The sequence below is a fragment of the Acinetobacter sp. YH12201 genome, from assembly GCF_013418145.1.
In the GTDB taxonomy this organism is placed as follows: Bacteria; Pseudomonadota; Gammaproteobacteria; order Pseudomonadales; family Moraxellaceae; genus Acinetobacter.
Map to the genome: position 1 here is coordinate 1 of NZ_VPCP01000012.1, position 51,283 is coordinate 51,283.

The window sequence follows — 51,283 nt, forward strand, 5'->3', positions numbered from 1 at the left end:
CGCAAGAGATGCGATGGATGTCTGATTATTTGTAGTCATAAATTTAAGTCCCCACTTGTTTCTAAGTGGGGACTAAATTAAGGCTTATAGGATGAATTCAGAAGGTGTGTTCAGCGGACGCTTACAAAAGTATAAGGATTAATAGGATTAGATATATTTAATGTGCTGAAAAAATCATAGAATTTAAAATGCTGCCCATATAGTTTTTTATCTGAAATATCAATCCAAACCCATGGGATGTTATATGCTTGTGCGATTATTAGTCCATGTAGAGATGCGCTAATACATATTTCAGATTGGCATATTTCATCAATCACTTTAATAATATCTTGTTCAACATCGATAATATGAAAGTCTTTATCAAGATTATTAAAAAGTTCACGTTGAGTAGTGTGTGGACAAATTGAAATCTTATACAGTTTTTGCAAACTAGAGGGTATATAAAACTCAGGCATTAAAATAGCTGGATCACCATACACTTGAGGAATTGAAACTTTGAGATGTTTAGATAACTCATGATGCGTGTGCTCACCACGAACAGCATGAATATTCAAATTTTTTAAAGTTTTTAGTGTTTTTAATAGGTTTTTACTATTACTAATAGGCTGGATTAGACCTGAACCCCAAATATGCAAGTTGTTTGAGTTTGTTGGAAGATGCTCTAAGATTGAGCCAACAGTGAAAAAATTATTATTAATCACTGGAAATTGTTTAGTATTAAAGACCGCTTTGGAGGTTAATTGGCTCACCAAATATGGACCAATCCAATCCCCAAAATTTTTACTCTCATCCCACCAAAAAAGTGGTATTAACTCTTTTTCATCTAACTGATGCTCTGATATTTGATAGAATTTGTTTGGTATATTTGTATTTTCTGATTTTTTTTTGAAAAACATATCTATAACCTAATTACGATGAAAGAGCTAATTTAAGAAATTGTTTAGACATTTGATTTAAATGAATTTTTTTATAACAATCTTTGCAGTAGTATGTGTTAACAATAGATATTTTTGCTAGATTTCGGGCCAGCAAATTAATATTCTGCTTTGGAGAAAGTTTTAAAGCATCACAATTTTGGCATGATAAATCCTGAATACCAGAGGAAGAGTTATAGCTAAAAATTGGTAATCCAAGAAAAATTGCTTCAGCTAATGTTACAGGACTACCTTCATACAGAGACGACATAATAAGACATCTACTTTGTAACATCAGTGTATGAGGTTCATCTACCCAACCTAAGAAGTCAACTCTGTCAGAGATGTTAAGTTCTTTGGTGAGCGCTTCAAGTTTTTGGCGCTCAGACCCATCTCCAACAATTGCCATTTTACCACTCAGATTACTCATGGAAAATGCTTTAATTGCATGATCTACTTGTTTAATTGGAACCAAACGTCCTACAAAAATCACATCCCATTTTTTTTCGGTGTATGGAGATTGAGCAATAAGGTCATCTGATATTTGTACCCCATTTGCAATGGTGACTGTTGATTTTGGTTGAGTATAGGTTTGAGCTTTAGATTCTAGGTCACGGTTTACTGTAATCAAATTTCTATTTTTAAATAATTTAGAAAATTTGCGTTTATTCTTGAAAAAACGAATATGTTCTTTAATTTGCTTTAATGGATTATTGAACTTTCTAAATTCTAAAAGATCCCCATGAATCCAATGCCATACATTACCTTTTAGATAAGGTGCTAACCAATGGCCATTGTTATAGCCTGTAATAATTAAGTCAAAATTATTTGTCAGTAAAGTATCGATTTTTGTTTTTTCATCGGGCAATAATACTTTATTTTTCCACATTTTGCCGTATGCAAAAGATTCACATAGCTGTAAATCAGTATAAGCTATATTAGCTGTACAGTGATAATGATTCAATCTGCCATTTAACACTGCTAAATGAATGCTATGCTTATGAGTTGCTAGATATTCAGCTAATTGTAAAGTTATTCTTTCCGCTCCACCACAACCTAAGTGGTCAATAATAAATAAGATTTTTGACATTTTCTCAGTCATTACATACTAATGTGGCAAGTATATCAGGTCAAATTTTTTTGTAAATTCTACTTTTAGATCCTATTATTTTTAGGGGGGGTACCTCAATAAATAAATTGATCATTGTAAATGGTTATCAAGCGAATAGAATAAGCAAAATTTTGATTGATTAGTCATATATGAGCATAAAGTACAATGCTGATATAGATGGTTTAAGGGCAATTGCAGTTCTCTTTGTTATTTTTAACCATCTTCATGTCAGTTTATTTCAGGGTGGGTTTATTGGGGTAGATATTTTCTTTGTAATTTCTGGGTATCTGATTACATCCATAATATATAAAGAAATGCGGGAAGATCACTTTAGTATAGGTCACTTTTACAAAAAAAGGGTGATCCGGCTCGCACCGGCATTTTTTACCATGCTTGCGGTAGTTTCTATTATCAGTTCTTTACTTATGCTTCCACATGAGTTGATGTCTTATTTTGAGAGTGTAATTTATTCAACTTTCTTAATGGCAAACGTATACATGCGTAAAGAGGTTGGTGGATATTTCTCAACAAGTGTAGAGGAGGTTCCTTTACTTCACTTATGGTCATTAGGGGTTGAGGAGCAGTTTTATCTATTTTGGCCCTTACTTTTATTATTTTTGATAAAAAAAATAAATGTAAAATGGCTAATATGGATTGTAATAAGTTTAATTATGCTGTCTATATTTTATGCAGAGCAACAAATACTGAAAAATGCCGGTAAAGCCTACTATAAAATGCCAGTTCGTGCCTGTGAAATGTTTTTAGGGGCTTTGATTTGCTTTTTGCCAAAAATAAAATTAAAAGAAACTCTTATACAAATTGGTATTTACTCAAGTGTTATATGCTTATTCGCAACAGCGATGATGTTTAATCAGCTGACCAAATTTCCAGGTTTGAATGCCTTGATTCCTTGTCTGGCTACAGCGCTTATTATCTATTTAAGTCAGATCTCGGATAAAAAAAGTTTTATCTTAGGTAATTCCTATTCTGTTTGGTTTGGAAAAATTTCTTATCCCATGTATTTGTGGCATTGGCCTCTCATTGTTTTTTGTAATATTTATTTAATAGAAATAGGGTTAATGACTCAAGTTTTGATTTTTGTCACAACAATAAGTTTGGCTTATTTTACCTATAAGTATATTGAAGTCCCAGCAAGGAAGTGGATGATATGGTCCAATAAAAAAGTCATTGTATTAGGCTTTTTATTACCAAGTATGGGGCTTTCTGCTATAGCAGGAGTTGTGAAATATACTCATGGTTTGCCTGAACGGTTTGATGAAAATGTAAATCGTCAAGTGATAGCACTTCAGTCAGCTGCACATGTAGTGAGGAAGGATTGTCATGATGCTCCGAAGGACAAAGCAATTTTGCCTGATATATCGTTATGTATTTTAGGTAATGAAAATAAGAACAATATTGATCTAATATTGCTTGGAGATTCACATGCGAATAGCTTAGCAGGAGCTGTGGATTTTTGGGCAAAAGATTTAGGTTTGAGAGGATATGATCCAACGCAAAGCACAACGTTATATTTACCTCAGATAGAATTGTTTGAAAGACGAGCCAATGATGAATATGTTCTTTTATCTCATTTCAAAACAAGAAATGACAGTTTGACTAAATTATTGCAAGATCATCACTATTCAATAGCTGTAGTGTCAGGTTATTTCTCAACTTATTTAAGTGATAATGTCAAACTGTCAGACGGCACTGGCAGGCCTAATCATGAAGTATTTGAAGATGGAATGCGGCGGGCATTTAAAAACATTTCAAAAGCAAGTGATAGAGTCGTTGTAATTTTAGATGTGCCTGAATTGAAGAAGGTCAAAGCTAATTGTGAAGCACGAGTAAAATCGCTTGGGTTGTCTAAAAAATGCACAACCTCTGCTAAGGAAATAAAATCTCGGGATCGACAGTATTTAGAAATTCTTGAACGCTTAAAGACTCAATTTCCAAAGCTTGAAATTGTTGATCTTAATCCGCTGTTATGTGATCAAACAGAGTGTCAGACTAGTTTGAATGATATTCCTTTATATCGAGATAAAGACAATCATCATTTATCTTATTATGGAGCTTTAGAGTTAGGCAGAGAATATTCGGAACAACAAGAAAATCCTCTTAAAACAAGATAGCTAATAATGCTATTTATTTATCAATAACCCAGGTTTTTCAGGGTTATTGATAAATCTAATAGGATATAAATAACCACTGAACCACTGAACCACTGAACCACTAAAAAATCAGCATGATTGTATGCTTACGAATGGCAAGATAGCATCGCTATTTATATAGTGCTTGATGTATAAAGATTTTTATTCCCTTCAACCTTTCTAAACCGCTTATAAGACCAGACATACTGCTCAGGTGCAACATTAATCATACTTTCAAGGTTTTGATTTAGGCTATCCACTGAAGTTTGTAAATCTTTCGATAAAATCTGATCGGATAGTGGTGAGCAATACACATTAAAACCTGATGTTTCATCACGAATACAACTGAGGCTCACTATATTGCATTGGGTCTTACTGGCCAGTTTTGACACCAGCGTAGTAGATAAGGTCTTTTGCCCAAAAAATTCTGAATAAATACCTCCCGATGCTTTAGGAAGATGATCCGGTAAAATGACCGTTAAACCTCCTTGCTTCAGATGTTTAAAGATGGCACGCACGCCATTTTCATCGGTGGGGACAAGCGTGGCATTCAATCGCTGGCGCGCTTCTAGCATAAAGCGATCCACCGCTTTATGCTTATTGGGCTTGTACATGATCATCGGGGCGGCATGTAAATTCAGCCATGCATTTAAAAGCTCCCAGCAGCCCAAATGTGCAACCACAACTATAACGCCTTTTTTATTGGCTAAGGCTTCTGTAAGATGCTGTTCTCCGTAAATATTTTTGATCTGATTTAAGCTGTATTCAGGTGGCATACCCCAACATTTGATTGATTCTATATAGGTCATGCATTGACTTTTTAAGCTTTTCTTGAGGAGAGCCTGGTAGGCTGTTTCATCCAGTTCTGGATAAGCCAGCTTTAAATTGATGCCAGTAATTCGTTTGAGTGAGGAATTGAAGGAGTACAGCAGAATTGCAATGCAGGATGCCAGAAGCTGTAAAAAAGACAACGGAAATCGGGAAATGACTTTGAGGACAAAATACATAATGGCGTAACTCTTTGAAAACTAGACTGGTTATAAGAAGAAAATTTTGCAAAGAGTTTTATTACAGCAAGGATGCTGCTGCCCCATGTCTAAATCACAGATCAGGAGTTAAATATTTTCAGCACAAAATAAAACAAGATAAAACCACTGAGGAATGTCACCAGTCAGTGGCTAAAGAAGGGAGTTATTCGGCTTTGTCGGCGTTGCCTTTTAAAACCATATAAATTAAGCCGACAAAAATAAGTAAGGCCCCACCTAGGCTGCTTACACAAAAATAAAGAATACGTTGATTAGTATCCATGTTAAATAAGTCATTGGCCAGGATATAACGCATAAATAGCCACTGTACAATAGAAAACACAATGAGCATAATGCCACGATTACGAACAGCGGGACGCATAGCCATAGCTTGTTTAACTCAATAATAAAAAAACAGCATTATTATGCCACTACCCGGAATCAATCTCAATTCAATAAAAAACCCTGCATCAAGCAGGGTTTTTGATCACTGAATCAGGCAAGAATTAAACTTCTTGTTGAGCTTCAGCTTTTGGTTTTTCACGTAAACGAATACCCAAATCACGTAATTGATTGCCTTCAACTGGTGCTGGTGCTTGAGTCAACGGACATTCAGCAGTTTTGGTTTTCGGGAATGCAATCACGTCACGGATTGAAGATGAACCTGTCATCAACATGACAAGACGGTCCAGACCGAATGCCAAACCACCGTGAGGAGGTGCACCGAATTTAAGTGCATTCAGCAAGAAGCTGAATTTCTCTTCTGCTTCTTCTTCAGAAATACCTAGTGCTTCGAAGATCGCTTTTTGCATCTCGAGCGTATAGATACGAAGTGAACCACCACCGATTTCAGTACCGTTCAATACCATATCATAAGCCACAGACAATGCTTGGCCTGGATTGTTCTTCACTTCTTCAACACTTGATTTTGGCAGTGTGAACGGGTGGTGAACAGAAGTCCATTTGCCATCGTCAGTTTCTTCGAACATCGGGAAGTCAACCACCCAAAGCGGAGCCCACTCACAAGTCGCCATGTTCATGTCATGGCCGATCTTGATACGTAAAGCGCCCATTGCATCGTTTACAACTTTAGCTTTATCTGCACCGAAGAATACGATGTCACCATTTTCAGCGCCAACACGTTTCAACAAATCAAGTACGATTGGCTCGATGAATTTAACGATTGGAGATTGAAGGCCTTCGATGCCTTTTTCAAGTTCGTTGACTTTAATGTAAGCCAAACCTTTTGCACCGTAGATACCCACGAATTTAGTGTATTCGTCAATCTGGCTACGTGGAAGAGAACCAGCACCCGGTACGCGAAGCGCAACGATACGACCTTTAGGATCTTTGGCAGGACCTGCGAATACTTTGAACTCAACGTCTTGCATCATGTCTGCAACGTCAACAAGTTTCAAAGGAATACGTAAGTCTGGTTTGTCAGATGCATAGTCACGCATTGCATCTGCATAAGTCATGCGCTGGAATTTGTCGAATTTCACGCCAAGAAGTTCATCGAACATCTTAACAGTTAAACGTTCCATCAAATCCATGATGTCATCGTCACTCATGAACGATGTTTCAACGTCGATTTGGGTGAATTCAGGCTGACGGTCAGCACGTAAGTCTTCATCACGGAAACATTTAGCAATTTGATAGTAACGATCAATACCGCCTACCATCAACAACTGTTTGAACAGCTGTGGCGATTGTGGAAGTGCGTAGAAGCTACCGTTAGAAACACGACTTGGTACTAAATAGTCACGGGCACCTTCTGGAGTAGCACGGGTCAAGATCGGAGTTTCAACGTCTAAGAAACCATTTTCTTCGAAGTAGTTACGAATCAGGTTGGTCAATTTAGAACGGAAACGTAGGCGATCTAACATTTCTGGACGGCGAATATCCAGGAAACGATATTTCAAACGGATTTCTTCAGAAATGTTGGTATTTTCATCATTCAATGGGAATGGAGGCGTTTCAGAAGTAGCAAGAACTTCGATGTCTTTGGCTAAAACTTCGATTTGACCACTCACCATGTTGGCATTTTCTGTGCCTTCATAACGGCGACGTACACGACCTGTGATTTTTAATACGAATTCAGAACGTGCCTTGTCCGCAGTTGAGAATGCTTCTGGTGTATCTGGATCGATAACCACTTGAACAAGACCGTCACGGTCGCGCATGTCAAGGAAGATAACACCACCGTGGTCACGGCGACGGTGTACCCAACCGCATAATGTTACGGTTTGGTCAATTTGGGCTTCAGTTAATGAGCCACAGTAATGAGTTCGCATCATAGCGTAAAAAATCCAACTATATGGGTTAAGGTCAGCGTATACGTAAACAGCGTACCGCTTTTTTCGAATGTTGAATTATGCCTCTTTGGGCATATAGTCACAAGAACTTGAGACAAAAACAGCAACAATTTAAAGTGAATAAGCGGAAAGTGGGCTATTTGATTAGCCCATGCGCCGATTCTGGTCCAGAAATAAAAACAGTAAACAGCCCAGGCTAAATACCATCAAAAAGCCTTGACTGAATTCATTGATGGAACGGCCGGTAAAATAATACAGCTCAGATTGCCACACCTCATCAGGAATATAGTGCATATAGTCCCAGACCGAGAACAGGGCAGTGAGGATCGACAGTCCGAATAAGCCCCAAGCAAAAACTTTGATTTTTTGGCTAAGGGCCAGGGATTGCCGATGGCACCGATAGTAATGCAGGCTCATCCATACAATAAATGGCAGGGCTGCAAAGGAGCTCCCAAGCTGCAAAATGCGGTGCAGGGGATAGCTTTGTCCTAAAATCTGAAACTGCTGACTGAGAAGGTCATGCAAGGCAAAGGTACGAAAATCCACATGGGTCAGACCATCCCAAATCAGATGGGTTGCTGTACCCAGCATCACGGCCAGACAGACTCCTGTAAAAAACTTAAATGCTGCAAAGAGGCTGGTGATATTCAGTTCATGCCGGATACCGAGAAAGCGGTAGATCACCGGCCGGTAAATCAGATACCAGATGGCACAAAAAGCCAGCCCGATCCACAAGTCTGGATGAATCAGGGAGGACCATAAATGAGTGGTATTGGAATGATCCTGGCTAAACAGACGATAAAGGTCTGGCACCATGCAGCCAATCGCCAGTGCGGCAACCGGAAGCCGGTTTCCAGTCAGGTAGGAAATGGGTGGGGCAAGGACAGCATGAGATAGGGTAAAGGGCATAAATAAAATAATGTTTTAATGCGATAAAAAGTATTCAAAAACATTCTAATAAAATATGTAGCTGTTTATCGTAAAAGATTGCAAAAAAAATGCAATGTTATATTATAACATTATTTAGAAATTGCAGCCTTGAGTCCGTTCCATGCTTATTCATAAGAATTTAATTACACTCTCTATTTTTGCCGTCATTGCACCTGCTGTTTTTGCTGATGAGGATACTCAGACTCAACAACTTGCCACCCTCAAATTGCAGGCACATCCCCTGGTACAGTCGGCTGCAGATTTTGCAGTGGCTGATCAGGTCATTGATCATAAAAAGCTTGCCGAAGGCAGTACGACCATTGGTGATGCTTTGGCAGGTGAGCTTGGGGTATCTTCGAACCAGTATGGTTCAGGTTCAAGCCGTCCAGTGATTCGCGGGCAAGATGGTGCGCGTGTTAAAGTTCTGCAACATGCTTCTGAAACTGCGGATGTTTCGACCTTGTCGCCTGACCACGCGGTGACGGTTGATCCAATTCTGGCAAAACAGATTGAGATTATTCGTGGACCATCGACTTTACTGTATAGCGCAGGAACAGTGGGTGGTTTGGTCAATGTCACAGATAATAAAATTCCAACGCAAATGCCTGAAAAGGGTTATGAAGGTCAGCTAGGCTTACGTTACAACACGGGTAGTGATGAAAAACTCGCTAGTGCGGGTGTCACGGTTGCTTTAGCCGATCAGGTTGCGTTACGGGTTGAAGGTTCAAAACGTAAAGCCAATGACTATATTGCACCAGATTATTTCCATGATCATGAAGGCGAATTAGAAAAAGAACGCCGTGTCGGGAATACCTTTGCTGAAGGTGAAACGGTCAATGTTGGATTGTCCTGGATTCATGACCGAGGCTTTAGCGGCATTTCATACAGTAACCGTCAGGACCAGTATGGCTTGCCGGGGCATAGTCATGAATATGAAGATTGTCAGGTGTCCGGTAATGCCTTAATTGGCTGTGGCCAGCAACCCGGGCATACGCATGAAGAGCATGCAGCGGGACCATGGGTCGATTTGAAAACCGAACGTTATGATTTCCGTACCGAACTCAATGATCCTTTTGCCGGGTTTCAAAAGCTTCGTGCCCATGCCAGCTATACCGATTACAAGCATGATGAAATTGAAGAGAATGCTGCGCAAACCACCTTTAAAAGCAAAGGCTATGATGCACGTTTAGAATTGGTCCACAATCCGATTGCAAACTGGGAAGGGATGATCGGTGCTCAATATAATCAGCAAAAGCTGGATATTAGTGGTGAAGAAGCTTTGCTGGATCCGACTAAAACCCGGAAGTGGAGTCTGTTTGCCTTAGAACATAAACAGTTTGATGATGTACATGTTGAACTCGGTGCACGTGTGGATCAGCAAAAAATTGACATCGATTCTGATAAAAAAGACTTTGATGATTATGGTTTTTCCTACTCAGGCGCGCTGAACTGGGAATTTGTACCCAACTATAAATTATCGCTGGTCGGTTCTCATCAAGAACGTCTGCCTTTGGCGCAAGAACTGTATGCCAATGGTAAACATTTCGCGACCAACACTTATGAACGCGGCAATGAAAATCTGGCTGCAGAAAAATCCAATAATCTGGAGCTTGGTCTGCATTATGAAAACGGTCCGCTGGATTATCATGTGCATGCCTATCACAACTGGTTTGATCACTATATTTATGCCCAAACCCTGGATAATTTTAAAGATTTCCGCCTAGTTGAATATACCCAAGACAAAGCCAAGTTCTATGGAGCCGAAGCAGCGGCCTCTTATACTCTAAACGATACCTACAAAGTGGGTGTGTTTGGGGATTATGTGCGTGGCAAAATCGAGAATGAAAATGCACCTCGTGTTCCGGCAGGTCGTCTAGGTACCAAAGTGGACGCAAGCTTTGACGATCACTGGTCGGGTCTGGCTGAGTATTACCATGTGTTTAATCAGGACAAAATTGCCAGCTATGAGGATGAAACTCAGGGCTATAACATGGTTAATCTGGGCTTGAGTTATGCCAATACTCTTGCTGATAAAAATACTTATCGTGTCTACTTTAAAGCCAATAACCTGCTGGATGATCAAGTTTATTCACATGCTTCATTCCTGTCGAATATTCCGCAAGTGGGACGTAACTTTACTGTTGGTCTAGAATTCGGTTTCTAGGCAAAAGTCATCCTGAAATCTGCTGATTCAAGCAGGTGAAACAGAAATCCTCTTGATAAATCAAGCAATAAAACCTAGTCTGATGATATTGGACTAGGTTTTTTGTTATGCGTATTTTTCAACGAATTCATCAGAAATTGAATTGGTCAGGCCGTCGTTATGCCGGCGTGATCATCGGTTTGCTGGCATTGGGATATCTCTCATCGGCCATTTATCATACCTATAAACCCTTGCCTGAAGGCCTGAATTTTACCGGTAAGTTACGTCATGCCGAGGTGAAGTTTATTGCAGATCAAACCTATCTGGATGCAAGTGGAAAACAGCAGCAAAACCATCATATTTTTAATCAAATGTTAAAATTGATTGATGAAGCGCAAACCACCATTGTACTGGACATGTTCTTGTTCAATAGTGAAGTCGGCGAGTCAACGCTATCTCATCAGGCATTGGCGCAACAACTCACGGATGCCTTGATTTTAAAACGCGGTGTGCAGCCCAATATTGAAATTAAGGTGATTACCGACCCGATTAATTCAGTCTATGGTGGTCTTGCGCCCGAGCATTATCGTCAGTTACGTAGCGCAGGCATTGACGTGATTGAAACGGATTTAAGACCGCTGCGTGCATCCAATCCAGTATGGTCTGGCTTCTGGTATCTCTGTTGTCAGGATGCCGGCAATAACCCTGAAAAAGGCTGGCTTGCCAATCCGTTTGGTCAGGAAAAAATTACCCTGCGCAGTTATTTTAATCTGTTTAATTTTAAGGCCAATCACCGTAAAACTCTGGTGGTGGATACGGCTCAGGGCTGGAAAGCTTTGGTGACTTCAGCCAATCCGCATGATGGCAGTTCACGTCATTCTAATGTGGCTTTGCTGGTAACGGGCAATACAGCCATTGATGTATTAAAGACCGAACAGGCTGTAGGCCGGATGTCCAAAGGTGATATTCCGATGGTCATTATTGGCGAGTTTGAAGGGGATCGGTCTTTACCTCAAGTTCAGGTGCTGACTGAAAAAGCAATTTACGATGCAACACTCAAACTGATTGAAACTGCCAAGCCTAAAGAGCAGATTGATTTGGCCATGTTCTATTTGTCTGAACGGCATATTGTCAAAGCCCTGATTGCTGCACATGAGCGTGGGGTAAAAGTCCGTGTGCTGCTTGATCCGAATAAGGATGCGTTTGGGCGTAAAAAAAATGGTATTCCTAACCGCCAGGTGGCTTCTGAACTGAATAATGCGGGTGTGCCGGTACGCTGGTGCAATACCCAAGGTGAACAATGTCATAGCAAGATGATTATTAAATCAAATGCACAGCAGTCTGACCTGATTTTGGGTTCAGCCAATTTCACTGCGCGCAACATCAAAAACTATAATCTGGAAACCAATTTTCGGGTGGTTGGTTCATCACAAGCACCTGTATTTACTGATGCTCAAGCTTATTTTGATACGGCTTGGGCCAATTTGAATGGCAAAAACATGAGTGTCGATTACAGGCAATATGCAGATGAATCGACATTGAAATATGGAATTTACCGTTTTATGGAGTGGAGCGGATTGTCGACGTTTTAAGTCCCTTATCCCAACCTTCTCCCAGAGGGAGAAGGAGTTCCCTCTCCTTTCAGGAGATGAGTAGCACTGCTACGCAAGGGAGAGGTAATCAAGCGATTTTTTATTGTTGAGAATTAGGCGGAACCATCTGATCCAGATCTTTGTCAGAGAGTTTATCCAGCTCTTTTAAATCCGTTTTAATTTTCCACCGGCTTTCATCTTCAACCGGCTGCGGTAAACGTGCTTCTAACCAGTCACAGACCACATCAGGTGAAAAATCGGGATGATTGCACTGAATGACCCAAGCCAAAAACTCTTTGGCTTCACCATTCATATAAGGTGGCGGAGAAACCGGCAAAAACTGTGTCGGTAAACGTTCATTCTTGGAAATGTAATTTAATACATGACCCAGTTCCTGTACGGTTTGCCATGCCAGAGGATGTTCCACATTGATTTGAAATTTAAACCACCAGGCATGTTGACCATCTGAACCATAGGCATTAATTAAAGATTCTTGAATACTTGGAACCTTGCAAAAGAATTGATGTAGGCGGTCAAAACTTAAATCAGACACTCTGTTTGATCCCATAATAAAAAACTGCATTTTAGCATATTCATCATTTGAGCCGGGATGTGTCTCAAGAGAAAACTCGAGAAATATTTCATTTACAAAACTTTGCATTTGCTGTTTTTTTATTCATTTTTTATCCTAAACTAGGAATTACAATAAGCTTTATAATGTATGGTGGGAGGCTCTTATGAAATTAACAGCTCTTTGTGCTTTGATTGGTATGATGCTCTTGGGGGCTTCTGCAACAACGCAAGCAGAAAATCGCTGGTCAAATTATCGTGGGGTAGATACTACTCGCTACCAGCCTCGTCCTTATTATCCGCAAAATAGTTATCCTCAAAATCACTATCCACATCAGCAGCAACATTATCCACAGCACTACCTGAATTATCCGCAGCGTCCACCGCATCATCAGAATTATCCGACCATTCAGAATGGCATCAGCATTCAATATCAGGCACCCACGACCATTACACACAATTCTCAAAGCTATAGCTGGGTGAATGGTGATCCGAGAACCGCCCGAATTGAAAGTTCAAACACGACCTTTATCTCCGACTGGCAACGTTTGGGTTTGCCTGCACCACCGACTGGCAGCCATTGGATATTTGAAAATGGTCGTTATGTGTTGGTGCCGAATCGTTAAAGATTCATTTTTAATGATTCAATCTCCCCTCTTGCGCCATATATGGCTCATCTTTAAAAAGAGGGGCTTTTAACATATTAAGCTAATTCATCATCTTGCGGTTGTGGAGTTTTATCTGCAGGGAGTGGCTTTTCTGAATGTTTATCACGAATCACAGACGGGTAGGTCCAGGAAGAGAAACGCACCACCAAAATCGAAAATGCCAAGATCAGGATTGAACCGGTAATAATCACCAGATCCATATCGGCTTTATGGTCATGCTGGATATCTGAAATAAGTAAACGAGTCAGAGCCGTAATGGCAATATAAATTAAAAAACGTACCGGCATATGATTGGTTTTGAAGTAAATACCCACCATGGCGCCCAGTTCAAGATAAATAAACAGCAGCAGAATATCATCGATGGTCGCAAACTGTTTAATGGTTAAAATTTCAAATACCGTATGTCCGGCAGACCAGATCACCATACAGCCAATAATAAACAGGGCAATATAGTGAAAACTTTCTACGGCAATATTTCCGAAACGGTCGAGGAGGGTCTCAATTTTTTCAACTTTGCTATCAGGTTTTGACATCTTTTTTCCTCCTGTATCTTGAATGATTGTTTGTATGAAATTGATTATTAAATAGTATGCAAGTTTCATGCACATTAAAGAATAAAAAATTAAGTGATTGTATTTTTTTTATACGAAATTCATGTAATGTATGAAGGGTTATTTCATTGATCAGGGAAAAGAAAATGTTAGCAACAATTCAAACAAAAATTGATAATTTACAAAATGGCAAAAAACTTATTTTGGGTTCAGGGGTTAAAATGGATGAAATGCACAAGCTGGTTACGTTATGCAAACATCTACAAGCCGAGGGCGTAATTAAAATTGTGAAAATTAATCCAGATGCACAGAGTAATAAAAAAGTTTCAGATTCCATTATTGTTGAAAAAATCTAATTGATATCTTGAGTCATAAAAAACGCCTGCATTTGCAGGCGTTTTTTTATTGCTTATCTTTGTGCAGGATTAAGCCTGGTTAGTAAAGTAGTCTTCAGAGAAGTTCATGACCACTTCAGCACCGGCTTTTACTTTAGTAATGCGCATTGCAAGTTCAGGCAGAATACGTTGTACAAAATAAAGCGCCAGCGACAATTTATTTTGATAGAACTCGCCGTCTTTGGCTTTTGCTGCATTAGCAATTTTTGCAAACATGTAAGAGAAGCTAAGCAGACCCACCGCATGCAGATAATCCACTGCTGCTGCATTCGAGAAGTCGATATTTTCTTTGCTGGCTTGCAGAATATATTGCGTTACCGATTCAACTTCTGCTGCTGCATCTAAAGTAGCATCTTTAATGAAGTTCAGATCCGCATCCAGGCCATTGGCAAAATCACGGATTTCCTGGATGTATTCTGCAATGAATGCACCGCCACATTTAATGGTCTTACGGCCGATCAAGTCTTGAGACTGCACGCCGTTGGTCCCTTCGTAAATCTGCGAGATACGCAAGTCACGGATACATTGTTCCATACCCCATTCACGAATGAAGCCATGACCACCGAAAACCATTTGTGCATCTAAAGTTGCGTTAAATGCAGTATCGGTCAGGTAAGCTTTTGCGATTGGGGTTAATAGCGCAACACGGTCATTGGCTTTTTTTACCGCTTCGGCATCGGTCGAGAACTTGGTAATGTCGAGCTGTTGACCAACATACACCGCAAAGGCACGAGAGGCTTCGTTGTTAGCACGCGCATTCAGTAACATACGACGCACGTCGCCATGGACCAAAATGCTGTCTGCCACTTTATTTGGAGATTTCACCCCAGAAGCACTACGACCTTGAAGACGGTCAGTCGCATATTGCGCAGCATTCTGATAGGCAAATTCAGAAGCGCCCAGACCTTGGATCCCCATAGACAGACGTTCATAGTTCATCATCACAAACATGGCAGCCAAGCCTTCATTTTCTTTACCGACCAGATAACCTTTGGCACCATCAAAGTTCATCACGCAAGTTGCAGAGGCTTTAATGCCCATCTTATGTTCGATTGAACCTGGACCTGCATGGTTACGCTCACCCAAAGAACCATCTTCATTGACCAGGAATTTCGGTACGATAAACAGTGAAATACCACGGGAACCGGCAGGGGCATCTGGCGTTTTCGCCAGGACCAGGTGAATGATGTTTTCAGCCAGGTCGTGGTCACCACCGGTAATGAAAATTTTGGTACCGGTAATGTTATAAGTGCCGTCTTCATTGCGTTCTGCTTTGGTTTTGATAATGCCCAAGTCAGTCCCTGCATGTGGCTCGGTCAAGCACATGGTACCTGACCATTCGCCAGAGTAGATTTTAGGCAGGTAAGTTTCTTTTTGCTCTTGGGAAGCATAGCTGTTTAATGCCATACCTGCACCCACAGACAGAAGCGGGTAGAGCATAAAAGATGGGTTGGTTGCAAACAGCATTTCATCAGAAAGCACGGTCAGCATTTTTGGCATTTCCTGACCGCCCCATTCAGCGTCAGCACCCAGACCAATCCAGCCGCCTTCTGCATATTGTTTGAAAGCTTCTTTAAAGCCCGCAGGGGTCGTCACATTGCCATTTTCAATTTTAGCGCCTTCTTCATCACCCGTACGGTTTAAAGGCAAAGTCACGTTTTGCGCAAATTTCGCCATTTCTTCAAGAATGGCTTCAGCTGTTGCTGCATCAACATGAGCAAGATTTTCATTGGCTTGCCAGAATTGTTCTGCATTGAAAACATCATTCAGAATGAATTTCATATCTGCAAGAGGTGCATTATAGATTGGCATAGTGAGTCACCTGTTTATTGTTTGATTCAGTTCGGTTTGATCAGTCTAATAGATGAAAATTCATGTGGTTAGACGACTAAAGGTTAATTTTTTTGTTTATTTGATAAAGAAAAAGGACTGCCAAAAACATGACTGTCCTTTTTCTCACCTCAGTTTAAAAATCCTGTACTTAGAATGCGAAGTGTTCAGCATCTAAAGCCAGTAATGGCTCAACGCCACCCGCAATCACCTCAACGTGTGAGCGAACGCGTGGAAGAATTTTCTTGAAGTAGAAACGGGCAGTAGTCACTTTCGCGTTGTAGAAATCTACGTCAGTTGTACCAGCAGCCAATGTTTCTTGAGCAACAAGTGCCATACGAGCCCATAGGTAAGCAAGCGTTACATAGCCAGAGAAGTACAGGTAATCTACTGCAGCAGCGCCAACTTCATCCGGGTTTTGCATTGCACGCATACCAATCTGCATAGTCAAATCACCCCACTCTTTGTTCAGAGCAGCAAGTGGTTCAACAAATTCTTTCATTGCAGCATTGTCTTTGTGGGCTTCGCAGAATTTATGGATGACTTTGGTGAAGTCTTTCAACATTGCACCTTGAGTACCCAAAACTTTACGACCTAGCAAGTCAAGCGCCTGAATTTCAGTGGTACCTTCGTACAAGCAAGCGATACGTGTATCACGAACAATCTGTTCCATACCGTGTTCAGAGATGAAACCGTGACCACCGAATACTTGAACACCGTGTTTCGCAGATTCAGAACCGGTTTCAGTCAAGAATGCTTTTGCGATCGGGGTAAGTAGTGACAACATGTTGTCCGCAGCTTTACGTTCTTCTTCAGTTGCACCTTGCTCTACCGTGTCTGCATAGAAAGACAATAAGTAAACCAATGCACGGCCAGCTTCAGCAAAAGATTTTTGCGTTAATAGCATGTTGCGTACAGCAGGGTGAACAATAATTGGGTCTGCTTCTTTTTCTGGCGCTTTAACGCCTGAAAGTGAACGCATTGCCAAACGGTCTTTAGCATAAGCCAATGCACCTTGGAACGCGCCTTCAGAAGCTGAAAGACCTTGTACCGCAGTACCAATACGGGCAGTGTTCATGAATGTGAACATGCAGTTTAAGCCGCGGTTTTCAGGGCCAATCAGGAAGCCTTTTGCGTTATCAAAATTGAGTACACAGGTTGCGTTACCATGAATACCCATTTTGTGTTCAATTGAACCGCAACGAACGCTATTGCGCTCGCCTAAAGAACCGTCTGCATTCAGGCTGAATTTAGGCACGATAAATAAAGAGATCCCTTTAGTACCTTTCGGTGCACCCGGAAGACGCGCCAACACGATATGAATAATGTTTTCTGCCATGTCGTGTTCACCAGCAGAGATAAAGATTTTCTCGCCAGAAATTGCATAGCTGCCATCTGCATTCGGTTCAGCTTTGGTACGGATAATCCCCAAGTCTGAACCAGCATGAGATTCTGTCAAGCACATGGTACCGGTCCACTCACCTGAAACCAGCTTAGGCAAGTAAGTATCTTTTTGTTCTTGAGAGCCGTGATGTTCTAGGGTACGGACAGCACCGTGTGAAAGGCCAGGGTACATGCCCCATGCCCAGTTTGCAGTACCCACCATTTCAGAGATCACGTTGCCTAAAGAAACAGGCAAGGCTTGACCACCGTATTGCTCTTCAGCAGATAATGATGGGAAACCCAACTCGATATATTTTTGATAGGCTTCTTTAAAACCAGTAGGTGTAGTAACTACACCATCATTCCAGGTACAACCTTCGCGGTCACCGCTTTGGTTGATTGGAGACAATTCATTTTCACAGAAGTCAGCCGCAGCTTCTAGATATTGATCAACCAATTCACGGCTTACGGTGTCAGAAAATGCAGGCAGGTTTGCATAATGTTGTTCAGCATTTAACAATTCATGTAGAACAAATTGCATATCACGTAAGGGCGCTTTGTATTGTGGCATATCGGTTTCCTCAATACTGGTTTAACCAGCTTATAATCCTAATAAACATTGGAACGTGCCTTCTATGACACGTATTTGTATGGCTCAATCGTGCAACATCTTCTTACTTGGTACAAGCGGTTCCATGCCTTTTCTTAGTGACTGTAAAGTCAAAGATTTTTGCTTTGAAAGTGCTAAGTATGTTGAGTGTAAATGCTTTTATGTTTTATTCGATGTAATAAATAGTCAAAAACGTAAAAGTTTATGAACAATAAAAAAGGCGCAGAGTTGCGCCTTTTTGTCTTCGGATGGATTTTTTTACGATGCTGGTTTCGCCATTACAGGCGCGGCAGGTGCTTTAGGCTGGAAGCGAACTTCGCATGTGCCATTCATGCTCTGGGTGCCGACTTTGACTTGTACCGCAGTACCATTGGCTTTGCCTTGACAGGCTTTGAACACGGCTTGCTGATGCGCTTGATGTTCTGCCAGGCGCTGATCAAATTGTTTGGTCAGTTCTGCGCGTTTGGCATCAGTCAGGGGTTCATGGTATTGCATCATAGGCATACCTTTCATTTCCCCCTGCATGGTACGATGTTCGCGCCACATTTTCTTCATCTCTGCACGATCAGGAGTGAAGAGCATCACGCAAGTCCCATTAATGGTTTTTTCACCCGCCTTGATTTGTGCCGCCGAACCAACGGCTTTACTCTCACAGGCTGTTTTCATGCTTCTCATTATTTGCTGGCGTTCGGCTCGGGCTTGCTGGAACTGCTCACGCTGTTCGGGTGTCATGTTGCGCTCATGCTTTTGATGATGATCTCGCATCATGCGCGGGTGGTCGCCATCTTTATCCTGAACCGTGTTGGTCGATTGGCAGGCTGTTAAAGCGCCCATACTGATTAGGCTTGCGCTCACTAAAGCTATTTTTGTCATGGAATTCATTGTTGTTATCTCCAATGAAAAAATGAAATTTGATGAGTTAAAGATTAAACAATAATGATGAAGAAACAATGGAGAGTTTTTTTTTACCGGGTTGGTTACAATAATCCATTGGGAAAAAGATTGAGACCTCACTTTTGAAGATTCGCCGTGTTCCGATTGCCTTACGCCTGTTCCTGACTGTGTTGCTCACCACCCTAGTGATTACGACGGTGAGTCTGGGGGTATTGCATTGGACCATGCAAAAGAACTTTGCCCGCTATGTGGCCGATGTCGAAATGCAGAAACTGGATCATGTAATCAGTAATCTGGCAGGCGTCTATGCAGTTTATCATGACTGGGGTAATGCCATTCAGGCGCAAATCCTGCAAATAGAAGGCACTGCTGCACCGGATGACTATGACCGTCTGTCTCGCTGGTGGTTACGCCGTCAATATGATATTGCTTTGCAGCAGCGTTATTTTCAGGAAAATACCCTGATCAGCGTTTCTCCGGGGTTAAATAAAACCGGGCAGAGCAAACCGATTTTAGATGCAGAAGAATTGCGCCTCATCAAGTTAAATTTACCTTCCGAATATCAGCCTTTTGAAGGACTTAAATTTCCACTCAGTGCCAATCAAAATATCTTCCGCTCTGACCGGAAAACTGAAGATAAACCCGCCGATACAACATCCAGTCAAGCTAAGAAAAAACAGTTTATCTCTTTGCCGGACCGTTTGGGCTTAAGTTCTCGCTTGTCTTTATATGATGCCAAAAAACAGTTTGTGGTGGGTGAGCCATCCGATATTCCAGTGTCATATCGTCCGATTATGGTGAATAACCAGGTGGTTGGTTATTTAGGCTTGAAGCCGGTGCTGGATCAGGATGATGCTTCAAGTATTAACTTTTTTAGTAATCAAAAACGTTATTTATTATTGGTGTACGGTTTAACTTTCCTGACCAGCCTGATCGCAGCTTTATTGTTGGCCACTTATTTTAAAACGCCAATTCAGCGTTTGCTGCAAGGGACCCGTGAACTGACCAAAGGTAATTTTCAGCATCAGGTGACGGTTAACCGCAATGATGAACTGGGTGATTTATCGACAGAATTGAATCATCTTGCCGTCATTCTGGATCAACATGAAACCTCACGCCGTCAGTGGGTGGCGGATACTTCACATGAATTAAAAACACCTTTGGCGGTACTGCAAGCACAAATTGAAGCGATGCAGGACGGTATTCGTAAACCGACGCCGGAACATTTTGAATCGATGCTGCGTCAGGTCACCAGCCTGAAAAAGCTCACTCAAGATCTGGCCGATTTGGCTCAGGCTGAAGCACAGCAGCTTAAATGCTATATGGCGGAAGTCAATCCGTGGACTGTAGTGTTGCAGGAAGTTGAAAACTTCAAGCCTAAATTTGCCCAAGCCGATCTATCCATTTCTGTGCAGGGTGAAGGTGCGAATTTACAATTAGATATAGATCGTTTTAAACAAATTATGGTCAACTTGCTGGGTAACAGTATTCGTTATACTGAAGCAGGCGGTGAGGTTCGTGTGCATACCGAGCAATCAGCCACCCATTGGAGTGTGATCCTGGATGACAGTCCACTTGGCTTGAGTGACGAACAGTTGGCACGTTTAGGCGAGCGTTTCTATCGTGTGGATGATTCCCGCACCCGCAGTACCGGTGGTACAGGTTTAGGACTGGCATTATCTGGTAAAATTGCGCAGGCAATGGGCGGACAGTTGAGTTTTGATCATTCTCCATTAGGTGGTTTGCGTTGCAAACTGACTTTCCCAAAACAATTGAACAAATAAAGGAATAACATTCATGAAACATGTCATGCTGGTAGAAGATGAAGTTGAACTTGCACAACTGGTGCGGGACTATCTGGAAGCTGCGGGTTTTGAAGTCAGCATGTTTCATGATGGGCAAGAAGCCTATGACAGCTTTTTGCAACGTAAGCCCAGTTTGATGATTTTGGACCTGATGGTGCCACGTATGGATGGCCTGACCATTTGCCGTAAAGTGCGTGAACAATCCGATTTGCCGATTATTATGGTGACTGCCCGCACTGAAGAAATTGACCGTGTACTGGGTTTGAACATGGGCGCAGACGATTATATCTGCAAGCCTTTTAGCCCGAAAGAACTGGTTGCACGGGTACAAGCGGTATTGCGTCGTCTGGATCGTCAAGTTGAGCCTGAACAAAACAGCCTGTTCCGGATGGACAAAGCCCAGCAACGCATCTGGTATCAGCAAAAAACCTTGAACCTGACCCCAACGGAATTCCGTTTATTGGAGTTGTTTCTGGAACATGTCGGTCAAGTCTATTCACGTGCGCAATTGCTCGACCATATCAATCCGGACAGTTTTGATGTGGCAGACCGAGTGATTGATAGCCATATTAAGAACCTGCGCCGTAAAATTTCTGATGCTGCCGAAACAGGCAACCGTCATGAATGGATTCAAGCGGTGTATGGTGTGGGTTATCGTTTTGAATATCCTGAGGATTGATTGAAATATAATTTTAAAATCATTGTAAAGCTCCTAAAAAAGCTTTATTTTTTAGGAGCTTTTTTTTACTCATAATTTTAAGAGGGTAGGGGTAAATGATTTTAAAAAAAACACTATTAGCAATAAGCTGTTCTTTCTTTTTAGTGGCTTGTGGTGGTGGAGGTGGTGAGTCATCTTCATCTAGTGGAACAGATGGTGGACAGGTAACGACACCTGCTTCAGATTTAGAAAAAGCAAAACAACTTGTAAAAACAACCAATGCTATTGTTTCTTATTATGATGGTTTTCAAAATATTGCTGATCAATATAAAGTTCCTGCACAAGTAATAAATGACACATCTTCAGATTTGAGCCGTGCAACGAATTTATTATTAGTGATTGCAGAGGTTGTTACTCAGAATGCGCAGGGGCAGACCAAAACTTATACAGCACAACAAATACAGGATTTAATTAATCAGGATGATGCACGTAATTTTAAATTCAAGAGCAATAATTTAACCGCTAAGGTGGTTGGTGACTCTATTACCATTTCAGGTGATGCCAGTGTCCAATATTGGCAAGCGTTTAATTGGGATAAAATTACAGCGGACAATGCGTGGAGTAATACAAATTGGTATAATGATTCTGCATACTCAATTTATGGTGATGATGCTGAAGTTACAGTATCAAATTTGGTCTTAGAAGCACCATTTATTGATACCGCTCGCACAACTTATAATTATAAGATTCAGAATAATGGAAAAATTTCTACCAAGAATCTTAAAAATCAGACTGCGAGTTTTAGTTTTACCTCTGATAGTACTGCATCTATGGTTTATGCTACGGCAGACACCATGGAAAACCGTGAAGGTATTCCAAATCAAGCGACTTTGAAATTACAAGGTTTAGTCTTTGAAAGCGCAGATGTAAAAGCTAATTTATCTGAAGTTTCTTTAATTGTACGCAAAGCTATATTTAATAATGGTGTTGGAATTCAAGAACAATTGATTCCATCTGAATTAGTGCTGAAAGGTCTTGTAAGTTATCAGCAGGAATCCTTGAATTTAGAAGCCAAACTTAATTTGAATAATGATTTATCTCAAGCTATTGATGTAAGTGCTGGACAGGAAACATCGACTAATTTCATCAATGCGAATTTAAATGTCAAATTAAGTGGTAACTTAAAAGGCGCCAATGCAGTACCTACACCATTTAGCATTGATATTAGCGCAAAACGTGCTGAATTTACCAAAGGTACAGCGACTGTTGCCGTTGTCGTTGATAAAAATGCATTGGATATTGAGTTAACTGCAAAAGACCTAGATCAGGACCATCAAATTATTGCGGGTGTGCTTAAGCATAAAAATGGAGCATCCATCAGTATTGCAGATGTACAGAATTTTACCTCAGCGAATATTCTGGTTGCAGGAAAAAGTTATGGGACACTCACTAAAAATTCATCTGGGCAATATGTGGTTAAATTTAGTGATGACACAATAACTTATATCGCTCCTTAATCTAAAACTTAACTTTGAGAAGAAGGCAGCATTTGCTGTCTTCTTTTATATCTAATGAAAAAATATTTATTCATATTGGCTGTAAGTTTGCCATACTCTGCTTATGCGGAAAAAACGATTCAATACAGTATAAATGCAGATATTTATAGTGAGCCTGTTAGTGTACATGCCTTTTTAAATAGCTGGGAAACGCCCAATTTAAAAAAAGGTAATAATGCCTTTGCGCATGGGAAAATGAAATTAGAAACCAAACAGGATAATTGGACTGTAGGTTGGGTTTGGGCTTATGACTATCAGATTCACTTTAGTAATGATATGGCAAAGCTCTATTATCAAATTGAAAATGATCAGTTAATTGATGCAAATAAATACAATCAATTAAAATTAGAAGCTCAACATGTCGACACAGTGGGAACTCGTTTTGCCTATGACTGGAAGGTCCATCCTGATTGGACCATTGTGACAGGGGCAGCCGCGCTTATCGGACGTCATTATGTAGATGGTAAATTCCAGGCAACAGGTCAAACAACCAATATGACTGAATTGATGGATCGGGTTGCTTGGTTAAATGGTTCATTGGATTATAGTTATGACCGTCCTGCATTAAAAGAAGAGGAATTAGGCTGGGATGGAAGAACGAGTCAAGGTTATGGCTATGCCCTAGAGTTTGGTTTACATGGACAAATCAAAAAAGATTGGAATATTAATCTTCAGGTCGATGATTTATTCAGTTATTTATATTGGGATAATGCTCCATTTACGCGCTACGACCTTCGTTACGATCAAAATCAACGTCCTCGAATGGATTTAAGTGGACAATTAAGTAAGAGCAAGCAGTATCGTCAAAAACTGCCTTTCAAATTGAGTTCGGAAATTAGCTATGATGTTCAAACCAAGCCTTGGAGTGCAAGCATCAGTAGTTTTTCAAATGAGTATATAACATTAGCTCAACTGAATGCTTTTTGGAAAACAGAACAATTAAAATATGGTCTGCATATAGAGCCGCAAACACATGCTTTGGGATTATCGGTACAGCATAAAAATTTTGGGGCTAAGTATATGACCGATGATTTAGACAGCAATCAGGCACATCGTTTTAGTGCTTTTTTATATGCTCAATATCACTGGTAAAACCTTTCAAAATTAAAATGTCAAAAAAAAACGGAGCATATCGCTCCGTTTTTTGTTATGAGGAACAGCTCACCATCACTTCAGGCACATCACTCGGCAAGGGACCTAAATCTTCAGCCTGCTCTAAATCAGGTTGTTTAAGATAAGGCTGGTGCAGCAACTTAAACAGACGCTCGACTTCGGAAAAATCATCCTGTTCTGCCAATTCAATGGCTTTCTGCGCCATGTGGTTGCGCAGAATATATTGCGGGTTGACCTTTAACATTTCGGCATCCAGTGCATCGGTATCCTGATTTATTCGAATGCTTTCATATTGTGTCAGGAAACTTTCAAACTGGCGGCGGTCCAGGCAGTCATCTTTAATAGTTTCATATTGCTTATTCTGTAAACGAATAAAGCTTTGAGTGTAGTCCAGTTGCTCCGTTTGTAAAATTCGCAAGAACGCCATACCGCAATCAAAACTGTCTTTATGGAAACTTGGTAAGCCCATTTTCTGGCACAAACCAACCGTATAATGTTCGAGGAAGGTCGGCTCAAAATGCTCTAAACATTTCGCCAAATCTTCTTTGAACTGTTCTTTTTCAGCAGGATCTTTTTTAAGCCGAATCAGGTTGTTCAGCCACATCCATAAATTCCAGTGCCCAATACTTGGTTGCTGCTGGTAGGTGTAGCGGCCTTGATAATCCGAGTGGTTGTTAATCCAGTTCGGACGGAAGCGCTCCATAAAGCCAAAGGGGCCAAAGTCGAGCGTTGAACCGGTGATATTCAGGTTATCGGTATTCATCACCCCATGCGCAAAACCCACCAGTTGCCATTTGGCAATCATCACCGCAGTACGCTGGATGACTTGAGTTGCGAAAGCCAAAACTGGCTGTTCAGCCTCCAGACATTCAGGGTAGTGCCATTCCATGCATTTTTGTACAAAATCTTCTAAAAGGTCGGGCTGATATTGGTTGATCCACTCAAAATGACCCAAGCGGATATGGCAGTCTGAGGTCCGCAGCATCATGGCACCGGGTTCCATTTCTTCCCGTTGTATGCCTTGGGTGGAAGAGGTAAAACCGACGGCATTACTCGAGGCAATACCCAAAGCATTCAGCGCATGACCGGCTAAATATTCACGAATCACTGAACGTAATACGGCACGTCCATCACCCATACGGGAGTAGGGGGTAGAGCCGGCACCTTTTAAATGCAGGTCGATGTTTTGTTGGCTTTTATCTAAAATTTGTGCAATCAGTAAACCACGACCATCACCCAATTGTCCTGCCCATTGCCCGAACTGATGTCCGGCATAGACCATGGCCAAGGGGGGGAATTCAGCAAAGGTTTTTTGTCCACTACAGATTTCCACCCATTGAGCTTTATCCTGTTCTGACCACTGTAATTCATCAGCCAGTGCTGCATTGAAATGACCAGCTTTGGCGCCTTTTAACGGAACAGGCATTTGATGATGATAAAGCTTGGGATTGAGCGAAGGGTAACGCGGATTAAATTGCATGGGACAATCTAAAAATTGGGGGAGATGTGATCACTATAGCAAATTTAAACCACAAAAATGAATAAAGCCCCATTGTTGGGGCTTTATATTGAACCAGATTTTATTCTGAAACTGGATTCTTTTTAATACTACGCATTAAAATTTTCAAGCTGTCGCGATGATGAACAAGGCGCTGTTCAACCAATTGGAAATCAACTTTAAGTTTGTTATCCATTTGATGAATTTTTTCAGCAACAGAGGCTTTCTTGACTTGAATCTCTTGCTCTTTCAGTGTTGCCCAATCATTTAAAGTTTGGGTAAAAGCTTCGTATTCCTGAGCAATGCGAAGTTTAGCCGTTGCCATATCTTCATTGACATTATGGCCATATACTGCCAAATCCTGTTCAGCATATTTAAAGCGCATTGCTAATTCTGCTTTTTTGATATTAAAGCTTGGAATGCGGCGTAAGTTTTTAGCTAAGCCCAGTTTTGAACAGGACCAGATCAACCATTTGGTCGGGTCATACTGCCACCATTTCACGCCGTTACGGTAATCGTACTGGAAAATGTGGTGGTAGTTGTGATAACCCTCACCCCAAGTGGCAATGGCTAAAATGAAATTGTCACGCGCAGTGTTTTCGTCGGTATAAGGGCGTTTGCCCCACATGTGACACAGTGAGTTAATGAAGAAAGTTACATGATGGCTCAAGATCAGACGGAGTAAACCACCCAATAACACGACGCCCCACATGTCACCCACAGCCCAGCCTACAGTGGTCAGAATGACTACGTGTACGGCAATCACCAGCGGAATGTAATATTTGTCTTGGAACATCACCACTTTGTCGTTTAACAAATCAGGTGCATTTTTATAGTTTGCTTCTGCTGCCGGATAGTTACGAAGCATCCATCCCATATGCGCATACCAAAAACCATTATTAATTGAATATGGGTCTTTCTCGACATCATCAACATGACGATGATGAGTACGGTGACCTGAAGCCCAGAACAAAATACTGTTCTGAACAGCAAAAGTACCCATAATCATTAAAATAATTTTTAATGGAAGAGTTGCTTCATAAGCACGGTGTGCCCATAAGCGGTGATAACCCGCGGTAATCCCTAAACTGCTAAAACCAAGCAGTACAAATAAGCTGATCCATGCGCCTAAGCTAAAATCATGATGATAAGCATATAAAGGGATAGCGATTACAGCCACAATTGGTAAAAAAACCAATGCAAACACTGCAATCCAGTTAATTGGGGCTTTGGGTAAGGGAGCATTCATCTCCAACAGCACTCCTAGAACCGTATAAGGGTAAGGTATAAATGAATTCTTAATTCAATACAAATTATAGGGATTAAGACTTCTTCAATATTAGCATGAGCGAACAAATCTTCACTAGCATTATTCTACAGGTGTATTGTACTAAACAGTAACAGAATACGGGGAAGGGTTGATTGATTTTATCGAAGGTCAAAGCTGCTTCCGTGAACAGCAGCGATGTGAGTCATTTTTGATTCAATAAATAGCGGATTGAGTCACAAAAGTGGGGACAGAAACTTTTATTAAAGTTGTTCGAGCATCATTTTGGGAAAGTCGGTAATTAATCCATCTATTCCCAAGCTTTGTAGATGCTTGGCACGCTCAACCTCATTGACTGTCCAGACACTAATGCCTAAATGTGCCTGTTGTGTGGCCTGAATCATCTCATCGCTTGCCAGCTGGTTCATCCAGCCAATTTGACAGCAACCGAGTTCTAAAGCCTGCTCAATAGCCAAGTATTGAATGTCATTTTCAACTAGTAAGCCGCGTTTAAAAATGGAGTATTGCCGTTTTAAAGCCTGATGAATTTTTAAATCGAAACTGGTGATCACGGCAGTTTGTTCAAAACCATGTAACTGTTGTTGTAATTCTAAAACCAGTTTTTCAGCATCGAACATGGTTGCCACTTCTTTGACTTCAACTTCAATATGTTCAAAGTCATGAATAATGCTCAGGGTTTGACGGAGTGTCGGGGTAAGCTGTTTTTCCCAGTCTATCCAGATATGTGCCTGATTATAAGCTTCAAGCTGGTGACTGTTTAAATCATAGAGTGCCTGATTGGTACCTGTGGTTCTTAGGAAATTGTCATCGTGCATGATGATGAGTTCACCGTCTTTGAGCTGACGGACATCAAATTCGACTGCCCGAATGCCTAGGTCATGGATATACTGAAATCCGCCCAAGGTATTTTCAGGGGCTTCTCCGCGTGCACCACGATGTCCGATGATTCGCATGTGTATCTCTAAGACAATTTATGAAAGTTATTTTACTTCAAATTTTAAATATGGATTTATTAATTTCTTTAAGGAATATTGTCACTACAGCGTCTTTTCATTTGAATTATATCTTGAAAATTAACCTTCGGTTCGACCTACTTTTGTTTCGGCAAAAGTAGGCAAAACCATTATCATCTGCAAAACTCGTCAAAAACCGTAATTTTTTTAAGTTTTTCGCAAAAACATTAGACTTTAAATATAGTCCTGCCTCGAACAGTTGCAGATGACGTGGCCGAGTATCAAATAGCAGATTTAAATTTTAATTTTTTCAAATCGTCTCATTAATATTTTTTTGCCAAAGCACTTCAGATCCGCCTTCAGCACGTTGCAAGGTACGCGATGCAACAAATAACCAGTCGGACAGGCGATTAAGCAACTGTAGCGAGTTGGCCTGAATATTCTGGTCACGGCTATGTACCGACATTACACTGCGCTCGGCACGACGGCAGACGGCACGGGCCTGATGGGCATAACTGCAAGCTAAAGTTCCGGCAGGTAATATAAAGTCTTTCAGCATTGGCAATGCTTCGTTCATACGGTCAATGTCATTTTCCAAAAACTCGATGGAAACCGCTTGAACCAGGTTAAAGTTTGGAATGCAGACTTCACCGCCGAGGTCGAATAACCAGTGCTGAATCAGGCTTAAGGATTTATCCCAGTTGGCTTTTTCTGCAATAGTACTGTGGGCAATCTGTGAGCGAAGTACGCCAATACAGGCATTCAGCTCATCCACATCGCCTAGTGCCGTAATGCGCAAGTCATCTTTGGCGACACGCGAACCATCACCGAGTCCAGTTGTGCCTGAGTCGCCGGTACGGGTATAGATTTTACTTAAACGGTGGCCCATATCTGTTCCTTGAGTTTTTGATGAATACAATAAAAAAGGATAATGTCGGTCATAACATTATCCATAAACTGCGCTGTTTTAAAATTTTTTGCTGTTAAGAGCTTAGTAACGGAAGGTTACACCCGCAGAAGCGAGGCGACCGCCGTTGACATAGTAATAACCTTGGTCTTGGTATGCAGTCTTATATTCAACATCCCCAATATTTTGAATATTGGTAAATAGTTTCACATTTGGGTTTACATTCCAGAAAGCATTTACATCAACCGTCGCATAGCCCGGGTTCTTGTAGTTTTTATCCCAATCTTTAGATTTGGATTTAGCGACCAAAGATGCACTAATACCATATACTTCGTTTTGTAAGCCAGTTGTTAAGGTAAAACCTTGACGAGGGCGACGATTTAAATCTTGATGAGTTGCTTCATTTTGAGGTTTAACGTAGCTATAGGTTGCTTTGGCAAATAAATCATCTTGCTGCCAGCCTAAATAAGCCTCACCACCTTGATAAGTAGCCTTTTGAATATTTGTCAGTTTGCCATTGCTGCCTGAGGCGATCAAATCTTTAACTTCTGTGTAGTAAGCAGATAAACCTGTTTGCAAACCATAAGCCAGATTTTGGTCAAAACCAATTTCATAAGATGTACTTTCTTCAGGGTTCAGATCTGGGTTGCCATTCCATGAATTATAAAGTTCATTCAAGGTTGGCGATTTAAATGCTGTACCTACATTTACATATGCGCTGGTTGATGGCAGCAATTGGTAGCGAGCAGCAATTTGACCTACAGTATGAGTCCCATATTTTTCATTGTCTTCTACACGGACACCAATCTGGGTGTTGAGTTTAGTCCCGTTAAATTGATGCTGAATATAATATCCAGTTGAGTCCACATCTTCATTATAAGGTGTGCCATAAGACAGAATATCGCCATCCAGATTGCGATGAGTCACACCTGTAAGTAAAGTCTGCTGAGGCATGAGGTTCCATTTACCATAGAGTTCTGCTTCTTGAGTTTTACCATGTACAAAGTCGGTTGAATCTTTTTGGTCGACTTCATCCGTAAATTGAGATAAACGTGCATTCAGTTCAAATTGATCAGTCAGGTTTATACGACCACGAAGATTGATAATTTCATTTTCAAAGTCTTGTTTCAGCAATGCACCATTAAATGAATAAGCATCATATAGGCTGGTGCCTTTATTGGTACTGTAGTCAATTGATGTTGCAAGTTTTTCTTTTTCCACACCAAATTTAGTACTAAAGCCTTTTTGATCAAAAGAAGCGGTTTCATGGCTGTTGGTTTTTTGGTTGGTTACTTTTGTTGCATCAGATTCTAATCGTTGGCCGCGAATTTGAGCATAAAAACCGTCTTCATATAAATCAGCACCGATGACAGATTTATAGGTTTTATGTTCTCCTATTTCACCTGTAACGAATGCACCTGTTTTTTCAGGTTTTTTTGAAATCAATTGAACCACACCGCCAATAGCATCTGTACCATATAGAACAGAAGCAGGGCCTTTTAGAATTTCGATTTGTTTGATATCTGTGGTATCAATAAAAGCAAGGCTTGCTGTACCCGAAGATGCATTATTTAATCGTATGCCATCACGTAAAATCAAAGTATGGTCTGATTCAGTACCACGTAAATAAATATCGGCAAGTTGCCCCATACCGCCACTTTGAACCATGTTGATGGTAGCATCATGTTTGAGCAAATCAGGAAAAGAGGCAATTGGTGATTGTTCAACAATTTGGGGTTCAATAATTGAAATACGCGCAGGCACATCTTTAATCTTTTCTTCAGAGCGTGTTGCGGTAACGACTAAAGTGTCTAAAGAAGCATTCACAGTCGTTGTATTGTCTTGTGCAGAGACAGATGCAGAGAAACCCATCGCAATAGCGATTGCGCCCACTAAAGCTGTAGGCTGAAATTGAATAGACATAATGTGCTCCATACATTCACTCCCCGTGAATGATTGAGTTAAAGAACACAACAAGCAGGTATCCGGACTTAAATGTGCAGGGCAGGCACCATGCTGCCAATCCACCTTCCCACATTTTCATGCAGTGGCGTAAACCAGAGGTTTAAATTGATTGACGTTTCATTTTTTACCGTTGCGGGGGCAGTGTTGGATTTTCACCAACTTCCCTAAAGCTTTAAGGCTTTGACTTGTTGCAAGATGGGCGCAGTATAAAGATAGTATGGCTGATAAACAACGTCAGACAAGAATTATTCGGATGAACTTTACGCAAGCTAAAGAAATTGCATTACAATGATTCGCCCTTATGTTTATAGCATGACTATAAATTGGCAAAGTTAAGGTTAAAAAATTAGAGCGAATTGTATGCGAACCCGTGCCAAAATTTGCGGAATCACACGAATAGAAGATATACATTCAGTTGTGAATGCAGGAGCAGATGCGATTGGTTTTGTATTTTTTCCACCTAGTCCACGTAGTGTGACCAAAGAGCAAGTGAAAGAACTGATCCAGCATGTACCTGCCTATGTGCAAACAGTGGGTTTATTTGTCAATGCATCTGCGGATGACATTCAACACGTTTTAAAAGATGTGCCTCTGGATATGCTGCAATTTCATGGTGATGAAAGTCCTGAACAGTGTCAGCATATTTCCAAACAGGTCGGCCGCCGCTGGTACAAAGCCATCCAGGTGAAACCAGGTTTAGATATTCAAGCCGAAATTCAAAGTTATCAGGATGCAGGGGCAAGTGCTGTGCTGTTAGATGCCTGGCATCCAGATTTAAAAGGGGGCACCGGGCATAGCTTTGACTGGACCACTTTCCCAAAATTAAATATTCCGCTCATCTTGGCAGGGGGCTTAAACCCTGACAATATCGAGCAGGCAATTCTCACCACACAAGCCTATGCTGTGGATGTGAGCGGCGGTGTCGAGTCCGCAAAAGGTATAAAAGACCAACAACTCATCGAACGCTTTATGCAAGGAGTCCTACGTGGATCAGCAAAATAATGTGATTGACTATACCCAATTCCCTGATGCAAAAGGGCATTTCGGTATCCATGGCGGACGTTTTGTGTCAGAAACTCTGATGGCAGCTCTAGAAGACCTAGAAAAGCTGTATCTCCGTATGAAAAATGACGAACAGTTTCTGGCAGAATTCGACCGTGATCTGGCTTACTATGTAGGTCGTCCTAGTCCTTTATATTATGCTGAGCGATGGTCAAAAGAGTTGGGTGGTGCGCAAATTTACTTAAAACGTGAAGACTTGAACCATACCGGCTCACATAAAATCAACAACACCATTGGTCAGGCACTGCTGGCAAAACTTTCCGGTAAAAAACGTATTATTGCGGAGACCGGTGCAGGTCAGCACGGCGTGGCAACAGCGACGATTGCAGCGCGTTTAGGCCTGGAATGTGTCGTGTATATGGGTGCCGAAGACGTAAAACGTCAGGCTATGAACGTGTACCGTATGCGTTTGCTTGGTGCTAAAGTGGTGCCAGTAGAAAGCGGCTCTAAAACCCTGAAAGATGCATTAAATGAAGCGATGCGTGACTGGGTAACGAATGTAGACAGTACCTACTATATTATCGGTACAGTGGCGGGTCCTCATCCGTATCCGATGCTGGTACGTGACTTCCAGTCTGTGATTGGTCGTGAAGCACGTCGCCAGATTCTGGAACAGGCGGGCCGTTTGCCAGATGCATTGGTGGCTTGTGTGGGCGGTGGCTCGAATGCGATCGGTTTATTCTATCCATTCCTGAACGATCAGGACGTGAAAATGTATGGTGTGGAAGCAGCAGGTTTGGGGATTGAAACCGGTAAGCACTCTGCTCCGCTAAACGCAGGTCATGTCGGTGTGTTGCATGGTAACCGCACTTATCTGATGTCTGATGAGCAAGGCCAGATCATTGAAACCCATTCAATTTCTGCCGGTCTGGATTATCCGGGCGTTGGTCCTGAACACAGTTTCTTGAAAGATATGCACCGTGTTGAATATGTGCCGATTAATGATCAGGAAGCGCTTCAAGGTTTCCGTGATTTAACCCAGATTGAAGGGATTATTCCTGCGCTGGAAAGTTCACATGCGATGGCGTATGTGACTAAACTTGCGCCAACCATGTCTAAAGATCAAATTATTATTGCGACTGTTTCAGGTCGTGGCGATAAGGACTTGATGACTGTGGCACGTATTGATGGCGTAGAAATGGTTGAGATGTAATTTGCCTTGAAGCCCTCCTTTTTTAAAGGTGAGGACTTCAGAATATATTCTGAATCCGCAAGGGTGGATTTTATAAAGAATAAAATCGTGCTGAAGCAATTCAGCACGATTTTTTTATACATACAGAAAAACTTTTCCTTTTTAGAAGGGTATCGAAGATGCAAGAACATATATTCTTTACTTTTGACGGGGCAAAAGTAACAAAACCCCTTTGTTTGGCAGAGAATACATCCTTGTATTCCTGCCAAACGGGCGACATCCATGTCGCCAGCGCGTATCATATTGAGATGTAATAATTATTCTCCTAACTAAATTTTGTCATGTAAAGTTCCCCCTCCTTTGAAAAAGGATGAGAAACACTGTTTCGCAAGGGAGGAGGATTAAAATTAAGGAGAGAATCATGCCCAGCCTATTTATCGTCATGCTCGGTGGTCGTCATGCACGTGCCAATACAGAAGTCCATGATGTGGTTTTAGCAGTTGGTGAAACTTTGCAAGAAGTCTATCCACAACTGAAAAATGCATGGTTTGGGGAACAAAAAGGGTTGCATATTGATGCCTGGGCGCAAATCAATGGGATTGAATTTGACGGAAAACACTATCAAATCCAATTTAGCGATGCAGCACCGAATTCATCTTCAGAACATCTGTTTTTAATTAATCTGGGTGGCTACGATGCCCAGGAGTTTGGAGAACTGCATCGTTATGTTCTGGTTGTGGCACAAAATGCCATGTTGGCAAAACAACGGGGGAAGGCTTATTTTGCCAAGCATTGGCAGAAGCAACATACTGACCGAATATTAGATGTAGATGATTGTATTGTGATTGATCATATTCATGGCCGTTATGTAGAGCTGGTCGAAGGCCAGTTTTCAGCGAACCTCTGGGAAAATACCTATTTAATGCTGGATGAGGGTTGATTTATATCTAATTGATTAATAAATTATATTTATCAAATATTAGACCAGGTGAAATATTATAAATTTTTGTATTTTTCGATGAAATATGCTTTTTGACACTTTCAAGTTCCGCTTATATAGGCATAATAACGCTAAGGAATTGTTATCTCTTGGCTAGATGGAATTTGATAAATGGATTTGATTCAATCAAATGGACAACCGCATTATGGACGTTTTAGCGCCCTCCCCAAAACCATCGATTTGAATCAATACCAGTACAAGACACCTTATGGCGATGTCTTAACTGGTTGGCGCAAGCGATTAAAATATAAAAAGTTTAAATTTTGTTGTATTCAGCATGGCCATTATACGATTGGTCTGGCCATTGCCGATATTGCATGGGCTGGGCATGCCTTTTTCTATATTTATAATCATCAAAACCATGAGGTTTTAGAGTGGAATGCGATTAACCTGTTATCACGCAATACCGTGGTAGATGAACAGCCGCTTTATAACCAGAGTTTTTTTTCCAAGTCGCCTTTTCAAATTGATATCCAGCATGCCAATGGCGTGCGTTATATCCACGTCACCAAATATGGTGAAATCAGGCTTAGTGCGCGAATTTTCTGTGCTGGTACAAACCCGCTTAGTATGTGTAGCCCGACGGGAATTAATGGCTGGACTTATACGCAAAAACTGACGACTTTGGCCTGTGAAGGTTTTTTTATCAATAAACAGCGTGAAACCATACAGTTTAATGAAAGAACTTTTGCATCACTAGATGATACCTGTGGTTTTCTACGGCCGGAAACGGCCTGGTTCTGGTTATCCTGCAATTTTGGGGATGCGCAAAATAACCGGATCGGTTTGAATCTGGCTTCCGGGGTCAATGAAAGTTTTGGCAATGAAAACTGCTTATGGGTGAATGGCGTGTTGTATCCTGTCAGTGATGTTTTATTCCAGCATCAGGATGAGGGGCACTGGACAATTCGCTCACTGGATGAAAAATTAAATCTGGATGTCAAAACGGGCTGGCGACGTTATGAAAATCTGAATTTAAGACTGGTGGGCAGTCAGTTCAGCCAATGGCAAGCTAAAATTAGCGGGACCATTCAGCAAGATGATCAGGAAATTGTCTTGATCAATGAATATGGTTTGCTCGAACAGCATTATGCCAAGTGGTAACACACTGACTAAAAAACCAAGTGGAGGTGAGTCTGGACTTGGTTGGTCTCAATTTAATTCAATTCATATAAGGCCTAGTCTTTAGCTGCCTGCCAAAATGCTTCTCCAGCCTGGATCGGATCACCGGTCTGTTGCAGGGTTTTGACCCAGACATCATATTGGGCAATCACCGGATGCTGGCTGGGATGAAAATCCTTTTTAAACCAGTCGCGATATTGTTTGCTCATTTTGCTGAGCGTGCCCTTTCTTCCAAAGAACCACGGTAATCCGCGAATATTCATTTGCAGACGTTGTAATGAGCTAAACCCGTCATGCTTTAACATGACATTGGCACGGTAAAGGGTAAAGCCGAACATTAATGCCGTGGTCCAGACCAGAACAAATTTACGGGTACTTTCAGGCACATTGCCGACCTGCTTCATGACATCAAAAGCGACATCCCGGTGTTCCATTTCTTCAATCGCATGCCAGGCAAATAGTGCCCGTACATAAGGATGGGCATCTCTTAACGTCTCTTTATGGCTGTAAAAGGTTTCTGCCATTAAGGCGGTCAGGTGTTCAGCGGCAGCCGTCATGGCAATATTGTATTGTGGAGAACGTTTTTCCAGCTCGAATTTAAAAATTTTATTCAAACGCTGAATAAACTGATCGACCGGCATGCCTTGTTCTTTCATGACCTGATTCATTTTGTCATGCGCAATGCCGTGCTGTGCTTCCTGACCGATAAATTCTGCCACACGCTGCTTTAAATCTGGATCGGTAATCTGCTCCCGAAACAGACGGACTGACTGAATGAAGTAACGTTCGCCATCGGGAAAAGTCAGGCTGAGTGCATCAAACATCCGGGTAATAAACGGGTCACCTCCGAACCAGAAACGCGGAACCTCATTCAGCTTGAAATCCAGATTACGACGTACGACGGGAATAATCTGCGCTTGGACAATGGCATTCATGTTGTTTTACTTCAATTGCCTTAGACTATTGCAGTATGTCGGGATTTTTATCTTTTGTTTTGACAGTTGTTGCCATTTTTTATACATTTTACGCCAAAGTAAAAATATAAAATGTCAAAAATAATCAAGGTACATCGTGCAAGAATTGCAAATTCCAAATGGCTATTTTCAGTTGCTGCACATGTATTTGCAGCAACAGGATATGGATATCTTTAGCCTGGCCTGTCTAGAGCCACATCAGGCACAACTGCGCTATGTCTTATCTTTGCCTATCGATTCGCAATCGACCTATTCATTTTTTGCAGAAGTCATGCAGCTGACTCAAAAACAGATGGATTGTCCGCAATTGGTGTTTGAAATGGCCTGCCTGATCCGTCCTGAACATTTTGGTGTACTGGGCTATATGGCGACTCGAAGTAACAGTGTGGCAGAGGCATTGCAATATGTGATTCGCTTTAGCCGTCTGGTCATTGACGGGGCAGATGTTAGCCCGATACAGATGCATCAACGGGACAAAAAGATCTGTTTAAGCTGGCCTTTTCATGATTTAAAATATGCCTTGCTCAATGAGATGACCATGGCCTGTATGGTGCATTTGGCCCGGCAGATTTTTCCGGCTCAAAAATTCCAGCTATTACAGATCAATTTTGCCCATAGTCCAGAAATGGCAGATGATCATTATCAAAGGTTTTTTGCTTGCAAAGTGGAATTTAAACAGTCGGATTATTCTTTTGAGATCAATGTGGAAAACTTAGAGCTGAAGTCCGAGCTGGCTGATCCCTCTTTAATGCAGCTTCTACTCAGGCAGGCAGAAGATGCCATTGCTGCCAAACCCCATTATGAAAATCTATTGCTGCATATTCAGCAAAAACTGGCTGAATATTTGCGGGTTAAGGAACAGTCCCCGAAAATAGAATGGCTGGCGGATGAATTGCATGTATCTGTACGGACCTTGCAGCGTCAACTGTATAAACAAAATACTTCCTTTAAAAAACTGCTTGAAACCGAGCGCATGAAACGCTGTGAACAGTTACTGTTGCAAAGCATGAATTTTACGGAAATGGCCATGTGTCTGGGCTATTCAGATCAGTCGGCTTTGGCACGTGCTTATAAAGCCTATAGTGGTCAAACCTTATTACAGCGAAAACAGCAACTGAAAGCACAATCTGAACGATAAAAAGGGCGTATTTAAGGTACTTTGAAATGCAGCGCAACTACGCAGACATGCAGTTCACCTTTGCATTCGGCAATCTTATAAAATAAAAAATAAAAAGTCTGTGTCCTAGAGTGCAGGTTTTTGCTATTGCATGAAACTTTAAATTTAAAAGACAACATATTTATTTTTATCAATTTTTTATGAATAAGAATAAGTTTATCTTCATCAGGGATATTTGTTTACATGGCAAAATTAGGCATCTTTGATCATTGAGAAAAAGTCGTAAATATCAGTAAATGGTGCTCTCGGATTGTTCTGAAAAAATGAGATGCTGAGTCGAAAGTAGCGTGAAATGCTCAGGCTCTATTCAATGAGTAAAAAATAGCGTTACAATGCGTTGTCTTGTATTTCTACAAAGCCAACTCCTCAGTTCTTTAATAATTCAAGGAAAGTACAACCCTATGTCACGTTTAGCCACTCGTTTCGGACAGCTTAAATCTCAGCAGCGTAAAGCGCTCGTTTCCTATGTGATGGCTGGCGACCCTCATCCACAAGTAACCGTTCCATTGTTACATCAAATGGTTGAGGCTGGGGTAGATGTGATTGAGCTTGGTCTACCATTTTCAGACCCTATGGCGGACGGTCCCGTGATTGCCCTTGCAGCAGAACGCGCATTGGCAGGTGGAACCAATACCCTGGACGCTTTGAACATGGTGAAAGAGTTCCGTCAAAAAGATGCAGAAACACCGGTGGTTTTGATGGGGTATCTCAACCCTGTAGAAGTGATCGGTTATGAAAAGTTTGTGTCAATGGCCAATGAATGCGGTGTCGATGGTGTACTTCTGGTAGATTTACCTCCTGAAGAAGCCAAAGATTTTGATGATGTATTGAAGAAATTCAATATGGATCAAATTTTCTTGCTGGCGCCTACATCGACCGATGAGCGTATCCAGCATGTGGCGAACCAAGCCAGTGGTTTTATCTACTATGTATCCTTGAAAGGGGTCACAGGTGCTGCAACTTTAGATGTTGCTGAAGCAGCAGCCCGTATCCAAAAAATTAAAGCTGTGACTGACGTTCCTGTGGGTGTCGGTTTTGGGATCAGCGATGCTGCCTCGGCAAAAGCCATGGGTGTAGCGGCTGATGCTGTGATTGTTGGTAGTGCATTTGTAAAACAGTTTGCGAACTTAGCGCCAGAACAAGCCGTTGTTGAAACGGTCAATAAAGTCAAGGAGCTTCGAGCTGCGCTCGATGAGTTAGTATGAATCAAGAAGTGAAACCAGGCAAAATTCTTAGCCCAGCGCAGCCGTGGACGGAACGTCATGTTCCGGGTATTCACACGCCAGATGAGCAAACCGCACTCAAGGCAACCTTTACTGAACCAACAATTGAGTGCCCTGAATGTCACGCACTGGTTACACGTACCGCGATGACATTTAACGCCTATGTTTGTCCACAATGCGATGAACATTTGCGCATGAAAGCACGTGACCGTCTGAACTGGTTCTTTGACCAGGTACAAAATGAATTGGGTCAGGAATTTATTGCTAAAGATCCACTGCATTTTGTCGATAGCAAAGCCTATCCGGACCGTATGTCTGAAGCGCAAAAGAAAACCGGCGAAACTGAAGCATTGGTGGTGATGCAGGGTTTACTTAAAGATATTCCTTTAATCGCATGTGCATTTGAATTCGACTTTATGGGCGGTTCAATGGGTACAGTGGTGGGTGACCGTTTTGTGCAAGCAGCTGAAAAAGCGATTGCAGATAAACAACCTTTGATTTGCTTTGCTGCATCAGGTGGTGCACGCATGCAGGAAGGTATGTTATCTCTTATGCAAATGGCGCGTACCTCTGCTGCAATCCAACGCATGAAAGATGCCGGCCTACCATATTTGGTGGTATTAACTCATCCAGTTTATGGTGGGGTAACTGCATCATTGGCAATGTTAGGTGATGTACATATTGCTGAACCTAAAGCCATGATTGGTTTTGCTGGTAAACGTGTAATTGAGCAAACCGTACGTGAAAAACTGGAAGAACCGTTCCAGCGCGCCGAATATTTGCTTGATCATGGTGTAATCGATCAAATTGTTCATCGTCACGCATTACGTGATACTGTATATCGTATTGTAGCGAAACTGATGAATTTGTCTTGAACACAGCACCACTTGCAACAGACTCTTTAAACACATGGCTCGATTATTGGAGCCATGTTCACGTTACGGGTATTGATTTAGGTCTGGAACGGGTTATTCCTGTGGCTGAAAAGCTCGGTGTAACGCGTCCGCATGCTAAAGTGCTGACTGTAGCGGGAACCAACGGAAAAGGTTCAACCACCACCGCTTTGGCTGCCATTTTAAATGCGCAAGGCTATAAAGTGGGGTTATACCAGTCACCGCATATTTACCGTTTCAATGAACGGGTAAAACTGGCTGGCATTGAAGTGGATGATCAAACCCTGGTGGATGCGTTTGTGCAGGTGGATCAGGCCCGTCGTGACTGTGACCTATCCCTTTCCTTCTTTGAAGCCACCACACTCGCGGCTTTTGTAATTTTCAAGGCCAAGCAGTGTGATGTCTGGGTGCTTGAAGTCGGACTGGGTGGTCGTCTGGATGTGGTCAATGTGATTGAGCCGGATGTCGCCGTGATTACCAACATTGGCCTGGATCACACCGACTGGCTCGGTGATACGATTGAAAAAATTGCGTTCGAGAAAGCCGGGATTATTCGTCCGAATATTCCGGTGATTTTTGGTGGTTCGCAAGAGCTTCCTCAAGCCATACAAAATAAAGCCGATGAATGTCAGGCGCAACTGTTTGCCGTCAATCGTGATTATTTCTATCAATATACGGATGATGGTCAAGCCTGGATGTTTGCCTCATCGGGCAGCACTTTAAAACTTCCCCTCGGTGCTCTGGCACTGGAAAATATTTCCACAGCTGTGGCCGCGATTTTGGTCAGTGGTTTAAATGTGACTCAGGATGCCATTGCACACGGCATTCAGAATGCAAAATTACCAGGTCGCTTTGAAATACGCCATATTCAAGATAAAACCGTTATTTTTGATGCTGGACATAATCCCCATGGCGTAGAATTTTTGTTAAATCAGTTGCGAAAATTTTTGGAATACAATAAACAGTACACAGAAGTGATCAGCGTTTTTTCCATGTTGGCGGACAAAGACATCAATTCTGTCGTAGATTTGTTGAAAGATACTGTTTTAACATGGAAAATTTCCCCGTTAACCGTTCCGCGAGCAGCCACAATCGGGCAGCTTGAGGAAGCATTACAGGGCGAAACAGTACAACACTTCAATAGTGTTCAATTGGCTTTTAAATCAGCGCTAAATGAAACAAAAAATAATCAGTTGATCTTGGTATGTGGTTCATTTCATACCTTAGAAGCGGTATGGGAGTATTTGGAAGAATGTCAATGAATAGCAAACAACGCTGGATGGGAGGCGTTGTTTTATTAGGTGGTGGTGTTTTATTGGCAGCATTGCTTCTAAAGGGTAAAGAAGAAATATATCAGAACCAACTCAGAACTCCGGATTTAGCCGCTCAAGTTGAGCAAAAAAAGCCGGCAGCAGAAGGGGAAATGGTTCAGCTGCAACCTTTAACAGTTGATGTTGAAACAGAAAAACGTTTACTTGAAGAACAACGCCGGGCACGTGAAAAAGCGGTTGCAGAACAGGAAGCACGTGCAGCCGAGTTTCTAGCGATGCAGCAACAGGCTGAGGCAGATGCGGCACGTAAAGCAGCTGAAGAATATGCCGCTTTAAATGCTCTGCGTAGTGGAGCACAGCAGAGTTCGGATAATATTCCCCCTGAACTGGTAGAAGATGAAAAAGCTAAACAAAAGCGTTTGGCTGATGAAAAGTTGCTCGCTGAAAAAAAGTTACAGCAGCAGATAGTTCAACAACAACGAACTGATGCTGATAAAAAAATAACCGAAGAAAAACGTAAGGCCCAATCTGAAGCCGCAAAGCAAGCAGCCGAGAAAAAAGCAGCTGAGGACAAGGCAAAGCATGATGCGGAGCTAAAACGTAAAGCAGAAACTGAAAAACAGCTGGCTGCAAAGAAAGCACTGGAAGCCAAGAAAAAAGAACAGGCTGAGCAAGAACTGGAAGCCAAGAAAAAAGCTGAAGCCAAGAAAAAAGCAGAAGCTGAAAAAGCCCGAGATTTGCTGGAAAATGGCGATAAACAATGGATGGTTCAAGTGGCCTTGGCGGCCAATGAAGCCAATGCAGATGCACTGGCCTCCAGGTTGCGTGCCAAAGGTTATAAGGTGACCAGGAGCCCAACATCGAAAGGGGTTCGCATTATGGTTGGGCCGGCTAAAGACCGTGATGCCGCTGATGCTGCACGCAAGAAAATTACCAGTGATGCAAGTTTGGGTATGAAGTCGGCATGGGTGATTGACTGGGTTCCGCTCGATAAGCGCTAAACATGGCTTGAAGCTGAACTAAGGTGGATTCAACAGTTGCTGTTGAATCCATTTTACGTTTTCAGGACTGAATATTTTTTCAATATGAATCCAGACGGGGTGAAAACCGTAGCCACCATGTTTCATTTCATTGAGTGCATCTGCAATCGGCCAGTTTTCAAAAATAATCCGGTACATGGCAATACTTGCACCGGTACGGTCCGAACCATGATAACAATGAATAAGTATCTTGTGATTTAAGGCCTTGGCTTGCTGAATCTGCCGCATGACCTGTAATAAATCTTCACGGTTCATTGCCCAGGTGTGGATGGGGATATGAACCAAGTTAAAATCCGTGGAGGGCAGCACGGTCAGATCTTTATTTCTTGATCTTAGATTAATCACCACATCAATATCATGTGCCTTTAATTGCGGAATCAGCTCAGTTGAGGGCTGCTCACTACGAAACACATGCTCGCTAATTTGATAAAAATTATCTGTTTGATTAATTAATGTTCCCCAGTGCGTAGGGCGTTGTTCAGGTGGAAGTGCGGGTGTGGTCATGCATCCCATCAAGCTTGAGCTACCCAGTAAAATGGCAACAACTGTTCTTTTGATCATGCTAGATAACGCGCCAATTCAATCGGATCATGCGCACAGATAATCTCGATATTTTTTTCATTTTGTGCCAGTTGCTGGATGTTGTGCAAGTTATCTATACGCATCTGGTTATTTTCAGTAAAAAAACGCTCCAGTTTATCCAGTGTTCTCAGCCTGTTTTTAGGGTCAAGTTGCAGGTGAGAGTAATAGGCATCGCCACAGAAAAAAAGCCATCCATCCTGCTGTTTAATGGCAATTCCACAATGCCCTTGGCTATGACCTAAAAGTGGAATCATTAAAATTTCGTCTTGAAATAAGCGGAAGCCTTTTACTTGATGCAGGTTAAACCAGGTTTCACCCTGATCGGGTTCGATGAAGTTCCAGTATTGGTGTTGCTTGAATTGCTGGGTTTTATAACGGGCTTTATTTTTTAGGGAAAAAAAGCTTTGAGTAGTATTATATTCGCTGGAAAGCACATGCACGGTGGCATGCGGAAAATCGGAAATACCACCGGCATGATCAAAATCAAGATGGGAGATCAGTATATGCTTCACATCTTGAGGGCTAAACCCGAGCTTTTGAATCTGCGCAATTGCCGTGAGTTCTAAATTGTTTTCGATGCGGCCTAGCCGTGAGACCAGATTGCCTAAACGGGCTTTGCTATGCAGATAATCTTGTACGCCTAAACCGGTATCCACCAGCACTAAGCCTTGATCGGTTTCCAGCAGCAGGCAATGACAAACCACTTTGGCATGTAAGCCCTTTTGTCCGAAGAGTGGACCACAAACCGGGCACATGGTGCCGCAATGCAAATGATGGATGTTATAGATCACAATATTTATTCTTAAGATGATTAGGCGTATTTATAAACGGGCTGTGAAATAAACACCAACCTGATTTTGTAATTTAATTTTTGAGCAGCATAAAAAAGCCCGTCATCAGACAGGCTTGAACAAGATCAGGACATGGCTCGTCATTTTAGTCCTGATTTTTAGCATAGCTGTTCATATTGTGTTCGGAGCGAACATTATTTGTTTATTTTAACTCGAAGCATAGCTTCTCGTCTTGCGTTCGGGCGGCAGTGCCTTGCTGATCCTCACTCAGGCTGTGGCGTAAGGCGTAAGTATGGTGTTACAGCTTTATAGCCTTTAGGGAAACGTTGTTTGATTTCGTCTTCATCTTTAAGAGAAGGCACAATCACCACGTCTTCACCTTGCTGCCAGTTAGCCGGTGTTGCTACTTTATGGTTATCTGTTAGTTGCAGCGAATCAACCACACGTAAAATTTCATTGAAATTACGGCCAGTTGAAGCTGGATAAGTGATGATCAGACGTACTTTTTTGTTTGGATCAATGATCACTAAAGAACGAACCGTCAGGGTTTCACTGGCATTCGGGTGAATAAAGTCATAAAGAGTAGATACTTTACGGTCTTGATCGGCAATGATCGGGAAATTAACCGTGGTATTTTGGGTTTTGTTAATATCGTTAATCCAGCCTTTATGTGACTCAACATCATCGACTGACAAGGCAATCGCTTTAACACCGCGTTTTGCAAATTCATCTTTCAGCTTTGCGGTATAGCCCAGCTCAGTGGTACATACTGGTGTGTAGTCCGCAGGATGGGAAAATAAAATCCCCCAGCTATCACCCAAAAAGTCGTAAAAATTAATGCTACCTTCGCTTGAGTCTTGCACAAAATTTGGTGCGGTATCGCCTAAACGTAATGTCATTTTTATAGCCTCATCTGCTTTGTTATCTATGTTGATGCGATCTAATATGACGCATTTTTTTTTGCAATGAAAATAGTGTTTTTGTATTTCTTTATGAGTATATGGAATATAGAGGCCGTGATTGATTGTTAAAATCTGGATGAATGATGAATTTTATGACTATATTGCCTGTATAAAATTTGTTACATTGTTTGGCCTTAGCTGTCGTGTGCTAGAACGAGTGATCAGAATTTTTTAATTGGTTTTGTGCAAACCCCTTGTACTTCAAATTTCTAGCACCATAATAACGACTGAGAAAAAATTTATTCATTCGACAAGCAAGATTTAGAGAGTCTATTCATGTTGGCAAGTCTGATCGGAGGAATCTTCGGTACCAAAAATGAGCGCGAACTCAAACGCATGCGTAAAATCGTAGACAAGATTAATGCGCTCGAGCCGACGATATCTGCACTAAGCGATGCAGACTTATCTGCAAAAACTGAAGAATTCAAACAACGATATAATAAGGGCGAAAGCCTGGATAAATTATTGCCTGAAGCATTTGCTGTTTGTCGTGAAGCGGCAAAGCGGATCATGGGAATGCGCCACTACGATGTCCAGTTGATTGGTGGTATTACACTTCACGAAGGTAAAATTGCAGAAATGCGTACTGGTGAAGGTAAAACCCTGATGGGGACCTTGGCCTGTTATCTGAATGCGATTAGCGGTGAAGGCGTTCATGTCATTACCGTAAATGATTATTTGGCGCAGCGTGATGCCGAGTTAAACCGTCCCTTATTCGAATTCCTGGGTCTGAGCATTGGCATCATTTATTCCATGCAAGATCCAACAGAGAAAGCTGAAGCCTATCGTGCCGATATTACTTACGGTACCAATAACGAATTCGGTTTTGACTATCTTCGTGACAACATGGTGTTCTCTCTGGCCGAGAAGAAACAACGTGGCTTAACCTATGCGATTATCGATGAGGTCGATTCGATCCTGATCGATGAAGCACGTACACCGTTGATTATTTCGGGTCAAAGTGATGACTCGTCTCAGCTTTATGCAGCCATCAATAGCATTCCGCCAAAACTTCATGCGCAAAAAGAAGAAAAAGTGCCGGATGGCGGTCATTTCTGGATTGATGAAAAACAGCGTCAGGTTGAAATGACTGAAGTGGGTTATGAAGCTGTAGAAGACCAGTTGATTCAGATGGGGTTGCTCGCTGAAGGTGAAAGCTTGTATTCACCCTCTAACCTGAATCTGGTTCATCATGTTGCTGCAGCAATTCGTGCCCATTTCCTTTATCAGCGCAACGTGCATTACATCATTCATGATGGTGAAGTCATCATCGTGGATGAAAATACTGGCCGTACCATGCCGGGTCGTCGTTGGTCAGAAGGTTTGCATCAAGCGGTTGAAGCGAAAGAAGGTCTGGAAATTCAGCCTGAAAACCAGACTTTGGCAACCACCACTTTCCAGAACTATTTCCGCCTTTATAAAAAGCTTTCTGGTATGACCGGTACAGCTGATACCGAAGCTGCGGAGATGAAAGAAATTTATGGTCTGGATGTAGTACTGATTCCAACCCATCGACCAATGATCCGTAAAGATGAAAACGATCTCATTTATTTAAACCGCAATGGTAAATACAACGCCATTATTCAAGAAATTCAGCGAGTGCATGAAGAGGGTGTTGCACCGATTCTGATTGGTACAGCAACCATTGAAGCTTCTGAAATTCTTTCTGAAAAATTGAAAGAAGCGGGTATTGCACATGAGGTGTTGAACGCGAAGCAGCATGAACGGGAAGCAGACATTATTGCCCAAGCGGGTTCACCACGTGCTGTGACCATTGCAACCAACATGGCCGGTCGTGGTACCGACATCTTGCTGGGCGGTAACTGGAAAGCCAAACTTGCCAAAATTGAAAATCCAACCCCTGAAGATGAAGCACGCTTAAAAGCCGAATGGGAACAAAACCATGAAATGGTATTGGCCTCTGGCGGTTTGCATATCATTGGTTCAGAACGTCATGAATCACGCCGTATCGATAACCAGCTGCGTGGTCGTGCCGGTCGTCAGGGTGACCCGGGTGTTTCACGTTTCTATCTGTCGCTTGAAGATGACCTGATGCGTATCTTCGCTGGTGATCGTGTGGTTGCGATGATGCGTGCGATGGGTTTGCAGGAAGATGAAGCCATCGAACATAAGATGGTGTCGCGTTCGATTGAAAATGCACAACGTAAGGTAGAAGCACGTAACTTCGACATTCGTAAGAACCTGTTGAAATACGATGACGTGAATAACGAACAGCGTAAAATCATCTATTCACAACGTGATGAAGTGCTTGCTGAAAGTACGCTACAAGATTACATTGAGGAAATGCATCATGAAGTCGTGAAGGGCGTGATTGCTAACTACATTCCACCTGAATCGATTCATGACCAATGGGATATCGATGGTCTGGAACGTGCATTGCGTGAAGAGCTCGGTATTGATTTACCGGTCAATCAATGGCTGGAAGAAGACCGTCGTTTAGATGAAGAGGCATTGGTAGAACGTATTTCTGACGAAATTGTTACACGCTATCGCAATCGTCGTGAACAAATGGGGGATGAATCAGCAGCCATGCTGGAACGTCACTTTATGTTGAGTGCCTTGGATCGCCACTGGAAAGATCATCTTGCAGCGATGGATTACTTGCGTCAGGGTATTCACTTGCGTGGTTATGCGCAAAAGAACCCTGAACAGGAATACAAGAAAGAAGCCTTTAACCTGTTTGTAAACATGCTGGCTATCATTAAATCCGATGTAATTACAGATCTTTCACGTGTTCATGTTCCTACAGCTGAAGAACTGGCGGAAATGGAAGCACAGCAACAGGCTCAAGCAGAAGCAATGAAGTTGAATCTGACTCATGCAGAATTTGATAATTTGTTAGCCACCGATTTAACCGGTACTGAAACTGTAGAAGTTGAGTCAGGCTTTAGTCCAGCTGAGCAGACATTTGCACCGCCTGCAAGCCGTAATTCGCCTTGTCCATGCGGTTCGGGTTTAAAATACAAGCAATGTCACGGTAAAATTTAATTTTTATCTTAAGCATTCAGCCACTTTATATATTTATTTCCCTCCGGATTTGAATCGATAAAGTGGTTTTTTATTGCAACAAAATAAGAGTTTATTTTTGCAAGAAGTGAATATGTTTGCAGAGCACTAAATTAAGTGGTATTTAGTGCATATTGATGAATATTGAGTAGCGGAAAAGATAATGAAAAAAGTATTACAACCATTGATGATTTTAGCTTTAGTTATTCCAGGTTTGGCTTTTGCAAATGAGTCATCAAAAAATACAGCGGCAAATGCTGTGAAAGATGAAAACACTACGGTTATGAGTCCACGTACCGGAATTCGCTATACTTTTGCGAATCCGCAGCAACGTCCAGTAGTGCTAAAAACTACAGCAATCACCCCTGTAAATGCAGCTAATGCAAACCGCATTGTGGCATCAAACCCGGCTTTATCTGCGGCAAGTCAGGAAAAAGCCAAGCAGGCACTGTTGTCGGAATCGGCTCAGTTGGCTTCCAACTAAATCTAATATATTGCTAAAACCAGTCTGCGGACTGGTTTTTTTGTGCCTGAAAATGTCAAACTGATAAAAAATAAATCAAACAAAGTGTTCTGCTCGATTTTTTGCTGAATTTCTACTAAGCTGTCTTTTTATCACGAACTTATTTGGAAGTTTAAAAATGGCGGTGGGTGACTTAACAATGCCACAGATGCATGTGGTTAAAGGTGTAAAAATTGGTTCAGCTGAAGCATATGTACGCTATCAGAACCGACGTGACCTCGTTATTTTTGAATTTGCTGAAGGTTCAAATGTGGCCGGTGTATTTACTCAAAATGCATTCTGCGCAGCACCGGTACATGTGTGTAAAGCCCATTTGCAAGTAGGTAATCCACGTTATCTGGTCATAAATACTGGGAATGCCAATGCAGGGACTGGTAAAATCGGTATGGCGAATGCTCAGGCGGCTTGTGCCAAACTGGCTGAACTTGCCGGCGTAGCTGCTAGCGAAATTTTACCTTTTTCAACTGGTGTGATTGGCGAGCAGTTGCCTATTGAACGCTTGATGAATGGCTTGCAGCCTGCTTTAGACTCTTTAAAGGAAGATGCTTGGTTAGATGCGGCAACAGGTATCATGACCACGGACACACTGCCTAAAGGGGCATCAGAACAGTTTGAAATGGATGGCGTGACTTATACCATGACCGGTATTTCTAAGGGTGCCGGCATGATTCGTCCAAATATGGCGACCATGCTCAGCTATGTTGCGACCGATGCACCCATCAGCCGTGAACTGGTACAGCAGCTATTAAAAACCACGGTGAATGTTTCATTTAACCGTATTACCGTAGATGGTGATACCTCAACCAATGACTCCTGTATTTTTGTGGCAACAGGTCAGGCAGGCGGTACTGAAATCACCTCAACTGATGATGCACGTTATGCAGTAGTTCTGGATGTTTTGACCCGTGTTATGAAACGCTTGGCTCAACTGATTGTACGTGATGGAGAAGGGGCGACCAAATTCATTACTGTTGCAGTTGAAGGTGGAGCAGATACCCAGGAATGTTGCGATGTAGCGTATAGTATTGCCCATTCTCCACTGGTAAAAACTGCAATTTTCGCCTCAGATCCGAACTGGGGACGTATTCTGGCCGCGATTGGTTATGCAGGGGTTAAAAACTTAGATGTTGAAAAAATCCAAGTTTGGTTAGATGATGTACAAATCTGTAAAGATGGTGGTGCGGCAGCAGACTATACGGAAGAAGCTGGTGCACGCGTGATGTCTCAGGCTGAGTTGACCATTCTGGTCGATTTGGGACGAGGCCAGGCAAAAGATACTGTTTATACCTGTGATCTGTCTTATGACTATGTCAAGATTAACGCGGATTACCGTTCGTAAAATTCAAATTGAGTGACAAAGCCTCCGTTGTGAGGCTTTTTTAGCATTCAATCAATCGGCAAAGGGCTGGTGAATGAGCAATTGCCCCCATATCATCAGTGACTTGAGTACGCTTGTGTTAGGGCAAGCATGAAGATAGAGAAGACGTTGTTATGAATGATGCGACCAATTTAATTGCCAATGACGCAAAATCGATTGTGCAGGCGCATTTAGATCGTTTAGGCGAACCTAAAGATATTCATTTAAGTGATGAGGTTAAACAGGAGAAGTTTGCACAAATTCTGGCAGAACTCAAAAAACGTGATGCTGTCCTTGTCGCTCACTACTATTGTGATCCTGAAGTGCAAGAAATTGCTGAATTGTCTGGCGGTTGTGTTTCTGATTCCCTTGAAATGGCACGTTTTGGTCGTGACCATCCTGCCAAAACCTTGGTGGTCGCTGGGGTCAAATTTATGGGGGAAACAGCAAAAATTCTTTCTCCTGAAAAAACCGTACTCATGCCAACTCTGGAAGCGACCTGTTCGCTGGATTTGGGCTGTCCAGTCGACGAATTTACTGCGTTTTGCAATGCACATCCGGATCACACTGTCGTGGTCTATGCCAATACATCTGCTGCTGTTAAAGCACGCGCAGACTGGGTAGTAACCTCAAGTTGTGCTGTGGAAATTATTGAGCATCTCGATAGCCTGGGTGAAAAGATTATTTGGGCACCGGACCAGCATCTGGGGCGTTATATCCAGAAGAAAACTGGTGCAGATATGCTGCTTTGGGATGGGGCTTGTATTGTGCATGAAGAATTTCGTGCACGCGGTATTGCTAGTATGAAAGCATTGTATCCGGATGCAGCCGTATTGGTCCATCCGGAATCACCAGAGTCAGTGGTGGATATTGCTGATGCTGTGGGAAGTACCTCTCAACTGATTAAAGCAGCACAAACCCTTCCGAATGAACGTTTAATCGTTGCAACCGACCGCGGTATTTTTTACAAAATGCAACAAGCCGTTCCAAACAAGATTTTGATTGAAGCTCCGACAGCGGGTGAAGGGGCGACCTGTCGCTCATGTGCGCATTGTCCGTGGATGGCTATGAATGAACTCGATGGAATTTTAGAGGTTTTACAAAAAGGTGATCAAGAAATACACGTTGATCCTGTACTTGCAGAACGCGCTAAATTGCCACTTGATCGTATGTTAAGCTTTAGTGCGAGTCTAAAACGTTAATTTTGATCAAAAAACACCTAAAATGCTTGATAAATAAGCGGTTGAAGTGATTTTTTAAGTTTTTTTGAATATAGGTGTTGACGTCTCTTGGCGTCACGCCTAAAATGCACCCCGTACCGCACGATGTGCGATACACTAAAAGCTGAGATGAACGGAGTATGGCGCAGCTTGGTAGCGCATCTGGTTTGGGACCAGAGGGTCGTAGGTTCGAATCCTACTGCTCCGACCAATTCTTCAAGGCAAGTATCGCATGATAGTAATATCATCGGTCATGCGCCTGTAGCTCAGTTGGATAGAGCATCCGCCTTCTAAGCGGATGGTCACAGGTTCGAATCCTGTCAGGCGCGCCATTTGGTAGTCTGGTATTTAGAGCCAAAATGTTGTAACGGTGGATGTAGCTCAGTTGGTAGAGCCCCGGATTGTGATTCCGGTTGTCGTGGGTTCGAATCCCATCATTCACCCCAATTTCGGAGTATGGCGCAGCTTGGTAGCGCATCTGGTTTGGGACCAGAGGGTCGTAGGTTCGAATCCTACTGCTCCGACCATTTTAAGTATAAACTTAAAAGTAAATGATCCGCTTAAATGCGGTTTTTTTATGCCTGAAATTTGATAATAACATTCAACATTCAACATTCAACATTCAACATTCAACATTCAACATTCAACATTCAACATTCAACATTCAACATTCAACATTCAAAAGGGCTTAAATAATAGATCTCTTGCGAAAGTCATTATTGAAAATTTATCCGGTTTACCAGTGCAGCGATTAAGTTAATGCGTAAACCGAATCTTTTCCGTCTATTTCGATAGCGTTCACTTAATATTCTAAATGTTTTCAATTGACTATTGATGTGTTCGATCACAACTCGTATTTTTCCAATCATTTTATTGTACTTTTTCTCAACATCAAATAAGGGTATATTCTTCTTTTTCTTTATTGGCATCAATAATTTAAAGCCATCTTGCTCTAATCCGTAGTACCCTAAATCGGTCATAACATATTCACAATGTTTGAATTTCTTAACCGTTTTTCTTGCCAGTTTAATGTCATGCTGACTGCCATTCGATATATCTAGCCCTATGATTTGTTTGCTCTTTGGATGATAGATCACTTGTGC

43 protein-coding genes, 4 tRNA genes and 1 riboswitch are annotated in these 51,283 nt (G+C 41.9%); of the genes, 26 read left to right on the plus strand and 21 right to left on the minus strand.

Annotation, left to right across the window (positions count from 1 at the left end; all coding sequences use genetic code 11):
• Nucleotides 1-110: 110 nt before the first annotated feature.
• Nucleotides 111-896 (minus strand): polysaccharide pyruvyl transferase family protein, encoded by a 786-nt coding sequence (locus FTU91_RS04110; protein ID WP_180081067.1) that lies wholly within the window; start codon nucleotides 894-896, stop codon nucleotides 111-113.
• Nucleotides 897-909: 13 nt separating this feature from the next.
• The gene (locus FTU91_RS04115) at nucleotides 910-2,004 is read right to left on the minus strand and encodes a glycosyltransferase (protein ID WP_180081069.1); all 1,095 of its coding nucleotides are present in this window, start codon (nucleotides 2,002-2,004) and stop codon (nucleotides 910-912) included.
• Nucleotides 2,005-2,174: 170 nt separating this feature from the next.
• On the opposite strand from FTU91_RS04115, the gene FTU91_RS04120 reads away from it, so the two are divergent.
• On the plus strand, nucleotides 2,175-4,157 hold the full coding sequence (locus FTU91_RS04120) for an acyltransferase family protein (RefSeq protein WP_180081071.1): 1,983 nt from the start codon (nucleotides 2,175-2,177) through the stop codon (nucleotides 4,155-4,157).
• A 152-nt stretch (nucleotides 4,158-4,309) separates the two neighbouring features.
• On the opposite strand, the gene FTU91_RS04125 is transcribed toward FTU91_RS04120, so the two are convergent.
• The 4 genes from FTU91_RS04125 to FTU91_RS04140 all read right to left on the minus strand — a co-directional run bounded on the left by FTU91_RS04125 (nucleotide 4,310) and on the right by FTU91_RS04140 (nucleotide 8,424).
• Nucleotides 4,310-5,182, minus strand: a complete 873-nt coding sequence (locus FTU91_RS04125; RefSeq protein ID WP_180081073.1) for a lysophospholipid acyltransferase family protein — start codon at nucleotides 5,180-5,182, stop codon at nucleotides 4,310-4,312.
• A 184-nt stretch (nucleotides 5,183-5,366) separates the two neighbouring features.
• A complete protein-coding gene (locus FTU91_RS04130; RefSeq protein ID WP_086197527.1) occupies nucleotides 5,367-5,588 on the minus strand; it encodes a hypothetical protein in 222 nt (73 codons plus the stop codon).
• Nucleotides 5,589-5,706: 118 nt separating this feature from the next.
• Nucleotides 5,707-7,497, minus strand: coding sequence for an aspartate--tRNA ligase (gene aspS, locus FTU91_RS04135; protein WP_180042860.1), 1,791 nt, complete (start codon nucleotides 7,495-7,497; stop codon nucleotides 5,707-5,709).
• Nucleotides 7,498-7,659: 162 nt separating this feature from the next.
• Nucleotides 7,660-8,424, minus strand: a complete 765-nt coding sequence (locus FTU91_RS04140) for a DUF4184 family protein (protein WP_180081075.1) — start codon at nucleotides 8,422-8,424, stop codon at nucleotides 7,660-7,662.
• A gap of 142 nt (nucleotides 8,425-8,566) precedes the next feature.
• Between FTU91_RS04140 and znuD the strand changes: the two genes are divergently transcribed.
• Together znuD and FTU91_RS04150 are read left to right on the plus strand one after the other, a co-directional pair.
• A complete protein-coding gene (gene znuD, locus FTU91_RS04145) occupies nucleotides 8,567-10,609 on the plus strand; it encodes a zinc piracy TonB-dependent receptor ZnuD (RefSeq protein ID WP_180081077.1) in 2,043 nt (680 codons plus the stop codon).
• Between the two features lie 107 nt (nucleotides 10,610-10,716).
• Nucleotides 10,717-12,180: a phospholipase D family protein gene (locus FTU91_RS04150; protein ID WP_180081079.1), complete on the plus strand. Its 1,464-nt coding sequence runs from the start codon at nucleotides 10,717-10,719 to the stop codon at nucleotides 12,178-12,180.
• 100 nt (nucleotides 12,181-12,280) lie between these two features.
• On the opposite strand, the gene FTU91_RS04155 is transcribed toward FTU91_RS04150, so the two are convergent.
• Nucleotides 12,281-12,733 carry a hypothetical protein gene (locus tag FTU91_RS04155; RefSeq protein ID WP_180081081.1) on the minus strand — a complete coding sequence of 151 codons (453 nt, stop codon included), beginning with the start codon at nucleotides 12,731-12,733 and terminating at the stop codon, nucleotides 12,281-12,283.
• Nucleotides 12,734-12,917: 184 nt separating this feature from the next.
• On the opposite strand from FTU91_RS04155, the gene FTU91_RS04160 reads away from it, so the two are divergent.
• On the plus strand, nucleotides 12,918-13,376 hold the full coding sequence (locus FTU91_RS04160) for an RcnB family protein (protein ID WP_086197522.1): 459 nt from the start codon (nucleotides 12,918-12,920) through the stop codon (nucleotides 13,374-13,376).
• 77 nt (nucleotides 13,377-13,453) lie between these two features.
• Here FTU91_RS04160 and FTU91_RS04165 read toward each other — a convergent pair whose 3' ends face one another.
• Nucleotides 13,454-13,951 (minus strand): phosphate-starvation-inducible protein PsiE, encoded by a 498-nt coding sequence (locus tag FTU91_RS04165; protein WP_086197521.1) that lies wholly within the window; start codon nucleotides 13,949-13,951, stop codon nucleotides 13,454-13,456.
• A 164-nt stretch (nucleotides 13,952-14,115) separates the two neighbouring features.
• Here FTU91_RS04165 and FTU91_RS04170 point away from each other — a divergent pair, with 164 nt between their 5' ends.
• Nucleotides 14,116-14,325 carry a hypothetical protein gene (locus FTU91_RS04170; RefSeq protein WP_180081083.1) on the plus strand — a complete coding sequence of 70 codons (210 nt, stop codon included), beginning with the start codon at nucleotides 14,116-14,118 and terminating at the stop codon, nucleotides 14,323-14,325.
• 69 nt (nucleotides 14,326-14,394) lie between these two features.
• Here the strand turns inward: FTU91_RS04170 and FTU91_RS04175 are convergent, their stop codons facing one another.
• The 3 genes from FTU91_RS04175 to FTU91_RS04185 all read right to left on the minus strand — a co-directional run bounded on the left by FTU91_RS04175 (nucleotide 14,395) and on the right by FTU91_RS04185 (nucleotide 19,069).
• Nucleotides 14,395-16,176 (minus strand): acyl-CoA dehydrogenase C-terminal domain-containing protein, encoded by a 1,782-nt coding sequence (locus FTU91_RS04175; protein ID WP_180081085.1) that lies wholly within the window; start codon nucleotides 16,174-16,176, stop codon nucleotides 14,395-14,397.
• 169 nt (nucleotides 16,177-16,345) lie between these two features.
• Nucleotides 16,346-18,148, minus strand: coding sequence for an acyl-CoA dehydrogenase C-terminal domain-containing protein (locus FTU91_RS04180; protein WP_180081087.1), 1,803 nt, complete (start codon nucleotides 18,146-18,148; stop codon nucleotides 16,346-16,348).
• 297 nt (nucleotides 18,149-18,445) lie between these two features.
• Nucleotides 18,446-19,069, minus strand: a complete 624-nt coding sequence (locus FTU91_RS04185; protein WP_086197517.1) for a hypothetical protein — start codon at nucleotides 19,067-19,069, stop codon at nucleotides 18,446-18,448.
• A 134-nt stretch (nucleotides 19,070-19,203) separates the two neighbouring features.
• Between FTU91_RS04185 and baeS the strand changes: the two genes are divergently transcribed.
• The 4 genes from baeS (at nucleotide 19,204) to FTU91_RS16455 (ending at nucleotide 24,192) form a co-directional block, all read left to right on the plus strand.
• On the plus strand, nucleotides 19,204-20,865 hold the full coding sequence (baeS, locus tag FTU91_RS04190) for a sensor histidine kinase efflux regulator BaeS (protein ID WP_086197516.1): 1,662 nt from the start codon (nucleotides 19,204-19,206) through the stop codon (nucleotides 20,863-20,865).
• A gap of 13 nt (nucleotides 20,866-20,878) precedes the next feature.
• Nucleotides 20,879-21,565: a response regulator gene (locus FTU91_RS04195; RefSeq protein WP_086175456.1), complete on the plus strand. Its 687-nt coding sequence runs from the start codon at nucleotides 20,879-20,881 to the stop codon at nucleotides 21,563-21,565.
• A gap of 95 nt (nucleotides 21,566-21,660) precedes the next feature.
• Nucleotides 21,661-23,061, plus strand: coding sequence for a hypothetical protein (locus tag FTU91_RS04200; RefSeq protein ID WP_218944723.1), 1,401 nt, complete (start codon nucleotides 21,661-21,663; stop codon nucleotides 23,059-23,061).
• A 54-nt stretch (nucleotides 23,062-23,115) separates the two neighbouring features.
• Nucleotides 23,116-24,192, plus strand: coding sequence for a hypothetical protein (locus FTU91_RS16455; protein ID WP_218944724.1), 1,077 nt, complete (start codon nucleotides 23,116-23,118; stop codon nucleotides 24,190-24,192).
• A 55-nt stretch (nucleotides 24,193-24,247) separates the two neighbouring features.
• On the opposite strand, the gene FTU91_RS04210 is transcribed toward FTU91_RS16455, so the two are convergent.
• The 5 genes from FTU91_RS04210 to FTU91_RS04230 all read right to left on the minus strand — a co-directional run bounded on the left by FTU91_RS04210 (nucleotide 24,248) and on the right by FTU91_RS04230 (nucleotide 30,782).
• Nucleotides 24,248-25,693, minus strand: a complete 1,446-nt coding sequence (locus FTU91_RS04210; RefSeq protein ID WP_180081090.1) for a YdiU family protein — start codon at nucleotides 25,691-25,693, stop codon at nucleotides 24,248-24,250.
• A 100-nt stretch (nucleotides 25,694-25,793) separates the two neighbouring features.
• On the minus strand, nucleotides 25,794-26,960 hold the full coding sequence (locus FTU91_RS04215) for an acyl-CoA desaturase (protein ID WP_086197513.1): 1,167 nt from the start codon (nucleotides 26,958-26,960) through the stop codon (nucleotides 25,794-25,796).
• A gap of 281 nt (nucleotides 26,961-27,241) precedes the next feature.
• Complete coding sequence (locus tag FTU91_RS04220; protein WP_086197512.1) at nucleotides 27,242-27,952, minus strand: glycerophosphodiester phosphodiesterase; 711 nt, start codon at nucleotides 27,950-27,952, stop codon at nucleotides 27,242-27,244.
• 310 nt (nucleotides 27,953-28,262) lie between these two features.
• Nucleotides 28,263-28,841, minus strand: a complete 579-nt coding sequence (locus FTU91_RS04225; RefSeq protein ID WP_086197511.1) for a cob(I)yrinic acid a,c-diamide adenosyltransferase — start codon at nucleotides 28,839-28,841, stop codon at nucleotides 28,263-28,265.
• A 102-nt stretch (nucleotides 28,842-28,943) separates the two neighbouring features.
• Nucleotides 28,944-30,782: a TonB-dependent siderophore receptor gene (locus FTU91_RS04230; RefSeq protein ID WP_180081092.1), complete on the minus strand. Its 1,839-nt coding sequence runs from the start codon at nucleotides 30,780-30,782 to the stop codon at nucleotides 28,944-28,946.
• A gap of 35 nt (nucleotides 30,783-30,817) precedes the next feature.
• Nucleotides 30,818-31,028: riboswitch (cobalamin riboswitch) on the minus strand.
• A gap of 156 nt (nucleotides 31,029-31,184) precedes the next feature.
• Here FTU91_RS04230 and FTU91_RS04235 point away from each other — a divergent pair.
• The 4 genes from FTU91_RS04235 to FTU91_RS04250 all read left to right on the plus strand — a co-directional run bounded on the left by FTU91_RS04235 (nucleotide 31,185) and on the right by FTU91_RS04250 (nucleotide 35,122).
• Nucleotides 31,185-31,826 carry a phosphoribosylanthranilate isomerase gene (locus FTU91_RS04235; protein WP_086197509.1) on the plus strand — a complete coding sequence of 214 codons (642 nt, stop codon included), beginning with the start codon at nucleotides 31,185-31,187 and terminating at the stop codon, nucleotides 31,824-31,826.
• Complete coding sequence (trpB, locus tag FTU91_RS04240; protein ID WP_166171307.1) at nucleotides 31,810-33,039, plus strand: tryptophan synthase subunit beta; 1,230 nt, start codon at nucleotides 31,810-31,812, stop codon at nucleotides 33,037-33,039. Before FTU91_RS04235 ends, trpB begins: the two co-directional genes overlap by 17 nt.
• 400 nt (nucleotides 33,040-33,439) lie before the next feature.
• A complete protein-coding gene (locus tag FTU91_RS04245; RefSeq protein ID WP_166171309.1) occupies nucleotides 33,440-33,958 on the plus strand; it encodes a DUF1543 domain-containing protein in 519 nt (172 codons plus the stop codon).
• 171 nt (nucleotides 33,959-34,129) lie between these two features.
• Complete coding sequence (locus tag FTU91_RS04250; protein WP_180081094.1) at nucleotides 34,130-35,122, plus strand: DUF2804 domain-containing protein; 993 nt, start codon at nucleotides 34,130-34,132, stop codon at nucleotides 35,120-35,122.
• 74 nt (nucleotides 35,123-35,196) lie between these two features.
• Here the strand turns inward: FTU91_RS04250 and FTU91_RS04255 are convergent, their stop codons facing one another.
• A complete protein-coding gene (locus tag FTU91_RS04255; RefSeq protein ID WP_166171313.1) occupies nucleotides 35,197-36,075 on the minus strand; it encodes a metal-dependent hydrolase in 879 nt (292 codons plus the stop codon).
• Nucleotides 36,076-36,211: 136 nt separating this feature from the next.
• On the opposite strand from FTU91_RS04255, the gene FTU91_RS04260 reads away from it, so the two are divergent.
• The 5 genes from FTU91_RS04260 to FTU91_RS04280 all read left to right on the plus strand — a co-directional run bounded on the left by FTU91_RS04260 (nucleotide 36,212) and on the right by FTU91_RS04280 (nucleotide 41,679).
• The gene (locus tag FTU91_RS04260; RefSeq protein WP_166171315.1) at nucleotides 36,212-37,252 is read left to right on the plus strand and encodes an AraC family transcriptional regulator; all 1,041 of its coding nucleotides are present in this window, start codon (nucleotides 36,212-36,214) and stop codon (nucleotides 37,250-37,252) included.
• 440 nt (nucleotides 37,253-37,692) lie between these two features.
• Nucleotides 37,693-38,496 (plus strand): tryptophan synthase subunit alpha, encoded by an 804-nt coding sequence (trpA, locus tag FTU91_RS04265; protein WP_166171317.1) that lies wholly within the window; start codon nucleotides 37,693-37,695, stop codon nucleotides 38,494-38,496.
• A complete protein-coding gene (accD, locus tag FTU91_RS04270) occupies nucleotides 38,493-39,389 on the plus strand; it encodes an acetyl-CoA carboxylase, carboxyltransferase subunit beta (RefSeq protein ID WP_166171319.1) in 897 nt (298 codons plus the stop codon). The genes trpA and accD overlap by 4 nt, the downstream gene beginning before the upstream one ends.
• The gene (gene folC, locus FTU91_RS04275) at nucleotides 39,386-40,669 is read left to right on the plus strand and encodes a bifunctional tetrahydrofolate synthase/dihydrofolate synthase (RefSeq protein WP_180081096.1); all 1,284 of its coding nucleotides are present in this window, start codon (nucleotides 39,386-39,388) and stop codon (nucleotides 40,667-40,669) included. Before accD ends, folC begins: the two co-directional genes overlap by 4 nt.
• Entirely contained in the window at nucleotides 40,666-41,679 is a 1,014-nt protein-coding gene (locus FTU91_RS04280) for an SPOR domain-containing protein (RefSeq protein ID WP_166171323.1), read from the plus strand. The genes folC and FTU91_RS04280 overlap by 4 nt, the downstream gene beginning before the upstream one ends.
• 18 nt (nucleotides 41,680-41,697) lie before the next feature.
• Here FTU91_RS04280 and FTU91_RS04285 read toward each other — a convergent pair whose 3' ends face one another.
• The 3 genes from FTU91_RS04285 to FTU91_RS04295 form a co-directional block, all read right to left on the minus strand.
• Complete coding sequence (locus tag FTU91_RS04285; RefSeq protein WP_166171325.1) at nucleotides 41,698-42,279, minus strand: dual specificity protein phosphatase family protein; 582 nt, start codon at nucleotides 42,277-42,279, stop codon at nucleotides 41,698-41,700.
• The gene (locus tag FTU91_RS04290; RefSeq protein WP_166171327.1) at nucleotides 42,276-43,091 is read right to left on the minus strand and encodes an MBL fold metallo-hydrolase; all 816 of its coding nucleotides are present in this window, start codon (nucleotides 43,089-43,091) and stop codon (nucleotides 42,276-42,278) included. The genes FTU91_RS04285 and FTU91_RS04290 overlap by 4 nt, the downstream gene beginning before the upstream one ends.
• Before the next feature lie 263 nt (nucleotides 43,092-43,354).
• Nucleotides 43,355-43,990, minus strand: coding sequence for a peroxiredoxin (locus FTU91_RS04295; RefSeq protein WP_166171329.1), 636 nt, complete (start codon nucleotides 43,988-43,990; stop codon nucleotides 43,355-43,357).
• Nucleotides 43,991-44,329: 339 nt separating this feature from the next.
• Here FTU91_RS04295 and secA point away from each other — a divergent pair, with 339 nt between their 5' ends.
• From secA to FTU91_RS04335, 8 genes are all read left to right on the plus strand, one after another.
• On the plus strand, nucleotides 44,330-47,062 hold the full coding sequence (gene secA / locus FTU91_RS04300) for a preprotein translocase subunit SecA (RefSeq protein WP_180081098.1): 2,733 nt from the start codon (nucleotides 44,330-44,332) through the stop codon (nucleotides 47,060-47,062).
• 181 nt (nucleotides 47,063-47,243) lie between these two features.
• On the plus strand, nucleotides 47,244-47,564 hold the full coding sequence (locus tag FTU91_RS04305) for a hypothetical protein (protein ID WP_086197495.1): 321 nt from the start codon (nucleotides 47,244-47,246) through the stop codon (nucleotides 47,562-47,564).
• Between the two features lie 157 nt (nucleotides 47,565-47,721).
• Complete coding sequence (gene argJ, locus FTU91_RS04310; RefSeq protein ID WP_180081101.1) at nucleotides 47,722-48,942, plus strand: bifunctional glutamate N-acetyltransferase/amino-acid acetyltransferase ArgJ; 1,221 nt, start codon at nucleotides 47,722-47,724, stop codon at nucleotides 48,940-48,942.
• Between the two features lie 152 nt (nucleotides 48,943-49,094).
• Complete coding sequence (nadA, locus tag FTU91_RS04315; protein ID WP_166171333.1) at nucleotides 49,095-50,162, plus strand: quinolinate synthase NadA; 1,068 nt, start codon at nucleotides 49,095-49,097, stop codon at nucleotides 50,160-50,162.
• Between the two features lie 152 nt (nucleotides 50,163-50,314).
• Nucleotides 50,315-50,391, plus strand: a tRNA-Pro gene (locus FTU91_RS04320).
• A 44-nt stretch (nucleotides 50,392-50,435) separates the two neighbouring features.
• Nucleotides 50,436-50,512: transfer RNA gene (locus FTU91_RS04325), tRNA-Arg, on the plus strand.
• Nucleotides 50,513-50,550: 38 nt separating this feature from the next.
• A tRNA-His gene (locus FTU91_RS04330) sits at nucleotides 50,551-50,626 on the plus strand.
• A gap of 4 nt (nucleotides 50,627-50,630) precedes the next feature.
• A tRNA-Pro gene (locus FTU91_RS04335) sits at nucleotides 50,631-50,707 on the plus strand.
• A gap of 189 nt (nucleotides 50,708-50,896) precedes the next feature.
• Here the strand turns inward: FTU91_RS04335 and FTU91_RS04340 are convergent.
• A partial coding sequence (locus FTU91_RS04340) for a transposase (protein ID WP_180081108.1) occupies nucleotides 50,897-51,283 on the minus strand: 387 nt, incomplete at its 5' end.

Coding starts and splice junctions, on each gene's coding strand:
- FTU91_RS04110 (WP_180081067.1), bottom strand. CDS start 896: ATGTTTTTCAAAAAAAAATCAGAAAATACAAATATACCAAACAAATTC.
- FTU91_RS04115 (WP_180081069.1), bottom strand. CDS start 2,004: ATGTCAAAAATCTTATTTATTATTGACCACTTAGGTTGTGGTGGAGCG.
- FTU91_RS04120 (WP_180081071.1), top strand. CDS start 2,175: ATGAGCATAAAGTACAATGCTGATATAGATGGTTTAAGGGCAATTGCA.
- FTU91_RS04125 (WP_180081073.1), bottom strand. CDS start 5,182: ATGTATTTTGTCCTCAAAGTCATTTCCCGATTTCCGTTGTCTTTTTTA.
- FTU91_RS04130 (WP_086197527.1), bottom strand. CDS start 5,588: ATGGCTATGCGTCCCGCTGTTCGTAATCGTGGCATTATGCTCATTGTG.
- aspS (WP_180042860.1), bottom strand. CDS start 7,497: ATGATGCGAACTCATTACTGTGGCTCATTAACTGAAGCCCAAATTGAC.
- FTU91_RS04140 (WP_180081075.1), bottom strand. CDS start 8,424: ATGCCCTTTACCCTATCTCATGCTGTCCTTGCCCCACCCATTTCCTAC.
- znuD (WP_180081077.1), top strand. CDS start 8,567: ATGCTTATTCATAAGAATTTAATTACACTCTCTATTTTTGCCGTCATT.
- FTU91_RS04150 (WP_180081079.1), top strand. CDS start 10,717: ATGCGTATTTTTCAACGAATTCATCAGAAATTGAATTGGTCAGGCCGT.
- FTU91_RS04160 (WP_086197522.1), top strand. CDS start 12,918: ATGAAATTAACAGCTCTTTGTGCTTTGATTGGTATGATGCTCTTGGGG.
- FTU91_RS04165 (WP_086197521.1), bottom strand. CDS start 13,951: ATGTCAAAACCTGATAGCAAAGTTGAAAAAATTGAGACCCTCCTCGAC.
- FTU91_RS04170 (WP_180081083.1), top strand. CDS start 14,116: ATGTTAGCAACAATTCAAACAAAAATTGATAATTTACAAAATGGCAAA.
- FTU91_RS04175 (WP_180081085.1), bottom strand. CDS start 16,176: ATGCCAATCTATAATGCACCTCTTGCAGATATGAAATTCATTCTGAAT.
- FTU91_RS04180 (WP_180081087.1), bottom strand. CDS start 18,148: ATGCCACAATACAAAGCGCCCTTACGTGATATGCAATTTGTTCTACAT.
- FTU91_RS04185 (WP_086197517.1), bottom strand. CDS start 19,069: ATGAATTCCATGACAAAAATAGCTTTAGTGAGCGCAAGCCTAATCAGT.
- FTU91_RS04195 (WP_086175456.1), top strand. CDS start 20,879: ATGAAACATGTCATGCTGGTAGAAGATGAAGTTGAACTTGCACAACTG.
- FTU91_RS04200 (WP_218944723.1), top strand. CDS start 21,661: ATGATTTTAAAAAAAACACTATTAGCAATAAGCTGTTCTTTCTTTTTA.
- FTU91_RS16455 (WP_218944724.1), top strand. CDS start 23,116: ATGAAAAAATATTTATTCATATTGGCTGTAAGTTTGCCATACTCTGCT.
- FTU91_RS04210 (WP_180081090.1), bottom strand. CDS start 25,693: ATGCAATTTAATCCGCGTTACCCTTCGCTCAATCCCAAGCTTTATCAT.
- FTU91_RS04215 (WP_086197513.1), bottom strand. CDS start 26,960: ATGAATGCTCCCTTACCCAAAGCCCCAATTAACTGGATTGCAGTGTTT.
- FTU91_RS04220 (WP_086197512.1), bottom strand. CDS start 27,952: ATGCGAATCATCGGACATCGTGGTGCACGCGGAGAAGCCCCTGAAAAT.
- FTU91_RS04225 (WP_086197511.1), bottom strand. CDS start 28,841: ATGGGCCACCGTTTAAGTAAAATCTATACCCGTACCGGCGACTCAGGC.
- FTU91_RS04230 (WP_180081092.1), bottom strand. CDS start 30,782: ATGTCTATTCAATTTCAGCCTACAGCTTTAGTGGGCGCAATCGCTATT.
- FTU91_RS04235 (WP_086197509.1), top strand. CDS start 31,185: ATGCGAACCCGTGCCAAAATTTGCGGAATCACACGAATAGAAGATATA.
- FTU91_RS04245 (WP_166171309.1), top strand. CDS start 33,440: ATGCCCAGCCTATTTATCGTCATGCTCGGTGGTCGTCATGCACGTGCC.
- FTU91_RS04250 (WP_180081094.1), top strand. CDS start 34,130: ATGGATTTGATTCAATCAAATGGACAACCGCATTATGGACGTTTTAGC.
- FTU91_RS04255 (WP_166171313.1), bottom strand. CDS start 36,075: ATGAATGCCATTGTCCAAGCGCAGATTATTCCCGTCGTACGTCGTAAT.
- trpA (WP_166171317.1), top strand. CDS start 37,693: ATGTCACGTTTAGCCACTCGTTTCGGACAGCTTAAATCTCAGCAGCGT.
- accD (WP_166171319.1), top strand. CDS start 38,493: ATGAATCAAGAAGTGAAACCAGGCAAAATTCTTAGCCCAGCGCAGCCG.
- FTU91_RS04280 (WP_166171323.1), top strand. CDS start 40,666: ATGAATAGCAAACAACGCTGGATGGGAGGCGTTGTTTTATTAGGTGGT.
- FTU91_RS04285 (WP_166171325.1), bottom strand. CDS start 42,279: ATGATCAAAAGAACAGTTGTTGCCATTTTACTGGGTAGCTCAAGCTTG.
- FTU91_RS04295 (WP_166171329.1), bottom strand. CDS start 43,990: ATGACATTACGTTTAGGCGATACCGCACCAAATTTTGTGCAAGACTCA.
- secA (WP_180081098.1), top strand. CDS start 44,330: ATGTTGGCAAGTCTGATCGGAGGAATCTTCGGTACCAAAAATGAGCGC.
- FTU91_RS04305 (WP_086197495.1), top strand. CDS start 47,244: ATGAAAAAAGTATTACAACCATTGATGATTTTAGCTTTAGTTATTCCA.
- argJ (WP_180081101.1), top strand. CDS start 47,722: ATGGCGGTGGGTGACTTAACAATGCCACAGATGCATGTGGTTAAAGGT.
- nadA (WP_166171333.1), top strand. CDS start 49,095: ATGAATGATGCGACCAATTTAATTGCCAATGACGCAAAATCGATTGTG.